This window comes from Aliiroseovarius sp. M344 (assembly GCF_025140835.1).
Lineage (GTDB): Bacteria > Pseudomonadota > Alphaproteobacteria > Rhodobacterales > Rhodobacteraceae > Aliiroseovarius.
Genome location: NZ_CP081153.1, coordinates 1,999,519 through 2,055,983 on the forward strand (window position 1 = coordinate 1,999,519; position 56,465 = coordinate 2,055,983).

The 56,465-nt window shown below is 58.1% G+C and carries 59 protein-coding genes, 1 tRNA gene and 1 other RNA gene (2 of these 61 only partly in view); 26 read left to right on the plus strand and 35 right to left on the minus strand.

Translation table 11 applies throughout. From position 1 onward, the window contains the following. Positions 1-442: the start of an aminotransferase class V-fold PLP-dependent enzyme gene (locus K3556_RS09705; RefSeq protein ID WP_260516594.1), read on the minus strand. The gene continues 785 nt to the left of window position 1, outside the view; 442 of the gene's 1,227 nt are visible here — the first part of the coding sequence; the start codon lies at positions 440-442; its stop codon lies beyond the left edge, outside the window. Positions 443-721: 279 nt separating this feature from the next. Between K3556_RS09705 and K3556_RS09710 the strand changes: the two genes are divergently transcribed. Continuing rightward, the gene (locus K3556_RS09710) at positions 722-1,204 is read left to right on the plus strand and encodes an Hsp20/alpha crystallin family protein (protein WP_260516595.1); all 483 of its coding nucleotides are present in this window, start codon (positions 722-724) and stop codon (positions 1,202-1,204) included. Positions 1,205-1,380: 176 nt separating this feature from the next. Here the strand turns inward: K3556_RS09710 and acuI are convergent, their stop codons facing one another. The 4 genes from acuI to K3556_RS09730 are packed head-to-tail and all read right to left on the minus strand — an operon-like array spanning position 1,381 to position 4,902. Beyond that, entirely contained in the window at positions 1,381-2,373 is a 993-nt protein-coding gene (gene acuI, locus K3556_RS09715; RefSeq protein ID WP_260516596.1) for an acryloyl-CoA reductase, read from the minus strand. 9 nt (positions 2,374-2,382) lie between these two features. After that, complete coding sequence (locus K3556_RS09720) at positions 2,383-3,483, minus strand: dimethylsulfoniopropionate demethylase (protein ID WP_260516597.1); 1,101 nt, start codon at positions 3,481-3,483, stop codon at positions 2,383-2,385. Between the two features lie 32 nt (positions 3,484-3,515). Next, complete coding sequence (locus K3556_RS09725; protein ID WP_260516598.1) at positions 3,516-4,148, minus strand: DUF1326 domain-containing protein; 633 nt, start codon at positions 4,146-4,148, stop codon at positions 3,516-3,518. A gap of 1 nt (position 4,149) precedes the next feature. Beyond that, positions 4,150-4,902 (minus strand): DUF2182 domain-containing protein, encoded by a 753-nt coding sequence (locus tag K3556_RS09730; RefSeq protein WP_260516599.1) that lies wholly within the window; start codon positions 4,900-4,902, stop codon positions 4,150-4,152. Positions 4,903-5,017: 115 nt separating this feature from the next. Here K3556_RS09730 and K3556_RS09735 point away from each other — a divergent pair, with 115 nt between their 5' ends. Next, complete coding sequence (locus tag K3556_RS09735) at positions 5,018-5,749, plus strand: FadR/GntR family transcriptional regulator (protein WP_260516600.1); 732 nt, start codon at positions 5,018-5,020, stop codon at positions 5,747-5,749. A 91-nt stretch (positions 5,750-5,840) separates the two neighbouring features. Here K3556_RS09735 and K3556_RS09740 read toward each other — a convergent pair whose 3' ends face one another. Continuing rightward, a complete protein-coding gene (locus tag K3556_RS09740) occupies positions 5,841-6,776 on the minus strand; it encodes a CAP domain-containing protein (protein ID WP_260516601.1) in 936 nt (311 codons plus the stop codon). 259 nt (positions 6,777-7,035) lie between these two features. Between K3556_RS09740 and K3556_RS09745 the strand changes: the two genes are divergently transcribed. The 10 genes from K3556_RS09745 to K3556_RS09790 all read left to right on the plus strand — a co-directional run bounded on the left by K3556_RS09745 (position 7,036) and on the right by K3556_RS09790 (position 13,583). Beyond that, a complete protein-coding gene (locus tag K3556_RS09745; protein WP_260516602.1) occupies positions 7,036-7,182 on the plus strand; it encodes a hypothetical protein in 147 nt (48 codons plus the stop codon). Positions 7,183-7,324: 142 nt separating this feature from the next. Then, on the plus strand, positions 7,325-7,888 hold the full coding sequence (locus tag K3556_RS09750) for a sulfotransferase family protein (RefSeq protein WP_260516603.1): 564 nt from the start codon (positions 7,325-7,327) through the stop codon (positions 7,886-7,888). A 38-nt stretch (positions 7,889-7,926) separates the two neighbouring features. Continuing rightward, positions 7,927-8,278, plus strand: a transfer-messenger RNA (tmRNA) gene (gene ssrA, locus K3556_RS09755). 118 nt (positions 8,279-8,396) lie between these two features. After that, positions 8,397-8,822, plus strand: coding sequence for an ester cyclase (locus tag K3556_RS09760; RefSeq protein ID WP_260516604.1), 426 nt, complete (start codon positions 8,397-8,399; stop codon positions 8,820-8,822). A gap of 143 nt (positions 8,823-8,965) precedes the next feature. Beyond that, entirely contained in the window at positions 8,966-9,781 is an 816-nt protein-coding gene (locus K3556_RS09765; RefSeq protein ID WP_260516605.1) for a sulfurtransferase/chromate resistance protein, read from the plus strand. Next, a complete protein-coding gene (gene chrA, locus K3556_RS09770) occupies positions 9,778-11,043 on the plus strand; it encodes a chromate efflux transporter (protein WP_260516606.1) in 1,266 nt (421 codons plus the stop codon). The genes K3556_RS09765 and chrA overlap by 4 nt, the downstream gene beginning before the upstream one ends. Before the next feature lie 69 nt (positions 11,044-11,112). Next, positions 11,113-11,640 carry an SspB family protein gene (locus K3556_RS09775; protein ID WP_260516607.1) on the plus strand — a complete coding sequence of 176 codons (528 nt, stop codon included), beginning with the start codon at positions 11,113-11,115 and terminating at the stop codon, positions 11,638-11,640. A gap of 127 nt (positions 11,641-11,767) precedes the next feature. Next, positions 11,768-13,162 carry a class II fumarate hydratase gene (gene fumC / locus K3556_RS09780; RefSeq protein ID WP_260516608.1) on the plus strand — a complete coding sequence of 465 codons (1,395 nt, stop codon included), beginning with the start codon at positions 11,768-11,770 and terminating at the stop codon, positions 13,160-13,162. After that, entirely contained in the window at positions 13,162-13,359 is a 198-nt protein-coding gene (locus K3556_RS09785) for a DUF4169 family protein (RefSeq protein ID WP_260516609.1), read from the plus strand. The genes fumC and K3556_RS09785 overlap by 1 nt, the downstream gene beginning before the upstream one ends. Further along, positions 13,356-13,583 (plus strand): ribbon-helix-helix domain-containing protein, encoded by a 228-nt coding sequence (locus K3556_RS09790; protein ID WP_260516610.1) that lies wholly within the window; start codon positions 13,356-13,358, stop codon positions 13,581-13,583. The genes K3556_RS09785 and K3556_RS09790 overlap by 4 nt, the downstream gene beginning before the upstream one ends. 9 nt (positions 13,584-13,592) lie before the next feature. On the opposite strand, the gene K3556_RS09795 is transcribed toward K3556_RS09790, so the two are convergent. The 3 genes from K3556_RS09795 to K3556_RS09805 form a co-directional block, all read right to left on the minus strand. Further along, positions 13,593-14,963 (minus strand): cytochrome P450, encoded by a 1,371-nt coding sequence (locus K3556_RS09795; RefSeq protein WP_260516611.1) that lies wholly within the window; start codon positions 14,961-14,963, stop codon positions 13,593-13,595. Then, positions 14,960-16,249 (minus strand): hypothetical protein, encoded by a 1,290-nt coding sequence (locus tag K3556_RS09800; protein WP_260516612.1) that lies wholly within the window; start codon positions 16,247-16,249, stop codon positions 14,960-14,962. Before K3556_RS09800 ends, K3556_RS09795 begins: the two co-directional genes overlap by 4 nt. A gap of 79 nt (positions 16,250-16,328) precedes the next feature. Beyond that, positions 16,329-17,081, minus strand: coding sequence for a cytochrome c biogenesis CcdA family protein (locus K3556_RS09805; protein WP_260516613.1), 753 nt, complete (start codon positions 17,079-17,081; stop codon positions 16,329-16,331). Between the two features lie 125 nt (positions 17,082-17,206). On the opposite strand from K3556_RS09805, the gene K3556_RS09810 reads away from it, so the two are divergent. Next, positions 17,207-17,434: a sulfurtransferase TusA family protein gene (locus tag K3556_RS09810; protein ID WP_260519221.1), complete on the plus strand. Its 228-nt coding sequence runs from the start codon at positions 17,207-17,209 to the stop codon at positions 17,432-17,434. A 46-nt stretch (positions 17,435-17,480) separates the two neighbouring features. On the opposite strand, the gene K3556_RS09815 is transcribed toward K3556_RS09810, so the two are convergent. Both K3556_RS09815 and K3556_RS09820 read right to left on the minus strand, forming a co-directional pair. Beyond that, complete coding sequence (locus K3556_RS09815; protein ID WP_260516614.1) at positions 17,481-20,249, minus strand: ribonuclease E/G; 2,769 nt, start codon at positions 20,247-20,249, stop codon at positions 17,481-17,483. Positions 20,250-20,957: 708 nt separating this feature from the next. Beyond that, entirely contained in the window at positions 20,958-23,498 is a 2,541-nt protein-coding gene (locus K3556_RS09820) for a penicillin-binding protein 1A (RefSeq protein WP_260516615.1), read from the minus strand. A gap of 185 nt (positions 23,499-23,683) precedes the next feature. On the opposite strand from K3556_RS09820, the gene K3556_RS09825 reads away from it, so the two are divergent. Next, the gene (locus tag K3556_RS09825) at positions 23,684-25,510 is read left to right on the plus strand and encodes a M3 family oligoendopeptidase (RefSeq protein ID WP_260516616.1); all 1,827 of its coding nucleotides are present in this window, start codon (positions 23,684-23,686) and stop codon (positions 25,508-25,510) included. Between the two features lie 93 nt (positions 25,511-25,603). Here the strand turns inward: K3556_RS09825 and K3556_RS09830 are convergent, their stop codons facing one another. From K3556_RS09830 to K3556_RS09860, 7 genes are all read right to left on the minus strand, one after another. Beyond that, positions 25,604-25,996, minus strand: coding sequence for a hypothetical protein (locus K3556_RS09830; protein ID WP_260516617.1), 393 nt, complete (start codon positions 25,994-25,996; stop codon positions 25,604-25,606). Further along, complete coding sequence (locus K3556_RS09835) at positions 25,989-26,111, minus strand: hypothetical protein (RefSeq protein ID WP_260516618.1); 123 nt, start codon at positions 26,109-26,111, stop codon at positions 25,989-25,991. Before K3556_RS09835 ends, K3556_RS09830 begins: the two co-directional genes overlap by 8 nt. Before the next feature lie 208 nt (positions 26,112-26,319). Next, a complete protein-coding gene (locus K3556_RS09840; protein WP_260516619.1) occupies positions 26,320-26,589 on the minus strand; it encodes a DksA/TraR family C4-type zinc finger protein in 270 nt (89 codons plus the stop codon). A gap of 11 nt (positions 26,590-26,600) precedes the next feature. Next, on the minus strand, positions 26,601-27,590 hold the full coding sequence (locus K3556_RS09845) for a Gfo/Idh/MocA family protein (RefSeq protein ID WP_260516620.1): 990 nt from the start codon (positions 27,588-27,590) through the stop codon (positions 26,601-26,603). Between the two features lie 76 nt (positions 27,591-27,666). After that, entirely contained in the window at positions 27,667-28,563 is an 897-nt protein-coding gene (rpoH, locus tag K3556_RS09850; RefSeq protein ID WP_260516621.1) for an RNA polymerase sigma factor RpoH, read from the minus strand. 184 nt (positions 28,564-28,747) lie between these two features. After that, positions 28,748-30,193: a cardiolipin synthase gene (gene cls / locus K3556_RS09855; RefSeq protein ID WP_260516622.1), complete on the minus strand. Its 1,446-nt coding sequence runs from the start codon at positions 30,191-30,193 to the stop codon at positions 28,748-28,750. A gap of 23 nt (positions 30,194-30,216) precedes the next feature. Beyond that, complete coding sequence (locus tag K3556_RS09860; RefSeq protein WP_260516623.1) at positions 30,217-31,263, minus strand: RluA family pseudouridine synthase; 1,047 nt, start codon at positions 31,261-31,263, stop codon at positions 30,217-30,219. On the opposite strand from K3556_RS09860, the gene K3556_RS09865 reads away from it, so the two are divergent. The 3 genes from K3556_RS09865 (at position 31,262) to K3556_RS09875 (ending at position 33,412) form a co-directional block, all read left to right on the plus strand. Further along, positions 31,262-31,606, plus strand: a complete 345-nt coding sequence (locus K3556_RS09865; protein ID WP_260516624.1) for a DUF6476 family protein — start codon at positions 31,262-31,264, stop codon at positions 31,604-31,606. The genes K3556_RS09860 and K3556_RS09865 overlap by 2 nt on opposite strands. 82 nt (positions 31,607-31,688) lie before the next feature. After that, positions 31,689-32,405 carry a pentapeptide repeat-containing protein gene (locus K3556_RS09870; protein ID WP_260516625.1) on the plus strand — a complete coding sequence of 239 codons (717 nt, stop codon included), beginning with the start codon at positions 31,689-31,691 and terminating at the stop codon, positions 32,403-32,405. 371 nt (positions 32,406-32,776) lie between these two features. Then, a complete protein-coding gene (locus K3556_RS09875; RefSeq protein ID WP_260516626.1) occupies positions 32,777-33,412 on the plus strand; it encodes a hypothetical protein in 636 nt (211 codons plus the stop codon). A 127-nt stretch (positions 33,413-33,539) separates the two neighbouring features. On the opposite strand, the gene K3556_RS09880 is transcribed toward K3556_RS09875, so the two are convergent. Beyond that, positions 33,540-33,616 (minus strand) — tRNA-His (locus K3556_RS09880). Positions 33,617-33,722: 106 nt separating this feature from the next. On the opposite strand from K3556_RS09880, the gene K3556_RS09885 reads away from it, so the two are divergent. Then, positions 33,723-33,929, plus strand: a complete 207-nt coding sequence (locus K3556_RS09885) for a DUF6324 family protein (RefSeq protein ID WP_260516627.1) — start codon at positions 33,723-33,725, stop codon at positions 33,927-33,929. Between the two features lie 54 nt (positions 33,930-33,983). On the opposite strand, the gene K3556_RS09890 is transcribed toward K3556_RS09885, so the two are convergent. Continuing rightward, the gene (locus tag K3556_RS09890) at positions 33,984-34,118 is read right to left on the minus strand and encodes a hypothetical protein (RefSeq protein ID WP_260516628.1); all 135 of its coding nucleotides are present in this window, start codon (positions 34,116-34,118) and stop codon (positions 33,984-33,986) included. 14 nt (positions 34,119-34,132) lie between these two features. Further along, positions 34,133-34,591 (minus strand): MmcB family DNA repair protein, encoded by a 459-nt coding sequence (locus tag K3556_RS09895; protein ID WP_260516629.1) that lies wholly within the window; start codon positions 34,589-34,591, stop codon positions 34,133-34,135. A gap of 417 nt (positions 34,592-35,008) precedes the next feature. On the opposite strand from K3556_RS09895, the gene K3556_RS09900 reads away from it, so the two are divergent. After that, a complete protein-coding gene (locus tag K3556_RS09900) occupies positions 35,009-36,148 on the plus strand; it encodes a PQQ-dependent sugar dehydrogenase (RefSeq protein WP_260516630.1) in 1,140 nt (379 codons plus the stop codon). A gap of 15 nt (positions 36,149-36,163) precedes the next feature. On the opposite strand, the gene K3556_RS09905 is transcribed toward K3556_RS09900, so the two are convergent. The 8 genes from K3556_RS09905 to K3556_RS09940 all read right to left on the minus strand — a co-directional run bounded on the left by K3556_RS09905 (position 36,164) and on the right by K3556_RS09940 (position 41,785). Continuing rightward, entirely contained in the window at positions 36,164-36,637 is a 474-nt protein-coding gene (locus K3556_RS09905; RefSeq protein WP_260516631.1) for a hypothetical protein, read from the minus strand. Between the two features lie 183 nt (positions 36,638-36,820). Continuing rightward, on the minus strand, positions 36,821-37,120 hold the full coding sequence (locus K3556_RS09910) for a hypothetical protein (protein WP_260516632.1): 300 nt from the start codon (positions 37,118-37,120) through the stop codon (positions 36,821-36,823). A 93-nt stretch (positions 37,121-37,213) separates the two neighbouring features. Beyond that, positions 37,214-37,681, minus strand: a complete 468-nt coding sequence (nusB, locus tag K3556_RS09915; RefSeq protein WP_260516633.1) for a transcription antitermination factor NusB — start codon at positions 37,679-37,681, stop codon at positions 37,214-37,216. Continuing rightward, complete coding sequence (locus K3556_RS09920; protein ID WP_260516634.1) at positions 37,678-38,229, minus strand: 6,7-dimethyl-8-ribityllumazine synthase; 552 nt, start codon at positions 38,227-38,229, stop codon at positions 37,678-37,680. Before K3556_RS09920 ends, nusB begins: the two co-directional genes overlap by 4 nt. Positions 38,230-38,232: 3 nt before the next feature. Then, the gene (gene ribB / locus K3556_RS09925) at positions 38,233-39,366 is read right to left on the minus strand and encodes a 3,4-dihydroxy-2-butanone-4-phosphate synthase (RefSeq protein WP_260516635.1); all 1,134 of its coding nucleotides are present in this window, start codon (positions 39,364-39,366) and stop codon (positions 38,233-38,235) included. Between the two features lie 78 nt (positions 39,367-39,444). Further along, positions 39,445-40,101: an NYN domain-containing protein gene (locus K3556_RS09930; RefSeq protein WP_260516636.1), complete on the minus strand. Its 657-nt coding sequence runs from the start codon at positions 40,099-40,101 to the stop codon at positions 39,445-39,447. Positions 40,102-40,147: 46 nt separating this feature from the next. Further along, a complete protein-coding gene (locus K3556_RS09935) occupies positions 40,148-41,113 on the minus strand; it encodes an MBL fold metallo-hydrolase (protein ID WP_260516637.1) in 966 nt (321 codons plus the stop codon). An 84-nt stretch (positions 41,114-41,197) separates the two neighbouring features. After that, entirely contained in the window at positions 41,198-41,785 is a 588-nt protein-coding gene (locus K3556_RS09940) for a riboflavin synthase (protein WP_260516638.1), read from the minus strand. A gap of 234 nt (positions 41,786-42,019) precedes the next feature. On the opposite strand from K3556_RS09940, the gene K3556_RS09945 reads away from it, so the two are divergent. From K3556_RS09945 to K3556_RS09955, 3 genes are all read left to right on the plus strand, one after another. After that, positions 42,020-43,312, plus strand: coding sequence for a capsule biosynthesis protein (locus K3556_RS09945; RefSeq protein WP_260516639.1), 1,293 nt, complete (start codon positions 42,020-42,022; stop codon positions 43,310-43,312). Between the two features lie 92 nt (positions 43,313-43,404). Next, positions 43,405-44,553: a polysaccharide biosynthesis/export family protein gene (locus K3556_RS09950; protein ID WP_260516640.1), complete on the plus strand. Its 1,149-nt coding sequence runs from the start codon at positions 43,405-43,407 to the stop codon at positions 44,551-44,553. Positions 44,554-44,566: 13 nt separating this feature from the next. Beyond that, positions 44,567-46,627 carry a capsular polysaccharide biosynthesis protein gene (locus K3556_RS09955; RefSeq protein ID WP_260516641.1) on the plus strand — a complete coding sequence of 687 codons (2,061 nt, stop codon included), beginning with the start codon at positions 44,567-44,569 and terminating at the stop codon, positions 46,625-46,627. Here K3556_RS09955 and ribD read toward each other — a convergent pair. Together ribD and nrdR are read right to left on the minus strand one after the other, a co-directional pair. Then, positions 46,612-47,688, minus strand: a complete 1,077-nt coding sequence (gene ribD / locus K3556_RS09960) for a bifunctional diaminohydroxyphosphoribosylaminopyrimidine deaminase/5-amino-6-(5-phosphoribosylamino)uracil reductase RibD (protein ID WP_409557776.1) — start codon at positions 47,686-47,688, stop codon at positions 46,612-46,614. The two genes, K3556_RS09955 and ribD, sit on opposite strands and share 16 nt — an antisense overlap. 20 nt (positions 47,689-47,708) lie before the next feature. Continuing rightward, a complete protein-coding gene (nrdR, locus tag K3556_RS09965) occupies positions 47,709-48,179 on the minus strand; it encodes a transcriptional regulator NrdR (protein ID WP_260516643.1) in 471 nt (156 codons plus the stop codon). A 218-nt stretch (positions 48,180-48,397) separates the two neighbouring features. Between nrdR and K3556_RS09970 the strand changes: the two genes are divergently transcribed. After that, positions 48,398-48,601 carry a dodecin family protein gene (locus K3556_RS09970; protein WP_260516644.1) on the plus strand — a complete coding sequence of 68 codons (204 nt, stop codon included), beginning with the start codon at positions 48,398-48,400 and terminating at the stop codon, positions 48,599-48,601. A gap of 32 nt (positions 48,602-48,633) precedes the next feature. Here K3556_RS09970 and K3556_RS09975 read toward each other — a convergent pair whose 3' ends face one another. Continuing rightward, positions 48,634-49,053 (minus strand): secondary thiamine-phosphate synthase enzyme YjbQ, encoded by a 420-nt coding sequence (locus K3556_RS09975; RefSeq protein WP_260516645.1) that lies wholly within the window; start codon positions 49,051-49,053, stop codon positions 48,634-48,636. Positions 49,054-49,969: 916 nt separating this feature from the next. On the opposite strand from K3556_RS09975, the gene K3556_RS09980 reads away from it, so the two are divergent. Further along, positions 49,970-50,422: a hypothetical protein gene (locus K3556_RS09980; RefSeq protein WP_260516646.1), complete on the plus strand. Its 453-nt coding sequence runs from the start codon at positions 49,970-49,972 to the stop codon at positions 50,420-50,422. A 35-nt stretch (positions 50,423-50,457) separates the two neighbouring features. Here the strand turns inward: K3556_RS09980 and rpoD are convergent, their stop codons facing one another. From rpoD to K3556_RS09995, 3 genes are all read right to left on the minus strand, one after another. After that, positions 50,458-52,452: an RNA polymerase sigma factor RpoD gene (gene rpoD, locus K3556_RS09985; protein WP_260516647.1), complete on the minus strand. Its 1,995-nt coding sequence runs from the start codon at positions 52,450-52,452 to the stop codon at positions 50,458-50,460. 181 nt (positions 52,453-52,633) lie between these two features. After that, positions 52,634-54,601, minus strand: a complete 1,968-nt coding sequence (dnaG, locus tag K3556_RS09990) for a DNA primase (protein ID WP_260516648.1) — start codon at positions 54,599-54,601, stop codon at positions 52,634-52,636. A gap of 52 nt (positions 54,602-54,653) precedes the next feature. Continuing rightward, positions 54,654-55,241 (minus strand): TetR/AcrR family transcriptional regulator, encoded by a 588-nt coding sequence (locus K3556_RS09995; protein ID WP_260516649.1) that lies wholly within the window; start codon positions 55,239-55,241, stop codon positions 54,654-54,656. 80 nt (positions 55,242-55,321) lie between these two features. Between K3556_RS09995 and K3556_RS10000 the strand changes: the two genes are divergently transcribed. Continuing rightward, positions 55,322-55,651: a hypothetical protein gene (locus tag K3556_RS10000; RefSeq protein ID WP_260516650.1), complete on the plus strand. Its 330-nt coding sequence runs from the start codon at positions 55,322-55,324 to the stop codon at positions 55,649-55,651. Between the two features lie 109 nt (positions 55,652-55,760). Continuing rightward, positions 55,761-56,465 carry the 5' portion of a homoserine dehydrogenase gene (locus tag K3556_RS10005; protein ID WP_260516651.1) on the plus strand. The gene runs 588 nt beyond the window's last position, so the window shows 705 of its 1,293 coding nt (coding positions 1-705); the start codon lies at positions 55,761-55,763; its stop codon lies off the right edge, out of view.

Consider the following 56,465-nt stretch of genomic DNA (forward strand, 5'->3'; position numbering starts at 1 on the left):
GCCCGGTTTGCGGGTCAATCTGCCATTCACGCAGCTCGAACCCTTCGTCTACCAGTCGACGCCACGGGCCGGTATTGGCCTCGTGATCCTGATTGGTCACAACAATCGCGTCGCCGGGCGAAAGGTGCTGACGGAAAGCCTGCGCCAGAACATAGGTGTTCTGCGTGGTTGATGGACCAAAGCTCAGCTCGTCGGTTTCCACACCCATCATGGCGGCCAACCGGCGCCGGGCCTCGTCCATTTCTTCGCCGGCCAAACGGGATGCATCATAAGGACCATAGGGCTGCACTTTGCGCTGGGTGTAGTAGCGTGTCAGCCGATCAAACACCGGCTTGCAGGTATACGACCCGCCCGCATTTTCAAAGAACGCCTGCCCTTGCAGGCTCGGTTCGGAAAACGCGGGGAACTGCGCCCGCACCCAATTGATATCCAATTCGGCCATTGTCAGCCTCCTATAACTTTACTTTTTGGGGATGCGCCCAACAGATCAGGTTCTCCCAAGATCTGGCAGGTCTTCCAGCCAGCCTTGCAAGACACCACGCCTGCAGGCAGTCCAGGGGTCTTCCGGGACCTGTTGGAGCTACCTGTCCCGGCCTCGGCAGTCAAGGCCGGCTTGCGGTCGATCGCCAAATCAGACGCGAAACTGACGCGCATCAATGCGTGTTTGCGACCCGTAGTTACCTTCCTTCTGTGAAGCCACTACTGAAAAGAGGAGAAGACAATGGCACAACGTGAATGGCTCCCCAAGATGTGGGGTGACTGGGGTGAAGACAAAGACAGCCCGTTTCACGCCCTTCGTAAGCAAGTGGATACGTTGTTTGACGATTTTGACAGCGGTTTTCCGATCCGCAGTGGTGATTTCACTGTGCGCACGAACGTCAGCGAAACTGACGGCGAAGTCTGTATCACCGCAGAGCTTCCCGGCATCGAGATGAGCGACGTCGACGTCGAGATAGCTGGTGACAAGATCACCATCAGAGGTGAAAAAAAATCCGAAAAGGACGACCAGAGCGAAAAGGATGGCCGGACGTTCCACCGTATCGAAAGAAGCGCCGGGTCGTTTATGCGTACGACACGGCTGCCGTTCGACATAGACCCCGACAAGGTAGCTGCCGGCGTAAAGAATGGCGTCCTGACGGTAACCATTCCCAAACCGGCTGAGGAACAAACGAAAACCCGGAAAATCGAGATTAATGAAGGCTGAAACATGCTGGAAAAAATGAGCTCGGGCCTTCAAAGGCCCGAGACGTATTTATCTCGGTCGACGCGTGGCCAACGTCTCGCCGCCCTCTGAGGGGCGTCCAGACCGTGGCCACGGCTTCATGCGACATGCGGCAAAGGGGCGCTCTCACGCCCCACTAATGTTCTGGATCGTTGGTCCTAGGCATTGACGTCCACGACAACCCGGCCCTTGACCTTTCCCTGCAGAATATTGGCCCCCAGGCCGGGAAGGTCCTCCAGTGTCGCAGGCGTGATCATCGCCTCGAGCTTGTCCATCGGCAGGTCTTTTGCAACGCGCTGCCAAGCTCGCACGCGGTTGTCATAAGGCTGCATGACGCTATCAATGCCCAAAAGGTTCACACCACGCAAAAGGAACGGGATGACGGTTGCAGGCAGACCAGCGCCACCGGCCAATCCGACCGCCGACACGGAAGCTCCGTATTTCATCTGGCCCAACACACGCGCCAGCATGTCACCGCCGACAGCATCCACACAACCGGCCCATGTTTCGGCTTCAAGCGGGCGTTTGGTGGTCTCGTTCAGCTCTTCACGCGGCACAATGGTGGTCGCGCCCAAAGATTTCAGGTAATCCACCTGATTGGGGCGGCCCGTGACAGCGGCGACTTCATAGCCAAGATTGGCCAGAATGGCAGTCGCAACGGACCCAACGCCCCCGGCAGCGCCAGTAACCAAAACAGGCCCCTGACCCGGCTTCAACCCGTGGTCTTCCAGCGCCATGACAGCCAGCATCGCCGTAAACCCTGCTGTGCCGACGGCCATAGCCTGACGTGTTGTCAAACCTTCTGGCAGCGGCACCAGCTTGTCTGCTGAAATACGCGCTTTCTGGGCATAGCCGCCCCAGGTCGCTTCACCCACACGCCAGCCGGTCAGAACGACTTTGTCACCGGGCTTGTAACGATCGTCATCCGACGCCTCGACCGTGCCCGCATAATCAATCCCCGGCACGTGGGGGTAATTGCGTACAAGCCCGCCACCCTTCGCCGACAAGCAGAGACCGTCTTTGTAGTTCACGGTGGAATATTCGACGGCAACGGTCACATTGCCCTCGGGCAGCGTGTCTTCCCCGATCTCTTTGATCTCGGCTGCGGCCAGCCCCTCGTCGTTTTGTTCCATCACCAATGCTTTGAACATCGTCGTCTCCTAAATCCAAAAAGTGTCATAGACGGTCGCGGCCCGCGGTCCGTCGGGTGTCACCACATCCAGCTCAGTGCCCGCAGCCCAATGGGTCATGCGCACCATGCCGATGGCGACACCGGTGTTGAAATCGGGCGAGTTGGCGGCCGAAGTCACCTGCCCCACTTGCCGGTCCCCATCCATCAATGGCCACGCGCGGTCGCAAGGCGGCACGCCGCCCAATATCTCGATGGCGCGCACCTGTTGCACCGGACCTTCCTTGGCCACCCGGAGCAACGCGTCGCGCCCCACACAGCCAATCGCGCTTTCGGTTGAACAGAAGCGCCCCAGTCCCGCCTCGTGTGGGGTGTTTTCGCGGGTCATGTCGTTGCCATAGCTTAGAAGCCCGCCTTCGACCCGCTCGATCCCATTGGGGCAGCCTGCATGTACATCCATGCTTTTGCCTGCCTCCATCAGTGCGTTCCACAGCGGCATGCCGATGTCACTGCCCTCGACATAAATCTCGAACCCGCCCTGCTTGGAATAGCCCGAGCGCGCCACAACCAGACTGCGCCCCTGGAACTCCAGCCGCTTATAGCGGAAGAACCGGATATCGCGCACCGCATCGCCAAAGACAGCGGCCGCCAGATCGTCCGATTTGGGACCCTGAATGGCCAAAGGGGACACGTCGGGCTCATCGACCAGCACATCCAGCCGGAACCCATAGGCCAGCCCTTTGACCCAGAACAGCAGATCACTGTCAGCGATCGAGATCCAGAACCGGTCCTCGGCCAGCTTCACCGCCACAGGGTCGTTCAGCATGCCCCCGGTCTCGTCGACCATGGGGACATAGAAACACTGCCCGTCCTGCATCTTGCTCAAATCCCGCGGGGTCAGCATCTGGATCAGGCGGGCGGCGTCGGGGCCACGCACCTCGACCTGTCGCTCGCAGGCCACGTCCCAGACCTGTACCGCGTCCTTCAGGTGGCGATAGTCTTCTTCCACCGACCGAAAGACGGTCGGCAGCAGCATATGGTTATAAACTGTGTAGCCCTTCACCCCTGCGGCTTCGACACCGGCAGAGAAAGGTGTGCGCCGCAAGCGGCGGGACGGAGAAATCTTGGCCATGGGTCGCGCTCCCGTAGGGTCCACCGGCCGCGTTAGCGACCGGGGCCTTTCCAATCGATTTGGCAGATTTCAGCGGATTTTCCGTCGAAGTCCCATACACGGCCAAAAGCACGCACCTTCGCCACATTGGCCTTGGCAACGGTGATGTCCGGACCCATCCAGTAATTGGTGTTGGTGATCACCTGATCGGCGCCGCCTTTACCGGGGACGGGTTCGATCTCGCCTTTGATCGCTTTGCCAACCATAAGACGACGCTTGTTGCCTTCAGTCTCGAAGGTCACAGGCGCACGTTCGGCACCAAGGAATTCGCTGACCAACATCTTAAACAATCCAGTGGTGCCTTTGGCAGCGCCTGTGAAGATGTGGCACAGCGCTTCAAACGCGGCATCATTAGCGCGCTCGTCGATGTAAGCGGCGGCTTTCCAGTTGCCGCGCCCCATCCGGCCGGGGATTTCCAACAGCAAACCGACATTCAGACCCGACAGGTCCTCGCCGCCATAGTTGCCTTCGTCAATGCGGATGCCCGCCCAGCCCATGCAATAGCCCTCGGTCGGGGGGTGGTCGCCAAGGCTGACTACGCAGGGACAAAAGACCGTGCAGTTACAGTTGAGGATCAATTCCCCTTTGATGGCCCATTCGACCTGACCAATTTCACTTCCGTCCATGTTATCCTCCCTGGACAAGTGCCACGACCCCGCCCGCAATCAGCGCCCAGCCCAGTGGGCGGGTCAGATAGCGGCCAAGCTCCGGCAGTTTTTCAAAAATCATGATGAGTGTGGCGAGCCCCATGAAGGCGAGGTTCATCACCCCACCGACAAAGCCCAAAAGCATCAGCGCCCAGCAACAGCCAAGGCAGATCGCGCCCAAGCGCAGACCAAGGGCTGCGTCGTTCCAACGGGTCTCGCGCCAGTATTGCATGAAGAACGCCATCGGCTGGCGGCACTGGCTCAGGCAGCTGTCTTTGAGGGACGAGAATTGATACGCCCCGGCCCCGATCAACAGCGCACCGGTCAGCCATGGCGAGATGCTTTGCCCCAAAGGCGACAGAAGCCCCGCGCGAAACAGAACCAGTTGCCCGGCGGCGGCGATGGCGGCAAAGCCCAGCCAGATGACCAGATAACCCGCGATCAGTTCCAGAAACCCGCGCCGGGACCCTGCGCCCGAGGCGATCAGATCGTCATAGGTGGCGAAGGTTGGCAGCGCGGTCGGGGCCATCATCGCGGCCGACATCACCGCCCACATGGCAAACAGCCCCAGAAACCCCGCCTTGTCTGGTTCAACCACACAAAGCGAGCGCCAGAAATCTGCCCCGTAGATGCGTGAGAGTTCCAGAGCATTGGGCGGCAGCGCCATCGCGTAAAGCAGAACCCAGCCCACAAGGATCAGGCCAAACAGCGCCAGCCAATGCGGCGCGCTCATGGTTCTTATCCTTGACGAAACGGACATGGTTCCCCCATCTTGCGAGTCGGAATGATAATGTCTGACAATTGACCGAGGGGCAAGTAATTGTCAGACAATTGAGGAGTGACGTAGCGTGAAAACCGATTTGGACGACAATCAGGACCTGTCAAAGCAGATCGCCGAAGCCATTCGCGACGCGATTATTGAGGGTGGCTTGATCGTCGACCAACGCCTGCCATCCGAGGCGGATCTATGCGAGAAATTCGACGTGGGCCGGTCAACCGTGCGCGAGGCGCTGAAGCGCTTGGCCGCCCAGAACCTGATCCGCACCCAACGGGGCGCGTCCGGCGGGGCCTTCGTGAACCGCATGTCCTTTGAAGAAGCCTATGATCAGCAGATTACCACCTCGACCCTGCTTTTGTCGATGAACCAGGTGGATTTTGAGACCGCATGCGAGGCGCGCTATGCGTTGGAACGTGCCTGCGCGCCACTTTCGGCAGAACGGCGGACGGCTGACCATCTGGCCACCATGCGCGCCGAGGTTCACAGACAAAGCCAGCCCGGCCTGACGGACGAAGCCTTTTGCGCCTCGGACGTGGCCTTTCACCGGGCACTGGTCGACGGGGCGGGCAATCCGGTGCTGTCCTACCAACTGGCAGGGGCTGTCGAGGCGATGCAGCCGCTGATGAACATGATCACCTACACGCAAAGGGATCGGGACCGGATCGTAGAGCTTCACACCCGGCTGGCGGATGCCATTGAGGGTCAGGATGGTCCGAAGGCCGAAGCCAGTCTGGGACAATTGGCAGAATATACGGTTGAACTTGGCCGCAGTCGGTTGACCCAATCCAAAACCCGCAGCTAGATTTTCGTCATCGACTGCCTTTTCTGACCGGAAGCGAGTGAACGGAAAGACCCGGCCTGCGCAAAGGCACGCCGGGTCATACAGATTAGTTTCAGGCCACGTCATACATCCAGCAAGCCGGGACCATATCCTGATCGTTGGCTTCATCGGCGTCTTGCGTCACATCCACGACATCAACCACGTCGACTTTTGGGGCATTAGCGTCGCCATCTGCGGTGTCAACGTCCTCATCTGCCTCGCCGTCAAAGTCCCAGTTGCCAAGCTGCTCAATCAACCACTCGATGCCATCCAGCAGATCCTGACTGTCCTCGACATTCTCGACAAAGACGAAAATGTCGCTGTCACCGTCGCCATCGCGATCCGCTTCAAAAAGCCATGAAACATCCCAAGGCTGTTCGGCGTCTTCTGGGCCGGGCGTTTCAGGCTCCGGCTGAGGATCGGGCACCGGTTGGGGATCAGGCTCCGGTTGCGGGTCCGGCTCAGGCTGAGGTTCGGGCTCTGGTTGCGGGTGCGGTTCCGGTTGCGGGTCCGGCTGAGGTTCGGGCTCCGGTTGCGGGACAGGTTCTGAGGTGTCCGCATCCGTAACGCCAAAGTTCTGGGTTACCATCACACCATCAAAGGTGAAGCCACCTTCGGTGAACACCCCTTCTTCGATGCCGATCCCGATATCAGTGAAGTCCGGGTTCAGGATATTCGCGCGATGCCCGGGGCTTTGCATCAGACCTTCGTGCAACTGCACAACGTCATCTGAAATCCCCTCTTCCCCGCGCTCGCTTTGCCAAGCGATATTCTCGGCTGATCCGTAATTGCCTTCGAACGGATAGCTGGCACTGGCCATCCGTTCATGTGGCGACGAACCATTCTGCCCGGTATGGGAAAACTGGTTGGAATCCAACATCCATTTGCTGTGATCCTCGCTGGAATCATTCAACAATCCGTTGAACGTCAGCGCGTTCAATCCGGCGCTGTCGCGTTCCTTGTTAATGAGGTCCAGCATCTGCTGTTCGAATTGATTTGGTAGAGACATGGGGTTCCTCCATTGGTTCCATGTGAGTGGTCCGTTACAAAGACCTCCTCTGTCCCACCGCCTCAACACGTGGCAAATCGCCGCCGAAAAATCGGCTTCCACTCGCCAGAACGCGCGGGTCAACACCGCGACAAATCGCTGAGAAAATTGTTGCTGAGCCTTGGCTGCAAACCGCCATTCAGGGGGTCTGGCCAACGGCGCCGACAATCCGGTGTAGCACAATCAATTGGCGTGGGCCGTGAAGGCATTGCAGCCGCTGATGAACATGACCACCTATACGCAAAGGGAACGGGAGCGGATCGTTGCTATTCATACCGACATCGCAAACGCGATCGAACGGCAAGATTCAGGTGCCGTCAGCACGCACCTGAGCAATTTGGAAGCCGAAACCCAGAAGCTTGCTTAAAACACTTTCGCGGCGCTCCGTTGAATTAGACAGACCGAACTCAGCCGAATGTGCTAAACTGCCACCAATCATTGAAATGGGGGGGAGCGCTATGGGCCTGAAAGTTGTTGGAACTGGTTTTGGGCGAACGGGCACGGATTCTATGCGAGAAGCTTTGAATATTCTGGGCTTTGGCCCAACCCACCACATGTTCGAAGTGATAGACAGTCAGACACAGACCGATTTGTGGCGCGAGGTTGTTAGCGGCGGCGCGCCGGACTGGGACAAGCTGTTTGCTGGATTTTTCGCCTGCGTGGACTGGCCATCGGCTCATTACTGGCGTGAACTTGTTCAACGTTACCCCGACGCCAAAGTGATCCTGACCACGCGCCCCGCTGACGCTTGGTGGCGCAGTATTGATAAGACCATTCTGCAATACACCAACGCCCCAGACAGCCCCGACAACGTCTTTTCGCAAAAACTTGTCGGTGACCAGGTGTTCGGCGGGCGCCCCGTGACACGCGACCGCGCAATCTCGGTTTATGAGGCGCACCAGAAATCCGTGATCCGCGAAGTCGCGAGTGACCGCCTTCTGGTCTATAAAGTCGGCGATGGTTGGAAGCCGTTGTGCCGACATCTGGGTGTTGATGTCCCGGACCAGCCCTTTCCGAACAGGAATGCAAAAGAGGGGTTTCACGACCGCGCAAATGCGCCTCCAACATCCTGACTATTTTTGTGATCTCGCAGAAAAATTACTCTCACGATCAGTTTGCAACTGCGCGTCCGTCACCTTATATATGTAATGTTCCTTCGGGGACTATGGACATAAACGCGCTCGTAATAAGCGGATCGGACCCGGGGGCGGTACCCGGCGTCTCCACCAAACATCCTTCATTTGGGGATCATGGGGACGAAATAGGATCGACGGACGTCTAAAGGGGTTTGCTTTGTTTCGGTGAGTTACCACCGTTATCGGTACATTCAAGCTAGTTGCAAATGACAACAAAGCTCCGGCTATGGCTCTGGCTGCGTAAGCAGTTCGAGTTGCCGATTTAAGTCCTTGCGCTTAGCAGCGTAAGGCGGGGTTCGCAGGCACCTGGCAACAGAAGCCTGCACTTCCATTTCCTTGTCGGCCCTCTTCCCGCTTTTTGAGGCGTTGGTTACGCATCCTTAAGGGTTCACCCCTAAGTTTTGACGAGAGAACCCGCAAACAACGTAATAGGAAGGAACGCCGCGTGTCCCCTTTGGAACTTCTGAAAGAATGGTATGACAGCGTCTGGGTCAAACAGGACCTTGACGCTATTGACCGCTTGTTCACCCCTGACATCGAAGCGCAGGGCATGATTGATTTTGGCGTCGGCCCGGAGGACTTCCGGGTGTTGGCCGAAGCGATGTTGGCACAGGTAGAGGTCAACGAGATCCGGTTCGACCGCGAAGTCGAGTTGGGCGACTGGGTCTGGGTGACGTTCACCGCCCACGCGGTCACGCTGGCAAACCGCGCCCCGGTTCAGGCCACGGGGCAAATCATGGCCCGTATCAATGGCGGCAAGATCGTCGAAGCTTATAATCAAGTCGATTTCCTGACTTTCCTTGAACAACTGGGCTATCTGCCCCCAGACAGTCTTGCCTTGTGTCTGTCCGGCGAAGGGATTGCTGCGTGATCGGCTGCATCGCTTTCACGCGCGCTCTTGACCGCGGCCCCCAGGCTCTGGCACTTATTATGCATGGGGTCAGCGACACCACCCCGTGAGGCTAAGGCTTGAGGTTCGCATCCATCGCCACGCTGATTGAAGGATGCCAAGCCATGCCTGCTTTTTCCGAAATTTTGCCCGCTCAACTGATGCGTCTTATCGGCACGCCTGACGCGCCGATCTTGATCGATGTCTCAATCGACGCAGACTTTGACGCGGACCCGTACCTTATTCCCGGTGCCTGTCGCCAACCTCACACAGATATTCGGGCACTCTTGCCTGACGTGTCTGGCCGATCGGTTGTCACTGTTTGCCAAAAAGGCGGCAAACTCAGCCACGGTGCCGCAGCGCTGCTGCGCAACGAGGGTGTCCATGCCGAGGCGCTGGCCGGCGGCAATTTCGCCTGGCGAGACGCCAAATTTCCTCGTATCCCTGCGGCTTCTCTGCCGGAGCCCGTCGATGGCGCGACGCTTTGGGTGACCCGCCACCGTCCCAAGATTGACCGCATCGCTTGTCCTTGGCTCATTCGCCGATTTGTTGATCCCGCCGCGCGTTTCCTTTTTGTGCCGCCTGCGCAGGTTCTCGATGTGGCAAACCGCTACGGCGCGACGCCATTTGACGTAGAAAAAGCTTTCTGGTCGCATCGCGGCGCGCGCTGCAGTTTTGATACGATGGTCGAGGAATTCGCGCTGACAACCCCGGCACTTACGCGGCTTGCTAAGGTCGTACGGGCCGCCGACACCAATACGCTTGGCGATATCCCCGAAGCCGCGGGGCTTCTGGCCATTTCCGTCGGTCTGTCACGCCAATACAAGGACGACACTGCGCAGCTTGAGGCGGCGCTTCCCTTATATGACGCGTTTTATCGTTGGGCCCGCGACGGTGCGGATGAAACCCATGACTGGCCCGACAATCGAGGCGTTAAATGACCGCGCCCAGTCTTGGCGAATTGACCCGTGTCTTCACCCGCATCGGGCTTTTTTCATTCGGCGGACCAGCCGCCCAAATCGCTGTCATGCACAAGGAATTGGTTGAGGACCGACCGTGGCTGGATGAAAGCCAGTTTCTAAGCGCGCTGTCGTTTTGCATGCTTTTGCCCGGCCCCGAGGCGATGCAACTGTGCACCTATGCTGGATGGCGTCTGCGCGGCGTTCATGGCGGGCTTATCGCCGGGCTTTTGTTCGTTCTGCCGGGGGCTGCGGTTATGCTGGCCTTGGCCTTCGCCTATGCCCTTTGGGGACAGCTTCCGGTGGTCGAGGCGTTGTTTCTGGGGGTGCAAGCCACGGTGGTGATCGTGGTGGCGCAGGCGGTTTTGCGTTTGGCACGGAAGACATTGAATCGCACGGATCATTGGCTGATCGCGCTCGCCTCTTTCATGGCGCTTTATGCTTTTGACGCCCCTTTCCCCTTGGTGATCCTGATCGCCGCTGCCTATGGATTGTTGTTCCATGCTTCTAGAGGCGTTGAAGCACCGCCAGTTTCCGACCACCGAACCAGCCTGCGGCAAACCATTTCACGCGCCGCCGTCTGGCTGGCACTGTGGTTCACACCTATCTTGGTGGCCTATGCTTCCGGCGCTGCGATCCTCACAAAGATCGGCCTGTTTTTCTCAAAACTCGCTGTCGTCAGTTTTGGCGGCGCCTATGCGGTGCTGGCCTATATGGCGCAAGAAGCCGTCACCAACCATGGTTGGCTGACGCCTGAACAGATGCTGGACGGGTTGGGGTTGGCAGAAACCACACCCGGCCCACTGATCCTTGTGACGGAATTCGTCGGCTTTATGGCTGGTTATACGCTGTCCGGCCCGGGTTTGGCGCTGGCGGCCGCTGCGATGACCCTTTGGGCCACGTTCATCCCTTGCTTTCTGTGGATCTTTGTAGCGGCCCCCCATGTCGAATGGCTGACCACCCGCCCGCGCCTGACCTCGGCCCTTGCGGCCATCACGGCAGCCGTGGTGGGGGTCATCGCCAATCTGTCATTGTGGTTCGCGTTGCACGTTTTCTTCGACAAAGTGGCGCGCGCCGACGGCGCCTTCACACCAAGCCTGCCGGTCCTGTCCAGCGTGAATATTGTCGCCGTCGTGCTGGCTGGCGTGGCTGGGTTTTTGCTGTTGCGTCTGCGCGTGTCACTGCCGCTGACCCTGGCTGCTATGGCAACGGTCGGCGCCTGCCTTCCGATGCTCAGCCCTTAACGATCTTGCGCCTTTTTCTTCACCACCGAATCCCCTATTCTGGACCCGACCCCACGAGAAAGTTTGCTCATGTCCGACACCATCGACTATGGAAACCTGATGCACGACGCCATGCGCGACCTGATCCGCAAGGTTCTGATCGACGTCTCGACAGCCGGTTTACCGGGCGAACACCATTTCTTCATCAATTTCGACACACACCACGATGGGGTTGAACTGGCCGACTGGATGCGGGATCGCTTTCCCGAGGATATGACCATCGTGTTGCAGCACTGGTTCGAAAACCTGTCTGTTGATGCAGATGGCTTTGGTGTGACGCTGAACTTCGGTGATTCACCCGAAACGCTTTATGTTCCGTTTGACGCCATAAACACGTTCGTTGACCCCTCAGTCGAGTTTGGACTGAGGTTTGAGGTCGAGGCACCACATCATCCAGACCTTCACTTGGCCAGTGAAAAGGACGCGAAACTCCCTGAAGAGGCCGCACCCGTCGAAGACCCCGAACACAAGGCGACCAAATCAGACCCTGAACCTGAAAAGGTCAGCAAAGCGCATCAGGACGCCGAGGTTGTCAGCCTCGACAGTTTCCGAAAATAATCACGCAAACCGGCCCGGATTTTCGGGTTGTTAGCGTTGCGGCGCGTGGTTGCGGCGCTACCAGCATTGATCTTGGTGTGCAATCGGGTACAACGACCTCGGTTTTTGAAAACAAAGGCGCCAAGATATGACCCAGACCCGCACAGAATCCGACAGCTTTGGCCCACTTGAGGTTCCCACAGACAAATACTGGGGTGCACAAACCCAGCGTTCGCTGATGAACTTCCCGATCGGGTGGGAAAAACAGCCCGTCGCCATCGTGCGCGCCTTGGGCGTTATCAAACAAGCCTGCGCAGAAGCGAACAAGAATTCCGGCGCGATGGACGGTGCCATTGCGGATGCTGTCATCCAAGCGGCCTCGGAAGTGGTCGCCGGCAAATTCGACGATAACTTCCCGCTGGTCGTCTGGCAGACCGGGTCCGGCACCCAGTCAAACATGAACGCCAACGAAGTGATCGCCAACCGCGCGATCGAGATCATGGGCGGCGTGATCGGGTCAAAAGACCCCGTTCACCCCAATGATCACTGCAATATGGGCCAGTCTTCGAACGACACTTTCCCCACCGCAATGCACATCGCCACCGCGATGAGCGTGCGTGACGTTTTGCTGCCCGGCCTTGAAAAGCTTCTGGCTGGTCTTGAAGCCAAGGAAGCAGAATTCAAAGACATCATCAAAATCGGCCGCACCCATACGCAGGATGCGACGCCTCTGACCTTGGGTCAGGAGTTTTCGGGTTACGCCCATATGATCCGTCAGGGCATCGAACGCGTGAAGCTCGCCCTGCCCGGTATTTACGAACTTGCCCAAGGCGGCACGGCTGTCGGCACCGGTCTGAACACCAAGGTCGGTTGGGGTGAAGAAGTTGCCGCCAATATGGCGCGGATCACCGATCTGCCCTTCGTCACCGCCCCCAACAAATTCGAGGCCCTGGCCGCCCATGACGCCATGGTCTTCATGTCCGGCGCTTTGGCCACTGTAGCTGGCAGCTGTTACAAGATCGCCAACGACATTCGCTTCCTCGGCTCCGGCCCGCGTTCGGGTCTGGGCGAGCTGATCTTGCCGGAAAACGAACCGGGATCGTCGATCATGCCGGGCAAAGTGAACCCCACACAGGCCGAAGCACTGACCCAAGTCGCCGCCCACGTCATGGGCAACAATGCGGCGATGACATTTGCTGGCTCGCAAGGTCACTTTGAACTGAACGTCTTTAACCCGATGATGAGCTACAACCTGCTCCAGTCGATCCAGCTTCTGGGCGATGCGACCGACAGCTTCACCGAACGGATGCTGAACGGCATTCAGGCCAATGAACCGCGGATCGATAAGCTGATGAAAGAAAGCCTGATGCTGGTCACCGCTCTGGCCCCAACCATCGGTTACGATAACGCAACCAAGGTGGCCAAGACGGCGCATAAAAATGGCACCACGCTGAAAGAAGAAGCCATCGCATTGGGCTTCGTGGACGCGGAAACGTTCGATAAAGTCGTCCGCCCCGAGCAGATGATCGGTCCCAAGACCTGATGGGCAAACCGGTCAGCCTGTCCAAACACCGCAAGGCGAAAGCGCGCTTGAAGAAACGCGCCCAAGCCGATGAAAATGCTGTGAAGTTTGGACGGACGCTAGCCGAAAAAAAGCACGATACAATGCGGGCCGAGAAATCGGCCCGTGACCTCGACGGCCACAGGCGCGACGGTGATACACCGTCAAATACGCCATGAGCACCCGGCCGGAAAAACACTCCCTGACCTTGCATGGGCACCGCACATCAGTGTCGTTGGAACCTGAGTTCTGGCAAGCTTTTCGCGCCATCGCCAAGGCACGCGGCTTGCCCCTGAATGCGCTGGCCGCTGAGGTCGATGAGGCACGCGGCGTGGACCGGGGATTGGCCTCAGCGATCCGAGTCTTTGTGCTGAACCATTTCAAACAGTCCCCGACTGACTGAACGCACGAACTATCGAGGCATCAGAGACAACCAGATCCCGTCTTTACCACGAACTGTCAGATGCGCGACGGGGTTTGCAGCGCGATCCGCCACCAGTTCAAAGCGGTAACTGCGCACCAGCATCGACAAGATCAATGGCCCCTCGATCATCGCAAAGCCAGCGCCGGGGCAAACCCGCTGCCCGCTGGAAAAGGGGATGTAAGCGTTGCGCAGGCAGGTTTTGCCATTGTCGGACTGGAATCGGGCCGGATCGAAATCATCGGGCTGGTCCCACAGGCGCTCGTGACGATGAAGGTGCCACGGACTTAACACGATCTGGCTGCCTTTGGGCACGTCACGGTCGCGGAAGTGCTCCGGGCACCGCGCCTCGCGAACCATCATCGGCACGGGGGGATACAGACGTAGCGTCTCGCGAAACACATCGCGCGACAGGCGCAGCTTGGACAGGACGGAGAATTCGATTTTCTTTGGGTCGATCTGCGTCTGCGCCTCTTCGGCGACACGGGTCTGCCACTCGGGGTACAGCGCCAGCAGATACAGCGCCCATGCAAGGGCCGATGCGCTGGTTTCATGGCCCGCCAGAAAGAAGATCGCCACCTGATCGACCATCTCATCCGTATCAAACCGGTCACCCGTGTCCGGGTCGGTGGTGGTCATGATCTTGGTGGCAAGGTCATCCGGCGCAACGCCCTGATCAATTTCAGCCATACGCGTGGCTGTCAGATCACGGATCAGCGCCCTTATCTGGCGCGCAGTCTGCTTGGTCTTGCGACCATGAAATCGCGGCATCCAGCGCGGGAGAGGCACCAGCGCGCCAAGGTTCAGCACGGGTTGGGCACGTTGATGTTCGCGAAATTTATCAAAGACTTGCCCAGCAATCTTGTTCTCAATGGGGATTGAGAACAGGGTGCGAAAAATCACATCCGCCGCCGCGTGGCTGGTATGGCTTTCCACTTCGGTCGGGCGACCGTCCGCCAGCGGGCGCAGGCGATCCACGGCCGCCATGGCGGCCTCGCACATGGCTGGGAACACCTCTTTCAATCGTCCCCCTTCGAAAGCGGGGTCAATGATACGTCGCTGACGTTTCCAGACGTCGCCATTGGTGACGAAGACCGAGTTGCCAAGCAGCGGCGCCAATCCCTCGCGGATACGGTCGGATTTTGGGAAATCATCAGGGCGCTGTTTCAGAACCAAATCGACCAAAGAGGGGTCATTGCACATGTAGCTGCGGAAAAACGGGGTGCGAAACTCGGCCATCCAGGCGCGATAAAGCCGCGCGGGTTGGGCCGAAAGGATATCGCGCCGAAAAAGCTTGGCATAGCGCCAAAGCGACACCCGCCCGTCACGCGACGGCGGCTTGGGGGGCATGCGATCTGTCATGGTGCCATATGCGTGTATTTGGACACCGGCGTTTCGATCCGGCTGGCCGACGCGCGGCGGCCTTGATACCTGTCCCGCAGCCTCAGCGGCCCCGCTGTTATTCGGAAATAGTCGTAGTCACCGGGTTGGTCGAAGGCGCAAAGATATTGGAAATGCAGACGGAAAAACCGCCACCGAAGCTCTTTCCAGCGCGCGGGACTAAGGGTTTTGGTGAAAGCTGCTGACAGGATCAGCGGCCAGCGCTGACCAGTTTCGGGGGCCACACCTGTCACCGCCACCGGATCGCACAGCGCAAAGGCGCAGCCATCGCCCGGGGCGGTGACATCGACCCAAGCGATACGTGTCTGGACGCTCAGTTCATGCAGATCGCGGCGCAAGCGGTGCGCGTCAGGCAGGAAACTGACCATTGGGATCACCTGACCAAGGCTTAAGAACGAAAGCGCGGGACCGTCATCAGGCAAGCGCCCGTCGCGCAGAAGATCGGCCAGGATGGAGACCCCCAGATGGGCCCCGGAACTGTGACCCACCACCAAAACCTCGTCCACATCAGACCGCAGAGCCTCGGCGATCAGGTCGGCAAACAGTGCCAGGCGGGCTTCCAGCTCGGGCGCATTGGCCCCCTTTGAGCGCGCGGAATAGGCATAATCGTGCATCAGGTAATAGACGTAGAGTTTGTTGTCGATCTTGCGAAACCACTGCAAAAGCACCGCCACGGTCAAACACAGAACGGCCCAATAGGTGACACTGGTCAACATCTGGCACGCGGCGAACCCTGTCCCCTCGCCGGTCAATGGAACCCGCGACGCAAAGACCGACGCGACATAGCCAAGGATATGACCAAGCAAAAGCGCCAGCACCAGTTGTAAGATCAGCATGCCAACCGGGTAAAGTGCTGCGATCACCGGGCCTTTGCGCAGCCGCATCAACCGCCCGAGCGTCCCGGATGCGATATAGGTCCACGCCGTGCGCGCCATCAGCAGATAGGTTTGCACGATGTTCAGGTTCATGCTGTCGCGCACGATGTCTGACCAGAACAGCACATCAAACTCGGCTTCTGTTTCCGACCCATCCATGCGTCCTGTAACCTGCCAGCCATAGGTGCCGGGGCTTTGCCGACCTATCAGCTTGATCTGGTAACCCGAGATGTCAGCCTGCGCCACACCCTCTTTGCGATAAAGCTCGCGGTATCTGCGCGGGTGAATCGGATCGTAACCGGGAATATAAAACACCCGCCGCCGGCGCACGGTTGAACTCGGTTCTGATGGGGGGGCGGTGCGGTTTTTCATTGGCCCGGTCTGACTGCTACGCTGCGAACTCTAGCCTTATCGCTTGGCAAAATTAAGCCCCAATCTGGGCGCGACAGGGTCAGCCAAGCACGGCCAAAGCCGGGAACGTCTCGAGCAACCAGTATGAGAACCGCGAGAACCCGCCGGTCAGCATCATCAAACCGATGGTCCAGAGAAGTAGCCCCATGATCCGCTCGATCCGCTCCATGTGACGCTTCATGAAGTTCATCATGCCAGTCATTCGGGGGAAGAACGCAGCGACCAGCAGGAAGGGGATGCCAAGTCCCGCCGCATAGATTGCCAAAAGCGTGGTGCCGCGCACAACCGAGCCTTCTGAAGCTGCAAGCGACAAGATCGCGCCCAGTTGCGGGCCAATGCAGGGCGTCCAGCCAAAGGCAAAGGCAAGACCCAGCACATAGGCCCCAAAGGCACTGCCGCCCTGATCGCCCGCATCCAGTCGCGCCTCGCGGTTCAAAAACGGGATCGAGATGACACCCAGAAAATGCGCCCCGAACACCATCACGACGATGCCAGCGAACGTCGCGAAGATCGTCTGGTTTTGCAGGAAAAACGCCCCAAAGGCCGAGGCTGCGAAACCAAGGAACAAAAAGACCGTGGACAGCCCCATGACAAAGAAGAGCGCGGCAAGCGTGGCTTTGCGTGAGGCACTTTTCCCTTCGCTCATTTCGCCCATAGTGACGCCCGACATATATGCCAGATAGGGCGGCACAATCGGCAGCACGCAGGGGCTGAGAAAACTCAGAATTCCCGCGACAAAGGCGATGACCAAAGCCGGAAGAAGGCTCGCGTCGATGAGTTCAAATCCAAACATATCCCCACATAGCGTGGGAAAAGCGCGACGTCACCTGCCGCTTTGTCACAACTGCGCGACAAATTGGTGCAGCTTGGCGCGTGGCGGCAGATAGACAGTCCGGCACCGAAGGCTTATGTGAGGATATGGAATTTGACGACGATCTTGATGCAATCGGACTTTTGTGTCCGTTGCCAGTTCTGAAAGCCCGCAAGCGCTTGAAATCGCTTAAAAGCGGGCAGATCTTACGCTTACAGGCCACCGACCCCGCGGCAGTGATCGACGTGCCGCATTTCTGTGCGGAACAAGGGCACGAGCTTGTGAGCCAGACCGAGAACGGCGCCACGACATATTACTTCATCCGCAAAGGGTGAGACGTAAAAAAGGCCGGGCATGACCCGGCCTTTATCTATTTAACCGTTAGCCGCCAAGCGACCACCAGCCTTTGCGTTTCGGCTTGGGTGGTTCATCCGGCTTAACCTCTGCCGCCGGTGGTGCAGCGGGTTCGGCAGCCGCCATGGCCGGCTTCGGCGTTGGCTCGGCCGCTGGCGCTGCATCAGGCGCAGCGTCCTCGGTCTTTTTCTTCCGAACCGCAGGTGCTCTTTTACGCGGGGCCTTTTTGGGCTTTGCGTCGTCTTCCTTCACCGGCTCGACCGACGCCTCCGCCTCGGCAGCCGCTGCCTTGGGTTTTCTGGCGCGCGGTTTGCGCGCGGGCTTCTCTGCCGGCGTCTCGTCCCCGTCGACCGGTGCCGTCGCGGGGGCTTCGGCCTCCTCTGCCTTTGGCTTGGCCGCGCGTTTGCGCGGCGCACGCTTGGGTTTGGTTTCGGCCTTGGTCTCTTCTGCGGGAGCGTCAGCTTCAACCTCGGGCTCGGCGCCTGTCGCCTCTGCTGACACCTCGTCAGTCTTTTTGGCCCGACGACGTGGCGCGCGTTTGCGCTTTGGTTTCTCTTCGGCATCCTCAGCAGGTTTCTCTGCATCGGTGTCTACTTCTGGTGCACCCTTAGCCTCGACGTTGTCGCCGCCGGTTTCAGCGTCGCCACCGCCATTCTGGTTGTCCTGACGATTGTCATCGCCGTTGGACGGCTTGCGACGCCGCCGCCGACGACGGCGTTTCTTCGGCTTGGTCTCGTCCTCGCCCGAAGCTTCCGAATTGACTTCGGCCTCTTCAACCACCTCGGCGTCGTCGATGTCATCCATCAAAGACGCATCAACCGAAACGACCGGTGCTGTGGCCTCGGGCACAGTACGGGTGGCGGTTTTAAACTTCTCTATCGAGTAATCGGGCGAGATCAGGAACGGATCGGCTTCGATCCGAACGGCCATACCATAGCGCGCTTCGATCTGTGCGATGTGCTCGCGCTTGTTGTTCATCAGGAAGTTCACGATGCCCACAGGGGCTTTGACCAAAACTTCACGCGACCGGCGACGCACGCCTTCTTCTTCCAGCTGACGCAAGATCGACAAAGCAAGGTTGTCGTCCGAGCGGATCAGACCCGTGCCGTGGCAATGGTTACAAGGCTGCGTTGTCGCCTCGATCATGCCGGGGCGCAGACGTTGGCGGGACATTTCCGCCAAACCAAAGCCCGAAATACGGCCCACCTGAATGCGCGCGCGGTCAGTTTTCAGCTTGTCTTTCAGACGCTTCTCAACCGCGTTGTTGTTGCGGCGCTCTTCCATATCGATGAAGTCGATCACGATCAGACCCGCAAGGTCACGCAGGCGCAACTGGCGCGCCACCTCTTCGGCAGCCTCAAGGTTGGTCTTCAGCGCTGTTTCCTCGATCGAACCCTCTTTGGTGGCCCGGCCAGAGTTCACGTCAATCGCGACCAGCGCTTCCGTTACACCGATGACAATGTAACCACCCGACCGCAGTTGCACGGTGGGGCTGAACATACCCGACAGATAGCTTTCCACCTGATAACGGGCGAACAAGGGCATCTGGTCGTGATACAGTTTCACGTTCTTGGCATGGGACGGCATGATCATTTTCATGAAGTCCTTGGCGGTGCGATAACCGGCCTCGCCCTCAACAAACACTTCGTCAATCTCGCGCGAATACAAGTCACGGATCGAACGTTTGATCAAGTTGCCTTCTTCATAGATTTTCGCGGGGGCTGACGAATTCAGCGTCAGCTCGCGGATCTGTTCCCACAGCCGTTGTAGATACTCATAATCGCGCTTGATTTCTGATTTGGTGCGCTTGGCCCCTGCCGTGCGCACGATCAGGCCTGCGCCCTTCGGTACGTCAATTTCGGCGGCAATTTCCTTCAGCTTCTTACGGTCAGGCGCGTTGGTGATTTTACGGCTGATCCCACCGCCACGCGCGGTGTTTGGCATCAAGACGCAATACCGACCTGCCAAAGACAGATAGGTGGTCAGCGCGGCCCCCTTGTTGCCACGTTCTTCTTTCACGACCTGCACCAGAAGGATCTGGCGCACTTTGACCACTTCTTGGATCTTATAGCGTTTGGGGCGCGGCTTGCGGCGCGGGCGAATATCTTCGACCACGTCGTCATCTGCGACGCTTTCGATCTGGTCGTCCTTCTCAGAGGCGTCCAGCGGCGCGTCATCATCGTCTTCATCGTCGCCAGCATCAGCTGCCTGACCGTTGTCAGGTGCATCCGTATCGGCTGCAACCTCCTTGGGTGTGTCTTCTTCGGTGGTATCATCCACGGGTTCTTCAACCGGGGTTTCATCCACCAATTCCATCGGCGACTGACCCTCTAGCGGATCGTGATCACCGTTTTCCAGGTCAATCACATCCATACCCGATGCAGCGTCGACCTCTTTGGTCGCCACTGCGTCATCAGACTTGGTATCTTCTGCCCTAGGGCGAGCACGGGGCCGCGACCGGCGCCGGCGAGTGCGTGGTTTTTCTTCTTCGGCCGCCATGGCTTCGGCATAAGCGCGTTCTTCTTCCAACAGCGCTTCGCGATCCGCAACAGGTATCTGATAATAATCAGGATGGATTTCCGAGAAGGCCAAAAAGCCGTGGCGGTTGCCGCCATAGTCAACAAATGCGGCTTGCAGCGAGGGTTCGACCCGCGTCACTTTTGCCAGATATATATTGCCTGCTAGTTGGCGTTTGTTTTCTGATTCAAAGTCAAATTCCTCGACCTTGTTTCCGTCGACCACAACAACGCGTGTCTCCTCCGCGTGTGTGGCGTCGATAAGCATCTTCTTTGGCATATTTTCTTTCTGCACCCCAATCGGCGCGCCCTTCCAGGCGGAAGCGTGCGGTAATCGGGGTGACTTGTCAGGGCGAAGCGATACGTGGGATGCGGCAACGCGGCAAAGGGCTTGCGCCCTACCGACTGTGCTTGCTCGATCCTCTGACGCATCATCGCGTTTCTTCTCCGGACGCACGCATGGCATCTGACGTCGCCAGAAAGCCCATGAGCGGCCCATTCAGGAGCCCGGCCTGTTGTCAGGCATCGGGCGGATTTTCAGATCAAAGACGAAGCCCTTTTGGGTGCGCCGACCTTCGATCGTCAATTTCGCGCTCCGGCGGCCAACCCTTATCGGGTGCGTTCCGAAGCATTCTCGGTCTGTTCTGTCCCGGTCTGCGGCACTGGCCTGCATTCGGTCGACAAAACAGCGAAACTCTTGTCGGTGGTCAGGCGCCATCGCGCGATCCACCTTGAGATGACCATACGGGGTCCCGGCCCGAAATGACAATGGGCAAAATGCGTCTCAGGGCATATCAATGGTTAACGATCCCCGCAAAAGGTGCCGCAGCCGCAACGCGCGCAGCCCTTGGGCCCTGATCCATCAAAATGTCAAAGCTATAGCGTTTCGAGAAAAACCTGCGACAAAGGTTTTGGCGAAACGCGCGAAACGCTGAAATTTTGAGCGGCGCTTCGAATGATCGCTGTCTCAGGAATAATTCGAAACGCTTTAGTAAAGACCGCCCGATGACAGCGATCCGAAATCCGCTTTTCCGGGCACCACAACCGTTTTACCGGTCGAAGTCTTGACCTTCGCCGTGCCGTCATCGGATTCGCCGCGATCAAACATGGGCAGATTGGCCCCCATCGCAAAACCACCATCAAACATCACGCCAAACAGAGGCTCTTCCCCGTCGCGGAAATATTCGGCCACAACGTGGTCGCCAGACGCATCCGGCGGCAAGCGTGCGCCGGTGAAGCGGTCGATCTTGATGAAATGGCCGCCCGGCGGCACTTTGAATTCACCGCCACCATATTCCTTGATTGCTTCCAGCATGAAGCGTTGGAACACAGGGCCACACATGCCACCACCAGACGTGCCGGGCATGGTGCGCGGGCGGTCATACCCAACATAACAGCCCGCCACGATGTTCGAGGTGAAGCCGACAAACCAGGCGTCGTGTTCATCATTGGTGGTGCCGGTCTTACCCGCGGTGGGCACCGGCAGGTTGACCACGCCACGCGCGGTGCCGCGTTCGACCACGCCGCGCATCATCGACGTCAGCTGGTAGGCAGTGATCGCATTCATGACCCGTTCGCGGTCCGAAACAATCTGGGGCGCCTGCCCGTTGGCAAGCGTCGGGTCGTTACAATCCGCGCATTGGCGGGTGTCATGGCGATAGATGGTCTTGCCCCAGCGGTCCTGGACCCGGTCAACCAACGTCGGCTCAACCCGCTCGCCGCCATTGGCGAACATCGCATAGGCCGCCACCATGCGGAACAGCGTCGTTTCCTCGGCACCCAGCGCGTTGGCGAGAAACTGGTTCATCCGGTCATAGACCCCAAAGCGTTCGGCATAGCCCGCAACCGTGTCCATGCCGATTTCCTGCGCCAGACGCACCGTCATCAGGTTTCGAGATTGCTCGATCCCGGTGCGCAGAGGTGTTGGCCCGTAGAACCGGTTGGAATAGTTCTTAGGTCGCCAGATCTTGCCCCCTGCAACAACCTCGATCGGCGCGTCAATCACAATGGTCGCCGGAGAAAACCCGCTGTCCAGCGCGGCGGCATAGACGAATGGTTTGAAACTTGACCCCGGCTGGCGGGTGGCCTGCGTTGCCCGGTTGAACACCGAGTGTTGATAGCTAAAGCCGCCCTGCATCGCCAGAACACGGCCGGTGTTCACGTCCATCGCCATGAAACCGCCCTGCACTTCCGGCACCTGCCGCAAGGTCCAGCGAATGAAGCTGCCGTCATCATCGCTGGTCATCTGCCGCACGTGGACAACCTCGCCGACTTTCAGCAGATCGCCGGCGACCTGGGCCTTGCGCCCAAGGCTGCCATCTTCCTGAAGACGCCGCGCCCAAGTCACGTCCTTGGCGGGAATCCAGTGGCCATCTTCGTCCTCGTCAACGCCTTCAATGCCGATGCGGGCATCATTGCCGCCAACCTCCAGCACCACGGCGGGCGACCAACCTTCGATGTCACGCGGGAACCGCGCTGCGGCAAGGGCGGCGCGCCATGCACCTTCAGACCCAAGAGCGTCTTGTGGCAGCGTCACACCTGATGGACGCCATACGCCTCGGCTGCGGTCATAGCCTTCAAGTCCGATGCGCAGGCTTTTGGCCGCCACATCCTGCAAGTCAGGATCAACGGTCGCACGCACGGTCATACCGCCGGTAAAGAATTCCTCTTCCCCGAAATCGCGGCTCAGTTGGCGACGAATTTCATCCGAAAAGTAATCGCGCGGCGGCAACGCCTGCCGGAAGGCCGGGAAGTCGCCGTTTTGCACAGACCGCAGCGGTTTGGCCAACTCGGAGTCATAGACCGCCTTGTCCAGATAGCCGTTCTGAAACATTTCGCGCAACACATAGTCGCGTCGCTTCAAAAGCCGCTCTTTGGCGCGCACAGGGTGATAATTACTGGGCGCTTGCGGCATCGAGGCCAGGGTGGCCGCCTCGTGCGGCTCCAACTCGTCCAGCGTTTTGTTGAAATAGGTCTGCGCCGCCGCCGTAACCCCGTAGGAGTTTTGACCCAAGAAAATCTCGTTCAGATACAGGGCCAGAATGTCGTCCTTGGACAGCGAGCTTTCCAACCGCACAGACAAGATCAGTTCCTTGATCTTGCGTTCGGCAGACCGTTCCGAGCTGAGCAAGAAGTTTTTCACCACCTGCTGCGGAATGGTCGACGCCCCACGCAACTTGCCACCGCGCGCCGCTTCGACGGCGGCTGCCGCAATGCCGCGGGGGTCAAATCCGGCATGGGTATAGAAGTTTTTATCCTCGGCCGAGATAAAGGCGTGCTTCACAAGCGCGGGAATCTCATCGGATGGGGCGAACAACCGGCGTTCGCGCGCGAACTCGTCCATCAGCTGCCCCTCGCCGGAATAGACCCGGCTGATGGTCGCGGGCGTATAGTTGGCAAGCTGCTCGTGGCTTGGCAAGTCTCTGGAATACATCCAGAAAATGCCGCCGATCGCCAACGCGGCCATGAAGATGGCCAGCGTAATGCCGGTAAACACGGCACCAAATATGCCTAGAATGAATCTGATCACGCGTGCGCCCTCAAAAAACTGCTTCCTTCCTATAAAGGGCGCGCGGGGCCGGGTCAAAACCCCCAAGCGGGGAAAATCGCGCAAATCGCGCCCATTGCCGCGACGTCCCTGCGCCCCGACCGGGGCGGATTGCAACTGCCCAGCCCCCGTCCTATGTCTTGACCCAGACAACAACCGGAGGTCCGATGCTTACCACCCTTCCCTTCCCCGTCCGTGATGCCAATGCACAAACCGGTGATATCCCGCTTGAAGGGTTGCCCGAATGGGATCTGAGCGACCTTTACACAGCCGAGGACGCGCCTGAACTGACGCGCGATCTTAAGTGGCTTGAGAAAGCCTGCGCCGACTTCGCCGCCACCTATCGGGGCAAGCTTGCAGGTCTGGACGCTGCCGGAATGCTGGGCTGCATTGACGCCTATGAAAAGATTGACCTGATCGGTGGGCGCATCATGTCGTTTGCCGGGCTGCGCTACTATCAAAAGACCACCGATGCAGGTCGTGCGCAGTTTTTCCAGAATTGTCAGGAAAAGATCACCGTATTCACCGCACCGCTGGTGTTCTTCTCGTTGGAAGTGAACCGGATCGACGATGCGGTTCTGGACGGATGGTTTGACGCCAACGACGCGCTGGCCCGCTACAAACCCATCTTCGACCGCCTGCGCGCCATGCGCCCCTATCAATTGTCCGACGAGTTAGAGCAGTTTTTGCACGACAAGTCGTCGGTCGGGGCGTCGGCCTGGAACACCTTGTTTGACGAAACCGTGGCCGGGCTTCTGTTTACCGTAAACGGTGAAGAGCACGGGCTGGAGGCCACCGCAAACCTGCTGACGGACAAGGACCGTGAAACCCGCGAAGCCGCCAGCCACGAGATCGCGCGCGTCTTGGGCGAAAACATCAAGATTTTCTCGCGCGTTCACAACACCTTGGCCAAGGAAAAGGATATCGAGGACACATGGCGCAAGATGCCCACCCCGCAAACCGGGCGGCATTTGTCGAACCATGTGGAACCCGAAGTGGTCGAGGCGTTGCGCAACGCCGTGGTCGCCGCCTATCCGCGCTTGAGTCACCGCTATTACGAGTTGAAACGCAAATGGCTGGGGCTTGACGTGATGCAGGTCTGGGACCGCAACGCGCCGCTACCGATGGAAGATGACAAGCTGGTAGACTGGCCTGCGGCTGAAAAGATTGTCATGGACGCCTATGCGGACTTTGACCCGCGCATGGCCGAGATCGCCGCGCCCTTCTTTTCAAAGGGCTGGATTGATGCGGGCGTCAAACCGGGCAAGGCACCGGGCGCCTTTGCGCACCCCACCGTCACCAACGTGCACCCCTACGTGATGTTGAACTATTTGGGCAAACCGCGTGACGTCATGACACTGGCGCATGAGCTGGGCCACGGTGTGCATCAGGTGCTGGCCGCAGATCAGGGCGAGATGTTGTCGTCCACCCCCCTGACCCTTGCCGAAACCGCCAGCGTGTTTGGTGAAATGCTGACCTTCCGCAAACTTCTGAGCGAGGCCAAAACCACCGCCGAGAAGAAGGTCATGCTGGCCGGTAAGGTCGAAGATATGATCAACACGGTCGTCCGCCAGATCGCGTTTTATGACTTCGAATGCAAACTCCATGATGCACGCGCGGACGGCGAATTGACACCCGACCAGATCAACGACATCTGGATGAGTGTGCAGGGCGAAAGCCTTGGCCCGGCGTTTGAATTTATGGATGGGTATGAAACCTTCTGGTCCTATATCCCGCATTTCGTCCACTCACCCTTTTACGTCTACGCCTATGCGTTTGGAGATGGCCTCGTGAACGCACTTTACGCGGTCTATGAAGAAGGCGATGCAGACTTCCAGGACAAGTATTTCGAGATGCTGAAAGCCGGCGGATCGAAACACCACAAAGAGCTTCTGGCCCCATTTGGCCTTGATGCTTCGGACCCGAAATTCTGGGACAAGGGGCTGGCGATGATTGAAGGCTTCATTGATGAGTTGGAAGCGATGGAAGACTGATTGTCACCCGCATAAGCAGATCAAAACAAGGCGCTGAAGTGACGGCGCCTTGTTGTTTTTTCAGACATGTCTGTCGAACCGATTCACGAACGGCTAGGCCAACGCGGGGCAATCAGCCCACCATCGAAGGCCGCCAAACTTGCGCAGCCCGATCACTGCAAACAACGCAGTCAAAAGAAACACAATGCCAGCGGGCACAGGCACCGGTGCCACCGTGATGATATATGCTCCACTGGCAATTATGCCATCGAAGGCGACTGAATTGAATGCGGCGAAAACGGGTGGCGTGACGTTGTCGATCGCGGTCTCAAACTCCAGCACACAATTGCCGACCGGACATCCCGGTCCAGCGACAGAGTTAGAAAAATAGCCAAACAGGATTCCCGCAGCCGCAATATCATTGTCGATGGGATCATAAAGCGGTGGCATCGCGGCATCGGGCGTATCAAACGTGACACCCCCCAAGATGATTGAGAAGTCAGCCACAGCCCCCCATCGGGGCTGTAAACGTTGCGGTCTGGCCGCCCATAGCGACGTCATAGATAACCGAGGCTGCGTGAGTTGGAGTGGTCAACAGCGACACGGCAAGAATTGCAAACAATTAAACTGGTCGGAAAACAGAAAAAGTTTTTGAGAAAAGGTGTTTCATCGAAGTATCTCCATCTGAAAATACACCTAATGTTAGCATTTTTCTGCAAGTTCCGACAAATCTCGCCGGTGGCTTTGGGGCACGCGCGCCCTTTCTAGTCTGATCTCTGTGGCTTAGGTGATGCGGCCGCGCCGATTGTTTGGCGTGCACCCACAAGTACTCACTTCAACTGGCTATCCTTTGACCCACGCCTGTTGAACCCTTGACGCGACTTGAAGGCCGTATCCCGGTCCTGCATGCAATCGATGCACAATTTGACACCGGGGATCGCCTTGCGTCGGGCTTCGGGGATTTCTTCTTCACATTCGGCACAATGGGTGCGGCTTTCGCCCACGGGCGCTTTGTTGGCCTGCATCCGCTTCAGTTCATCCTGAATCGACGCATCAATTTGTTCCTGAACCGCGCCGTCACGCGCCCATCCTCCTGCCATCGCGACCTCCGTCAACTGATATTCACGGCCACTTCAAAGATGCGGTCGATCATGGCTTGTGTGCCGCGCGAAAATTCCAGCGGGCATGGATAACCTGCGCCCTCTCGTACCGTGCGGCCAAAATTTTCGACCTGCAATATATATTGGTTCTCGCTGGGCCAGGTTTCAACGGTTCGGGTGTTGTTGGGGCGACGCAGCTCAAGTTCGGCCTGACCAAACCGGCCGGGATTGAACGGGGCGGACAGACGGATCTGGCCGGTTTCGCCCTGCAAGATCACCTCTTGCCGCGGCGGCAGACGCATCGACGTCATGGCCGAGAAGGTAAATCGCCCCAGCGACCCCTCCATCTCGCCCACCACCTGCGCCCATGTATCCACACCGTTTTCCGTCTTAATGCGTGCTGCAATATCCGTGGGCTCCGCCCCCGTCGCAAAACGAAGCGAGGAATAGGTATAGACGCCAATATCACGAATGCCGCCGCCACCCATATGAGGCTTGTTGCGTACATTGTTCACGTCAGCCCGGTTGTCATAGGTGAACACAGCTTCGGCATGGTCAACCTTGCCAATAGCCCCGGACTGTATCAACTCGCGCGCGCGCACCCATTGGGGGTGATGGACAATCATATAGGCTTCTGCGATCAGCAGCCCAGTTTGATCACGCAGGGCAATCAGATCGTCAATCTGATCAGCCTTCAGCGCAACCGGCTTTTCCACCAGCACATGCTTGCCGGCTTGGGCGGCTTTGACGGCCCATTCGACATGCAGATGGTTGGGCAATGGAATATAGACTGCATCCACAGTCGGGTCAGACAGCAGGGCATCATAGCTGTCATGAACTTTCAGGTCGGGGCAGAAGCGTTTGAACTCTATTCCCTTTTGCGCCTTCGACGTCGCAAGGGACACAAGCCGGGCATTGCCTGCGGCATGGATGGCCGGGCCCATCATCTTACGCGCAAAGCTCGCGGCCCCCAAGATGCCCCAATTCAACACGTTGCCCATATCCTGCCCCTAGAAATGAAATGACCGACCCAGCGTAGCGCGGGTCGGTCAGGTCGTAAACAACAGCTGCAAAAGTTCAGGCGTCTTCGAGCAGTCCTTTTTCCGAGGCAAGCTCCTGCATGCGTTTTTGCAGCTTCTCAAACGCCCGCACTTCGATCTGGCGAATACGCTCGCGGCTGACATCATAGACACCAGACAGGTCTTCCAGAGTGACCGCCTTATCCTGCAACCGTCGCTGGGTCAGGATGTCCTTTTCACGATCATTCAGCACATCCATCGCTTTTGCCAGAAGCTCGCGGCGCACTTGAAGCTCGTCCTGCTCGGCATAGTCGCCTGCCTGGTCCGCGCTTTCATCCTCAAGCCAATCCTGCCATTGCATCGTGCCTTCGCCATCCGCCGACACGGTCGCATTTAGCGACGCATCCCCGCCCGACAACCGCCGGTTCATCGAGATGACCTCGTCCTCTGTGACATTCAGGTCATTGGCGATGCGGGCCACGTTTTCAGGGCGCAAGTCCCCTTCTTCCAACGCGCCGATACGGGCCTTGGCCTTGCGCAGGTTGAAGAACAGCTTCTTCTGCGCCGAGGTCGTGCCCAGTTTCACCAGCGACCATGACCGCAGGATATATTCCTGGATTGAGGCGCGGATCCACCACATGGCATACGTGGCCAGACGGAAGCCCTTTTCAGGGTCAAACCGTTTCACAGCCTGCATCAAGCCCACATTGGCTTCTGAAATCACTTCAGCCTGCGGCAAACCATAGCCGCGATAGCCCATGGCGATCTTGGCGGCCAGTCGCAGATGCGAGTTTACCATCTGATGGGCCGCATCACGGTCCTGATGGTCCACCCAGCGTTTGGCCAGCATATATTCCTGTTCCGGCTCAAGCATCGGAAACTTACGGATTTCCTGCATATATCGGTTCAAACCGCCTTCTGGCGTCGGGGCCGGTAAGTTTTTATAATTGCTCATCTTGGCAGCCTCTCTCCCACTTGTCCCGTCAATGTTGCGGGGCTTAACATTGAGATAATCCCCCGCCCGACAAATTCAAGTGATCTGTGGTCGAATTTTCTTAAGAAGATATGAACCCACGACCCCGGAATGTGAAGGGGATGTCATGAAACCTCACAGCCTCGTGCAGTAAGTTGCAGGCCGATTACAGAAGTGGCGCCAACATACCGATGCTGTTGATCAAAATGCGGCGCGGCACAGACCAACCCGCCACGGTGTCGCGCTGAACCGGAACGGACATGGATATGAACGCCTCCTGCTTGCCGCGCAAGTCCCCGACCACATTCGCATCCACCAGCATCATACTGTTTTCATAGTTTAAATCGAAACTGCGCTGATCCATGTTGGGCGAACCGACAAGCGCAGCTGAGCCATCAATGCTCAGTATCTTCGCATGCAGCAGCCCCGGCTGAAATTCAAAGATTTCGACGCCGGCATTCAACATGGATCGGTAGAAGCTGCGCGACGCGAACGCGACAATCAGGCTGTCATTGGTGGCAGGCACATTCAGGCGCACATTAACTCCCCGCAAAGCGGCCGCGCAAATCTGCTGGTGCAGCGCTTCAGAGGGCACATAATAGGGGGTCGTAATGATCACCTTGTCCTGCGCCGAAGCCAACAGCATCTGCATCATGTCCGGCACCGCCTGAATGCTCTCGGTTGGCCCGGTTCCCGCCATGACCGCGGGAAACCCGCCATCCTCCATTGCAGGCGTGTGATCTAGGCATTCGGCGATATCGTCACCGCCATGCACCATCCAGTCTGACACGAAAAGACGCTGTGCCTGCCACGCCACCGGCCCCGTCACGCGCAGCATGATATCGACCCAAGGCGCAAACTTCCGCTTCACCAGAAACGCGGCATCCGCGCAGTTTTGGCTGCCCACATAGGTGATAGCGTCGTCGATCACTACGATTTTGCGGTGATTGCGAATATCGAGCCTGCGAAAAAAAGCCGAGATCAGCGGGAAGCGAAAGGCAAAGGCGACGACCGTCTGCACGCCGCCCTTCTTCATTTCCGCCCAAAGCGGATCATAAAGCAGCCTGCGCGATCCCAGACCGTCCACGATCACCCGCGCTTTCACGCCGCGCCCCGCCGCGCGGATCAGCGCTTCGGCCACCTTTGTTCCATTGTTGTCGGCAAGCCAGATATAGAACAGGATATGCACATGCTCGGTCGCGGCATCGATATCGGCGACCAACCAGTCGATACTTTCATTGCTGTCAATGGTGGCGGTCGCATGATTGCCCGACACCGGTTGAAACCCGTTCACCGACCCTGCCCGTGCAAATGCTTGGCGATAGAGCAACGGCAGGTCTGCGCTTGGCAGGCTGCCCCTCGGCAGCTTGGGCAATTCGCGCCGCAAATCTTTGAGTTTCTTATCAGATTTTCGATCCGCGCTGGTGTCTCCGAGGAAGAAATAGGCGATCACGCCCACCAAAGGCAGGGTCATGATCACCACGCTCCACGCCAACCGGGACGCTGGTGAGCGGTGTTCCCGTGTCACCGCGCGGGCAATGGTTGCCAAGTCCACCAAAAACAGCAGGACGGCCCAGATCGCACCCCAGGAGCCCCAGGAAAGATTTGTCATATGCTACATATGCCTCGCTGCGGTCAGGCCGAGGCGCTGCCCGCTCGCAATGTTTCGATCAAGGCCACCATATCTGCGGGCAACGGGGCTTCAAAGCTCAAGTTTTCGCCAGTGACAGGATGTTCAAAGCCCAGCGTTGCGGCGTGCAGGGCTTGACGGGGGAAGGTGCGCGCCGCCTCGACCGCTGCGTCCCCAATAACTTTCGTGTTCAGCTTCCGGCGCCCGCCATAGGTCGGGTCGCCGATCAGACCATGACCTGCATGCGCCATGTGGACGCGAATTTGGTGGGTGCGCCCCGTTTCCAGCCAGCATTCAATCACCGCCGCCTGCGCGGGCGCGCCAAACACCTCGACGGTCCGCGCACGGGTCACGGCGTGGCGTCCCCCCGAAAACAGCACCGCCTGCTTTTGCCGGTCTGTCTTGTGTCGCGCCAACTGCGTGGTGATTTTCAGAATGTTGCCTTTCTCAAAGCTCGTCCCTTTGATGCCACCCAAGCGCGGATCGGCCATGTCGGGCGCTCCATGGGTGACTGCGCAATAATGACGCTGGGCGGTGTGTGACTCAAACTGTTTGGCCAACCCGTGATGGGCCGCATCCGACTTGGCCACCACCAACAGACCCGATGTATCCTTGTCGATCCGATGCACAATACCGGGGCGTTTTTCACCACCCACGCCAGACAACTCGCCGCCAAAATGGTGCAAAAGCGCGTTGACCAGCGTGCCTGTGGGCGTGCCCGGCGCGGGATGAACCACCATGCCCGCAGGTTTGTTCACCACGATCAGATCGGCATCCTCATAAACGATGTCCAACGGGATATTTTCGGGGCCAATATGGCTTTCCTCGGCCTCGGGCACATGGATTTCGAACACATCACCTTCGGTCACTTTGGCCCGTGGATCATCCATGACCTCTCCGCCCCGGGTCACTGCCCCGTCCGCGATCAACCGCGCCAGTCGTGACCGTGACAGGCTTGCTGCCTCTGGCACATCGCGCGCAATCGCCTTATCAAGACGCTTGGGCGGGTTCTCCGCGATGATAACCTCAACGAGGCGGTGCGAGGCTGACATGAACGACACTCCTGAACAGGATCTGGACGCGGCGCTAGAGGCATCTGTGGGCCACGGCACCGTGCGCTATCTGAAAACACTGGTGACGGCCCTCACCCTCACCACGATTGTGGGCCTTGTAGTGCTGGTCGGCGTCGTTGTCATGCGTTTCTCGCAATCCACACCCGATCCGGTGACCGCACCCGCCCTGCCCGACCAGATTACCTTACCGGATGGTCACAAAGCGCTGGCCGTCACTATTGGCCCGGACTGGTATCTTGTCGTCACGGACAAAGAAAGGGTTTTGGTTTTCGACACCGCCAGCGGCGACCTGCTGAACTCCATAGACCTCCTTTCAAGATAAACAGCTGTGCTGCAGCGCGCTGGTGACAGCCAAAGGGATATATGCTTCTTAGTTGGGTACACCCCATCTGAACGGATAGCCGATGATTATTGCGCTTTGGGTTATGGCCGTATGCTCGCTCATTTTTCTGGTCTGGAAGTTTATCAGACCGGGCTGGATGGGGTTTGAGGGCAAAACACTTTGGGATTGGATCAACGTGATCTCTGTTCCGATGATTGTGGGTTTGGCAACTCTGGTGATCAACAACGCACAGAAGGAGCTCGAACAGCGGAGCATGATTGAAACCGCTGTGCAGAACTACATTGACCGCGTTAGCACGCTGGTATTGAGCAGCGAACAAAAACCAGACCTTACCAAAGCCGTCATCAACGCCCAAACGCAAGCTATCCTGAACCTTGTAGAAGGCGAACGTGCGGGCCGGGTTTTGGCATTCCTCAGCGAAATGGACCTGCTAAAGGGCACCGTATCAGAATACGAGGGGATGAACCTCGCGGGCAGCAATCTGAAACGGCTAGACCTGTCGGACATGGATTTTGAGGACAGCGACCTGAGCCATGCCGAACTGGAGGGCACGGATTTTTCAAGAACCGATTTTGAGGGCGTGGCTTTTAACGGCGCCGACATTGATGGCGCTATCTTAATCGGCGCCGACCTGCGTGGTGCGACCGGGCTGACAAAAGGTCAGTTGGAAGGCGCCTGCTATGACGAAACAACACTTCTGCCAGCCAACATTGCCCCGGTGACCGGCATCAGCCGCGGCTGTCGAGAGGACGCCGACCACGATGAGGACGCTGAATAGGACTGATCCACGCTCAGCTAACGCCCGTTAGACCCAAAGCGACTGCAGCGTCTAATCAACTGGATCCAATCCCAAAAGGTGCCGTCTATTCCAAGCAGAGTTTCGCATTGTCAGCCTGCTCGCCTGACAGATATAAGATCGCATAGTTTTCGAGAAATATTTGGGTGAAGGCGCTGTAAGTGACACAAACACCAATGAGTACACCCACCCGAACTTGGCGATTTTTTGGCATTCCACGGTCGGGAAACCACGCGATCATTGAGTGGTTCTTACGAAACCTCGATCCAGACACCACGATTTTTTTGAACAATTGCGACGCGGGCGATCCATTCACGGGGTTTTCATACTGCAATTTTGTTCACGCCGGTTACATGCGCAAACACCGGGCAAACATTCATCGTGACAAGAACCATCACTTCGACCGTTTGCTTGAGAAAAAGCTTACAGCTACTGATCTCGTAATCTCCTATGAAATCATGTCTCCGCAACCCGACGCCAGACAGCTGCTTTGGACATCAAGCGGCATCGAAACCAAACTGGCGGGTGATCTGCTTGTGATAAGAAGCCCGTTGAATCTGGTCGCGTCTTATCTGGCCCGAATTCGGAACGAGATCACTCAAGCCGGGCGGGTTCGCCAATCGATAGACCACTTGCAAGGCTGGCTGCCTGCGACCTACGCGGAATATCTTTCAGCAGCGTCAGACAGCGATACAACCGCGATTTTTTACGACCAGTGGGGCGCGGATCGGGCATACCGAAAAAAAATCTTGGACGCGGTCGGACTGGAGGCCAAGCACTTGGAGCTTGGTGATATGACCTCTGCGGGCGGTGGAAGTTCTTTTGATCGGGACCAGCAAGTCGAAACGATATCGACAGCAAAACGTTGGACCCGCTATGTCGACGATCCAGATTTCTTGCGGTTGGCCAAATCCTTTCTGGAGAGCGACGCGGCGCACCCAATCAAAGAGCGGTTTCCCGACGACTTAGCGGACCTCAAAAATCTTTGAACTGCCCAGTAGTCGCATAAAGGCGATTTAGAACAGTCTCGTACAATGATAGGTTCGGTCGCTTTTACATCCAAAGCGACACAGACAAATGTCAGTTTGGTGCAAGAAAATGATGGGAAAGTTTGGGTGGTACCAGCACCCCGGTTCGAACGGGGGACCTCTTGATCCACAATCAAGCGCTCTAACCAACTGAGCTATGCCGGCACACGAGAAGCATTTACCTTCCACACGCAGTCATTGCAAGAGGTCGCCGCTTGAAAAATTCATGAAAGGCCTCTAACCCCAAGGGGATAGTTTCAGGAGGCCAGATATGGGCATCAACGACGAAAGCGACATCGACGCGAACCTTCAGATCGGACCAACTTCGCTTGGGATGGTGCGGCTTTACGTCGAAGGTGGCGGCGTTGAACTGCCGATGGATTTTGAGCCGGAAGAGGCCGAAGAAATCGCAGAAGAGCTGAGGGCTGCCGCCGCGCAAGCACGTGCCATGACCGATGGGTCCGGCAAGAAACGCTGACGGTCAGCGCTAGATTTCGCTCGGCCCCACCAGTTCGAAACCGGTGATCTCAAATTAATATAACCCTGTGCCGTCGGGCTTTTGGGCGCGGGCAATCAGTTTGCCATCCGCGTTGTGAAACACCGCATGCGCCGTATGCAACGCCCGATAGCACCTATCCCCGTCGGGATAGTAATATTTGATCATCATCGGTCTGCCCCTGACTATCCTTGTCCATCCGTGAAGGCCACAACGCCCGGATCGCGAAACCCCTGCAACCGTCGCGCTGCATGGGTGGCAAATTTTTGCACCATCACCTTGCGGCGCGCCGGTGCCAGCTTGTCTTCCGGCCCCATGCGAATGATCTCAGCGTCATAGCTGTCGGCAATGATCAACCCGGTCTCATCGGGCAAAAGGTCTGTGGGAAAGTCCGCGTCAACGGCCCAGAAATACCGGTCGCACCATTCCAGATAACCTTGCCATTTCTGATCCGAGGTGAAATCGACACGCGACGATTTGCATTCGATCACCCAAACCTCACCTTTGGGGCCAAGAGCCATCACATCGACACGCAATCCACGTGCTGGCACCAGCTCTTCGACGGTGACAAAACCGTGGCTTAACATGTGTCGACACACGCCGCGCGCCAGCAACTGGCCGGGCATCAGGGTTTGGTTTGGCATCTCCATGCGCTCAACATGAACAATTCGTGAACAAAAAGTCAATGGGCGCGCTTTTCGGGGGCCGAGCCACGCCCATCTCTGCTCTTGTAACGCGGTGCGGCACCGCTTATCTGTTCCTTTGGCGGCTTCTGCCCTTCTCGTCCCACGTGGGTACAATTCCAGTGGCCTTAAGCAATTCCGAGGGAGCTGGCTCTGTCCGGACCCTGGTTCGGTTACCCGGCGCCCACCTGTATATACAGGTCCTCGGGAATTCAGACCCCGACGGATGCGTGCGGTTCCGCCACCTTTTCCCTTTTTCTGCGAAAATTGCGCCAAGGCGCGCAAAGACGCCCCGCCTCACGCCCTTTTGTTCGCCGCGCGCGGTCAAATTGGCATAGGCTGAATGGGAAACCGGATTGCGACCTGTCGGAGGATACCATGAGAAAGCTGGCCTTAATTCTGCTTTTCAGTCTGTCGGCCTTTTGGGGCCCTGCCCATGCAGCTGACCCGTTCGATCTTGAGGGATCAGCCGGCGGCATGTTGAGGGCCACCCCCATTGCCAGTTTCAACAGCCCGTGGTCGATGAGCTTTATCAGCGACACGCAGATGTTGGTTGCAACCAAACCGGGTGAATTGTGGCTTGTGACCACCGATGGGGCGACGCGCGCGGTGCTGGGCGTTCCAGCCCCGGTGGTGGGCGGTCAAGGTGGGCTGGGCGACGTGGTGCCGCACCCGGATTTTGCTACAAATGGAATGATTTACCTGTCCTATATTGAAAGCCATGATGGCGCGGACACGCGGGGGGCAGTCGTTGTGCGCGGCACGCTGTCTTTGGGTGATCAACCCGCGCTGTCGAATATCGAACGGGTGTGGAGCCAGTACCCACATCGCAACGGTGCTGGCCATTTCTCGCACCGGATCGCTTTTGGTCCGGAGGGGTCCGCCCAAGCAGGCAAGCTGTTCATCACGTCGGGCGACCGGCAAGAACAAACTCCGGCGCAGCGCTGGGACATGGCGCTTGGCAAGATCATTCGCCTGAATGATGACGGAACGATCCCAGCCGACAACCCGTTTCAGGATCAGGGCGAGCTTGCGAAAAGCTTTTGGACGCTCGGCCATCGCAATTTGCTGGGCATCGCCTTTGATGCTGGCGGGCAGCTCTGGGCCCACGAAATGGGTCCGCGCCACGGGGACGAGCTGAACCTGATCGAGCCCGGCCTGAACTATGGTTGGCCGGTGGTGTCGATGGGCGACAACTACAGCGGCAAAGCCATTCCCGACCACGACACGCGCCCCGAATTTGCGGCCCCTAAAGCGTTCTGGGTGCCCAGCATCGCGCCGTCCGGTCTGGTGATTTATTCTGGCGAAATGTTCCCCGAATGGACGGGCAATGCCTTGATCGGTGGGCTCGTCAGCAAAGCCCTGATCCGGGTGCAGATTGACGGCACAACAGCGCGCGAGGTTGAACGGTTCAGCTGGAACGCCCGCGTGCGCGAAGTGGAACAAGGCCCGGACGGTGCGCTTTGGGTGTTGGAAGACAGGGCGGGAGGTCGATTGTTGCGACTGTCAAAACCCTGACAAACGGCACTTGTCTCAGCTTTGACCTAAGCAATCATAGGTAAACTTTTCACCGTCTTTGGTGAACCACGTGGCGCTTCCGGTGCGCCGATCCAGCGTGAATTTCCATTCATAGCTCAGGTTGCTGCCAATACCCACGCCATATTGCGCGTTGAAGCGAACAGCTTTCGCGCCCTCAATGGCCGTGACTTTGCCAGCTTGGTGCGTGTGCGCCGTTTTCCAATCGTTTGTGACTTCGACAAGTTCGGGGACCGCCGCATCACTGGATAACCCCCAGCCACCATGCGGCGCGCATACTGCAGCCTCAGCGATAAAGTCGGCGCGGATACAATGCAGCGGTTGGTCAAACTGTGACGGGGTCCAAAGCTCTACCGTCACCGTGTCGCCAGCTTCTCCGCGACACAGGATAACCTCTGCAGGCTTCTCTGCTTGCGCCAAGATAGACAATGGCACAGCGGCCATCACGCCAGCCAAGATCATCTGTTTCATCCGCTGATCCTCCGAAGATCGTTAATGCTCCGGCTGCGAGGATAGGCCCGAACGACGCAGTGTGCCATGAGCCAGATCATCTGCACGTTTGGGTGACGCCCTCACATTCAGGTCCTGACTTGGAGTCGGAAAACTTTCGAGAATACAGCAGCAAATCCAAGGATCTCTTAGAAAAATCTGGGATCAGCGCGGCGATGTGGCTTCCACGCGCACAGGGATATCCGTGGCCACCGGCTGGCGTTTGCCGCCTTTTGGCGTGTCGTCATGTTCCATCCGCATGATCACAATCGCGAACTGGACGCCCGCGAAAACAATGCCGTTGAACATGAACAGCATAACAACAGCGACCCATCCGATGTCAGACGTGGAAACGAGGTGCCAAAGGTTGCCAACATTTGTGTAAAGCAGCAGGCCAACGAAGGTTGCGGACAAGCCGAATCCGACGAGCACTTGCTTGATATAGAGGCTGACAAGTTTTGGCATGACGATCCCTTTCCTGCTTCCCTTCAATCTAGCGCAGTTGGACAAGACTTAAAGAGGCATGGGGTCGCAGGGGGCCAGTTGGCGGGCGCGTGCTCAGAACGCTTCGGGCTTTGCCTCACGCGCCATGTGATCCAGCACGGCATTGGCAAATTTGCCTTCGTCACTTTCCGGGAAAAACGCTTTGGCGATATCCACGAATTCGGTGATGACAACTTTGGGCGGCGCGTCACCTTTGATCAGCTCGGCCCCGGCGGCCCGGAACAAGGCGCGCAAGGTCGGGTCAATGCGGGCAATGGGCCATTTGGCGACCAGCGCCCGGTCGGTCATCTGGTCGATCTTGGCCTGATGGTTCACCGCATCTTCGACCAGCCTGCGAAACAACTGGCTGTCAGCTTCGGCCATCGCATAGTCGTCGAACTCTTCGCCAAAGCGATGGTTTTCAAACTCGACCATCACCCGGTCGGCGGTCAGGCCCGAGGCTTCCATCTGAAACAATGCCTGCACCGCGAAGAAGCGGGCGGCAGATTTCATCTGGCGTTTCTGGTTGCCGGAAAGCGTCATGCGGTTGGGGTATCCTTCGTCTCACCTGCAAGCCTGATAGAATCCGAGATCGACTTGAACCCGACACCTTTGCTTGCGCCGGCCCATTTGCGCGAAAGCGCGACCAGATGCAAGGCCGCAGCCGCCGCCCCGCCGCCTTTATTTTGATCCTTGGTGTCAGCCCGCACTTCGGCCTGCTTGCGGTTCTCGACGGTCAGGATGCCGTTGCCGATGCACAGCCCGTTCAACCCCATCATCTGGATCGCCCGCGAGCTGTCGTTGCAGACCGTATCGTAATGGGTGGTTTCCCCCCGGATCACACAGCCCAACGCCACGTAGCCGTCGAAATTGGACAGCCGATCTGCCATCGCAATGGCCGTCGGAACTTCCAATGCACCGGGCACTTCGACAATGTCCCACGTGCCGCCAGCCGCTTCGATTTCCGCCTTGGCGCCTGCGACCAGATTGTCGGCAATGTCCTTGTAATACGGGGCGACGACAATCAGCAGCTTCACCGGCTTGTCAAATGCCGGACGGTCCAGAACGTAATGCTGTTCAGCTTTGGCCATAGGTCAATCCTTCTGAATGGGGCGGGTGCCGGTGATGGTCAGCCCATAGGCGTCCAGCCCGACATAGCGGGTTTCGGGACTGTCGGTCAAAAGGACCATATCGTGAAGCCCCAACGTGGACAGGATCTGCGAGCCAAGCCCGATCTGGCGTACCGTGCGCGGGCCGTCATCATCGTCGTTGGCATGCAGCGTCTTGCGCGGTTCACGGAACAGGCAGACAACGCCCCTGCCCTCATCCGCGATGATCTGCATCGCGCGCGGCAATTCATCAGCGGGGCGCGGGCCAAGACCCAAAACATCCTGCGCCTCTTGCAGGGCATGGGTGCGCACCAGAACCGGCTCGGGGGTCGAGATGTCGCCCTTGATCAGCACCACATGCTCGATTTCGTGGGTCAGGTCGGTGAAGATCCGCATCTCCCATTCGCCACCATATTGCGAGGTGATCACCTCACGCGAGGTTTCGCGCACAAGGTTGTCGTTTCGGCGGCGATAGGTGATCAGGTCCGAAATCGTGCCAATCTTCAGGCCGTGTTTCTGGGCAATCTCGACCAGTTCCGGCAACCGCGCCATGGTGCCATCTTCGTTCATGATCTCGCAGATTACACCTGCGGGTGCGCGTCCGGCCAGACGTGAAATATCAACGGCAGCTTCCGTATGCCCTGCCCGCACAAGCACGCCACCATTGCGCGCGCGCAAAGGGAAGACGTGGCCGGGCGTCGCGATCTGGGCCGGGCCGTTGTCTGGATTGATCGCAGTCGCAACGGTCAGCGCACGGTCAGCGGCGGAAATACCCGTGCTGACGCCTTCGCGCGCCTCAATCGACGTGGTGAACGCGGTTTCGTGCCGCGAGGAGTTGTGCATCGACATCATCGGCAAGCCCAGCGCCTCGATCCGCGCGGCTTCCATCGGCAGACAAATCAGGCCGCGACCATAGGTGGCCATGAAATTCACCGCCGCCGCGTCGCAGGCATCGGCGGGAATGACAAAATCACCCTCGTTTTCGCGATCCTCATGGTCAACGAGGATATACATCCGCCCCGCCCGAGCCTCTTCAATGATCTCTTCGGCTGTCGCGATCGCGTCGGACAAGCTGGCCTCGACCGGGCCCGGCGTTTCATATGTGCTGCGTTCGCTCATGGCGCGTTCCCTTCAAACTGGCAGGTGACTAACGCAGCGGGGCGGATATTGCCAGAGCAAAGGCGACAGCCGACAATGCTAACGCGCTGTAATTCGGGTCTGTTGCGCCTCGCCTGTGATCTCGTACCTATCCAAACGGGCTTCGAAATACTTGCGCCAGTTTTTTTCGTCCAGATCGGTAAGCGTGATACTCAGAGCCGTGCGGATCGTTGGACTAACGCGATTTATTAACAACCCGTCTTCCTGCTTTTGCATCTCCGCAAGAATGCGGGCATCCAAATCATCAGGGTTGGTGTTTAACAATGTCCAAACTGAACAGGACTTGCGGTAGTTCGCCGGTGATTTTGCTTCACCTATCCCCGACACAATGTGCCCACGCTCTCTTAGAAAGGTTGCAAGGTGGGAAAAATCTCCGTCTGAACTTACCAACGCAAATTTCTCAATACGGCCCGAAAAGCTCAACTCTGCTGCATCGAGCGCAAGCGCGATGTCTGCAGCATTCTTACCAGAACCCGTGTGAATCAGTTTGATACCAGGGGCCTCATCCCAGCCTTTGATACGTGATGCACTTCCATAAACACGCTTGACTATCAGGTCGCCAAATTTGCCCGCTTCCACGATAATCTTACCCGCCAAGGCACTTGATATATTTTCACCATCAATCAGCAACGCAACAACTGCGTTATCGGCATGCGCTGCTAAACCATTCTCAACCATTAACAACTCTCCACTCAATCACAGAGAGAGTTATGCAGTGATTGCAAGAAATCAACCGCTTTCGTCAGAACTGCCACAACGCCGGCACAAACTGGAAGGCGTCGCCGACGCGGCGCACGTGGCCCACGCCGGGGAATGGGAAGTGATAGCCCAGAACCGCGATCCGGTCTGACGCCGCCATGTCGAGGATCTTGCGACGGCTGGTGACGGTCAGGTCGCCGTCGTCATCCGTCTCGTTATACCACTCGGGATGGGCGAAATTGGTATAGGCATGGGTCAACGCGTCGCCGGTGGCGATCAGTTGTTGTCCGCCGCTGTCGATCATCACCGACATATGGCCAGGTGTATGGCCGGGGCTGTCGAGCAGGCGCACACCGGGCACGACCTCGGTTTCGCCCCCCGCGAGCGTCCATTCCACCCCATCGGCGTTGATTGCATTGACCGCGCCGACAACAAATTGCTGGCGTTCGGGGGTCACCTGATCGACCAGCCCGTCCTGCAGCCAATAGGCACGCTCGGCCTCGCCTATGATGTATTCGGCGTCCGGGAAGATCGGCTCGTCGAAATCATCGCGGATGCCCCAGATGTGATCCGGGTGGGCATGGGTGATCACCACATGGGTGATGCCCATCGGGTCAATGCCCGCGGCCTCTAGGTTGCCTATCAACCGCCCTGTCGTATCGAACCACCGCGTGCCAGAGCCGACATCGACCAACACCCGCGCCTCGCCGATTTCGATATAAAGGTGGTTGGTGTGGGAATAACCGCGCTCTGGATCAAGATAATGATCTTTGAGGAACGCGAGCCGCTCGTCCTCGGGCGCATTCACTGCCAGCCCGCTTCCGGGCAGCGAAAAATAGCCGTCCGATACAACAGTCAGCCTCGCCTCGCCCAGTGTGAAGCTGAAATGCGCCGGGTTGCCAGACGTCGGTGCGCCCAGCATGGCACGCGCCGTGGCGGGCATGGCGAAAGCAGGGGCAACGGCGGCAAGGCGCAGAAGGTCACGGCGGGTTGGGCGGATCAGGGTCATGAGTGGCTCCGTTTGAGGGTCCGCAGTTGCGGCGTCACTCGGATCATATGCCCATATCCGAATATTTCAAACAGAGATCGTGGTTTAGCCGTATTCAGCCAACCGCGCCACGTAACGGGCCAGTGTGTCAATCTCAAGGTTGACCCGGTCGCCAACCTTGGCCTGCCCCCAGTTGGTCACCTCTTTGGTATGCGAAATCAGGTTCACCCCGAACTCATCACCCTCAACCTCATTCACCGTCAGGGATGTGCCATTCAACGCCACCGACCCTTTGGGCGCAATGAATCGCGCCAGATCCGTAGGCGCGCGAAATCGCACACGGGTGCTGTCGCCTTCGACCTTCATCGACACAATCTGGGCCACGCCGTCCACATGACCCGATACGATATGTCCGCCCAACTCGTCCCCGACCTTCAAAGCACGTTCAAGATTGACCTTGTGGCCGACGTCCCAAGCGCCAAGGTTGGTTTTCGACACGGTTTCCGACGATATTTCAACGTCATACCAAGTATCGCCCAGCGCGACGACCGTCAGGCACACCCCATCCGAGGCGATCGACGCGCCGATATCGATGCCGCCGGTGTCATAGGCGGTTTCGATCCGCGCCCGCATATCACCCGCTTGCTCCAGCGCGGCGACGCGCCCTATATCGGTGATGATCCCTGTGAACATGACCTCTCCTTGCCGTCGGCATGTGTTGTCTTTGACCTACCGCGACCCGGCGGGCTTGCCAAGCGCCACGAACCTCGCTGGCGTGTTTGGATGGGGTCCGAGGTCATAATTTTGCCCAAAGGTAGGGTTAACAGAACCGAAAGGTTCCCCTTCCAAAATAGGGTGAGGCAAGCCAAAAGGGGCTGTCCTGGGGCGACTGAGGCAGCTAAAGCGCGCAAAACGCATGGAAACACGATGAGCACAATCACCGGCCAAGAACGACGGTTCCTGCTTCTGCAAGGCCCACACGGGCCTTTCTTTTGGCAGTTGGGTCGCATGCTTCGTGCCGCTGGTGCCAAAGTGTGGCGCGTAGGTTTCAACAAAGGGGACGAAGTTTTCTGGCGTGATCGCGAGAGTTTCCTGCCCTTTACCGAGCCACACACAGCATGGCCCGACCACTTTTCCGACCTTCTGGATCAACACACTATCACCGATATCGTCCTATACGGTGACACGCGCCCAATCCACGCTCAGGCGGTCGAGATCGCGAAGGCGCGCGGGCTGGGCATCCACGTGTTCGAAGAAGGTTACTTACGCCCCTATTGGGTCACGTATGAGCGTGAGGGGTCGAACGGCAATTCCCACCTGATGCAGATGGGCGTAAGCCAGATGCAGGATATCCTGGCCAATGCCGAACTTGATATCCCGGAAGCGCCAGCCCACTGGGGCGACATGCGCCATCACGTGTTCTATGGCGCGTTGTATCATTGGTTCGTGATGTTCGCGAACCGTCGCTATCGCAACTTCCAACCACACCGGGCATTAAGCGTCGGGCATGAGTTGAACCTTTATCTGATGCGGTTGTTGCTGATGCCCTTTATCGCCGCCGACCGGATCGCCGCCACATTGCGTATCAAGTATGGGGGCTTTCCCTATCATCTTGTTCCGTTACAGCTGGAGCACGACTCGAGCTTCCAAAATCACAGCCCGTTCAATACGATGACAGAGTTTCTTGAAGTTGTGATTGAAGGATTTTCCAGAGGCGCACCGACCCATCATCACCTTGTCTTCAAGGCGCACCCGCTGGAAGACGGGCGTGTGCCCCAGCGCAAAGAAATTCGTCGCATTGCACAGAAATACGGCGTCCTTGATCGGGTTCATTATGTGCGCGGTGGCAAATTGGCAAAGCTCTTGGACCACGCACGATCGGCTGTGACCGTCAATTCGACAGCGGCGCAACAGGTGTTGTGGCGGGGTTTGCCTCTGAAGGTCTTCGGCGACGCAGTCTTTGACAAACCCGAGTTTGTTTCGTCGCAACCGATCGAAGAGTTTTTCGATCTGCCGTCCCGCCCCGACAGCCGCGCCTATCGCGACTATCGTCACTTTCTGCTGGAAACCAGCCAAGTGACGGGTGGCTTTTACGCGTCTCGCGGACGGCGCCAATTGCTGCGCCAAGTGGTTGATATGATGCTGGCAGCCGACGATCCCTACCAAGCGCTTAAGCGTGGAACAGCGGCACCTCGGCAACAGTTGCGCGTCGTAAATTAAGCTCTCAACAAGGAAATACTGGATTTGCCGTACGCTGGCCCGTAGGTTCGCAGGATAATAATCGAGGCAAAATGCCCAGAAGGAGCCGAGCAGTGAACATCGTAGGCAAGACGTCGGTCCGTACAGCGGCCCTTTGTGCGTTGGTCGTATCGCTTAGTGCTTGCGGCCTTCCCCGGACAGGGCCAAACAAAAGCGAATTGATCGCGCAGACGGGCGTTCAATCAAAAGATGCTATCACGGTTCTAGTTGACGATCATGTCACGCGGGCAACAGCAGTCGTCCCGCCGCTGGGCTTCAGCAGTAATTTTGCCAATGCGCCGTTGGTTGGGTCAGATACTGTTCAGCCGGGCGACACGCTGGGTATTTCGATCTGGGAAAATGTTGACAATGGCATTCTGACCACGGCTGGTGCGCCAGCGTCGCTTGAAGAGATGCAGGTCGACGGCTCAGGTTTCATTTTCATTCCTTATGCAGGCCGGATTAAAGCTTCGGGCAACTCGCCCGAGACGATCCGCCGCGTGATCACCCGCAAACTGGCGGAACAAACGCCCGATCCGCAGGTCGTGGTGCGCCGCCTTGCCGGCGACGGATCCACCGTGACCATCACGGGCGCAGTTGGCGGTCAGGGTGTGTATCCGATTGAACGCCCCACCCGCACTCTAAATGCAATGCTCGCCAAGGCTGGCGGCGTTGCCATTTCACCCGAAATTGCAAAGATCAAAGTGAACCGGGGATCTGAAACCGGCGAAGTTTGGTTCGAAGACCTTTTCGATCACCCGGAAACCGATATCGCCCTGCGCGGCGGTGACCGCATTCTGGTCGAAGAAGACACGCGCTCGTTTACAGCACTTGGTGCGACCGGCGGCCAAAGCCGTGTCCGATTTGAAACCCAAACCTTGTCTGCGATGGAAGCCATTGCACAGGTGGGCGGTTTGTCATCTTCCTCTGCTGATCCCAAAGGCGTGTTCATCTTGCGCGATGAGGACGCAGACGTTGCCAATAATGTATTGGGCCGCCGCGACATTAGGGGAACGCAGCGCATGATCTATGTGCTGAACCTGACAGAACCCAACGGCATGTTCATGGCGCGTGATTTCATCATCCGTGACGGGGATACTGTATACGTGACCGAAGCGCCTTATACGCAATGGACCAAAGCTCTGTCCGCGCTGACCGGGTCACTGGCCACGGCAGGCTCGATCGCGTCGCTGAACCAGTCTTTGGCCGGGTCGTCCGATTAATCCCGAGGGCAAAATGGCCCAACCACCTGATATCGAGAAAGCCGCTGAAGGGTCGCCCCTTCGGCGGCTTTATGTTTACAACGGCGGCTTTCTGACCCAATCGCGCATCCGGCGCATCCTGACGCTGTCGGGTTGGGACGTGCGGGTGGGCCTTCCGAAAGACGGCGATCATGTCGGCACATGGGGCAAAAGCCCGACATCGGGTCGGGGCGAGGCCGTCGCCAACCGCCGCGACGCCCCTGTGATCCGGGTCGAAGACGCGTTTCTGCGATCCGTCCTGCCGGGCCGTTCCGGCGAGGCCCCTCTGGGTCTTTTGATCGACGATATGGGTGTTCATTTTGACAGTTCGCAACCCTCGCGGCTGGAACATATCCTTGCGACTGACCCATTGGACAACAGCGACACATTGCGGCGGGCGCGCGAAGCGATGGACCGAATGCGCCACACGCATCTGTCAAAATACAACGCCTTTGACCCGGCCCTACCCGTCCCCGACGCGCCTTATGTGCTGGTGATTGACCAGACCCGCAATGATGCCTCGATCACTCATGCAGGCGCATCCGAAAACACATTTCGCGAGATGCTGGTTGCCGCGCGCCTCAACCACCCGGACGCACGCATCCTTATCAAGACCCATCCGGAAACCACACTGGGTCACCGTGATGGCCATTTCGGAACAGAAGATGAGAACGATCAGGTGCGTCTGATCTCCGATCCCGTCAGCCCGTGGGCGCTGCTGGACGGCGCGCAGGCGGTCTATACCGTCAGCTCCGGGTTGGGGTTCGAGGCGATCTTGGCGGGGCACAAACCCAATGTCTTCGGGCAGCCTTTCTACGCCGGCTGGGGCCTGACGGTAGACGAGCGGCCAGTTGATCGACGCCAGCGAAAGTTGACCCGCGCGCAATTGTTTGCGGGGGCGATGATCCTGTACCCGACATGGTATGATCCCTATCGTGACGCGTTATGCGAGATCGAACAGGTGCTCGACACGCTGGACGCCCGCGCCCGCGCGTGGCGAGAAGACTACCGCGGTTATGTGGCCAGCGGCATGCGCCTGTGGAAACGTCGCCCATTGGCGCAGTTTTTCGCGGATGGTCCGGCGATGATCTTCGATGACAAGGCGGACCGTGCTGCCAAAGGGGCCAGCGATGTTCAGCGACCGCTGATGGTCTGGGCCGGGAAAGAGCAGCCTGCCCACCAAGCCCACACCCCCCTTTTGCGGATCGAAGACGGGGTTCTGCGATCCCGTGGGCTGGGGGCCGAATTGGTTCCGCCCCTGTCGCTGGTCCGCGATGATCTTGGTATTTACTATGATCCAACCCGTGAAAGCCGTTTAGAGCGTTGGATCGCCGCCTCGACCACCCTGCCCGATCACGCCCGCGCGCGCGCCGAACGGCTGATCGGGTCAATCACATCGTCAGGCTTGGGCAAATACAATCTGGATCGTCCGCTGCCCGCCGACCTTGCCGACCTGCCGGTCGGTCGCAGAATATTGGTGCCGGGTCAGGTCGAAGATGATGCCTCGATCCGGTTGGGGACCGATATCGTCACCACAAACCTTGACCTGCTCCGCCGCACCCGGGCCGATAACCCGGACGCGACCCTCATCTACAAACCTCATCCGGATGTCGAAGCCGGGCTGCGCGCGGGCGCAATCCCGACCGACCAACTGCGCGATCTTGTGGATCTGGTGGCAGAAAACGCAGACCCGATCGGTCTGATCGATGCGGTCGACGAGGTTTGGACCATGACCTCCACCCTTGGCTTTGAAGCCTTGTTGCGGGGGTGCAAAGTCACCTGCCTTGGCGCGCCGTTCTACGCTGGCTGGGGGTTAACCACAGATTTGGGCGCGGTCCCCGACCGTCGCACCGCCCGCCCGGACCTGACCGCTTTGGCTCATGCCGTGTTGATAGATTATCCGCGATATCACGACCCGGTGACCGGCACCGCCTGCCCGGTCGAGGTTGTGGTCGAGCGGCTGGCAACCGGAACGCCAACACGCGCCTCGCGGGGCACACGCATCTTGTCGAAATTGCAGGGACTTTTCGCCAGCTACGCCTATCTGTGGCGCTGACGCCAACGGTGCAGAATGTCGCCGCCGATGGCGCGTGTCTCGACCAGATCAAAGCGCGGGGCTTCGGCCAGCCGACCAATCCCCATCGCAGCAAGCGACGGCCGCCCTTCGGCCCCAAGCGCAACCCCAGCTGTGTAGCCCACAAGCTCGTCCACCACCCCAGCGGACAAAAGCGACTCCGCAAGGCTGCCGCCGCCTTCGCAATAGAGGCGGGTCAAACCGCGATCGCCGAGCGCCTGCAAGACCGAAACCGGATCCAGCGCGCCTTGGGTTTCGCCCGCTTCAATCATCTCTGCGCCGATCCCTGCCCAGGCTGACACCAGCTCTGGTGCCGCGCGGCGTCCATGGCAAATCCAGACCGGAATATCGCGGGCGGTCCGCGCCAGTTGACTGTCCAGCGGCAGATCCAGATGACGCGATAACACCACCCGGACCGGCTGATGTTCAACACCAAGCCCACGCACGGTCAGCGACGGATCATCCGCCCGCACGGTGCCCGCCCCAACCATCACAGCATCATGACTGGCGCGCATTGCATGGACATGGCGGCGTGCCTCATCCCCGGTGATCCACTGGCTGTCCCCCGACGCCGTTGCGATACGTCCGTCAAACGAACTGGCCAACTTCAGCGTGACCATCGGGCGTCCTCGCGTCACGCGGGTCAGAAAACCAGCCAGATCGGCGCGGGCTTCGTCTGCGCACAGACCGACTTCGACCATGAGCCCGGCCTCGCGCAAAGCAGCGATACCACCGCCATCCACGCGCGGGTCAGGGTCGCCAAGGGCCACAACCACCCGCGAAACCCCCGCCGCAATCAGAGCCGAAGCGCAAGGCGGCGTTTGTCCGTGATGGGCACAAGGTTCCAATGTGACATAGGCGGTCGCACCGCGCGCCTGATCCCCGGCTTGCGCCAACGCCACCGTTTCCGCATGGGGCCGCCCGCCGGGTTGGGTCCACCCTCGCCCGACAATCCGTCCGTCCCTGACGATCACACACCCCACAGCCGGGTTGGGCGCACAGCGGCCAAGACCCCGTCGCCCAAGCGACAGGGCCAGACGCATATAGCGCGTGTCAGATTGGGTCACTCGTCTTCTGGCGCGACGCCTGGACGAAGCTCGCTTACGAACTTGTCGAAGTCGTCTGCTGCCTGGAAGTTCTTGTAAACGCTCGCAAAACGCACGTAAGCGACGGTGTCGATCCGGGCCAGGCTTTCCATCACAATTTCACCAATGGTTTTTGATGGAATGTCGGTTTCACCCATGCTTTCCAAGCGCCGCACAATGCCCGAAATCATCTGGTCAATGCGCTCCGGCTCAACCGGGCGTTTCTGCATCGAAATGCGGATCGAGCGTTCCAGCTTCTCGCGGTCGAAATCTTCGCGGCGACCGTTTGATTTCACCACCACGAGGTCGCGCAGTTGCACACGTTCATAGGTTGTAAACCGCCCCCCACACGCCGGACAAAATCTGCGCCTGCGTATGGCAACGTGATCTTCGGCCGGACGGCTGTCTTTCACCTGAGTATCAATATTTCCGCAAAACGGGCAGCGCATCGGCCTTCCTCTTCTCTGTTCGGACCTCGGTTTTTGGGTCTTTCGCCCAGTTATCCACAGGTACTATAGGCCAGCCTCTAGGTCTTGTGTAGTAGGAAATATGCGGCCCAACATGCGCCATAAGTTGGGGCAAGGGGGAAAGTTTGATTTCCCTTCCCCTGAAACCCATGCGCAGACTGAAGCACTGTGCCGCAAATTCAACAAAAAGGAGACTGAACATGTCAGTTGCACGCGTAACCGAGATTTCTGCCACTTCATCGAAAAGCTTTGACGATGCCGTCGCAAAAGGCGTCGAGCGCGCTTCGGACACCCTGCGCAACGTCGTCAGCGCCTGGGTCAAAGAGCAATCCGTGAAAGTCGAAAACGGCAAGGTTGCCCATTATCAGGTGAACCTGATGGTGACCTTCGTTCTGGAGGACTAAGCGACAACGCTTACCGCTCTGGGCCATGCGCCTTAAGGGCCTAGATGCGCCGCCACCTGCCGGGTGTGCGGCGCATTTCTATGTTCAAACAGATAAATCCCCTGCCATGTTCCCAAAGCCAATCGCCCCGACTGTATCGGGATCGACAGGCTTGCGGGCATCATCGCCGCCTTAATATGGGCGGGCATATCATCGGGTCCTTCATAAGTGTGTGTAAGATATGACATCGACGGATCCGAGGTCGGCGGCACCAGACGGTGAAAGAAATTTTGAAGGTCGGTCTGCACCTCAGGGTCAGCATTTTCCTGAATAAGAAGCGAACAGGACGTGTGTCGGACAAACAGCGTCAACAGACCAACCTCAATCGGCTGGTCCCTGACCCAATTGGTCACATCTGTGGTGAATTCGTAAAGGCCGGGGCCTTGCGTCTTGATCAAAAAACCATGTCCCATGGCACTGATATGACGTCACCTGCGCAACACACGCAAGGCCCCCATCCTTGGCTTTCCGGCACCTGAGGCGATCAAAGTCAGGTCGGCAGGGCCGGCACCCTATCCGCCTTTGTTCGCGTGAGTGGTCTGCCCTAAAGCACCGGAAACCGCGGTCCCCTATAGCGGAAGTAAAGCGGGACGCCGTGCGACGTGCCCATCCTTCCGCCGCGTTTCCAGCTTTAAAAGCGCGACCAGCCGCCCGGACCGAACGTCCGGCCGGCCATTACGCTGCGCCAGCTGAATTTGCTTGGGAATATTCATTGTTGGCCTCTCAAGGCCCATCTCATATGCGTGTGCGCCCACCAAATTACGCATCATAGCCCCCCAGTTAGAAAAGTATTTTTGGTCAAACATAGCGACCAGTTAATATGTTCATATTATCGCCACATTTCCGCCCCAATTCAAAGGAAACCGAGTCACCTCACGCGCAAATCGACAAAAACAGATTGTTTCCGCGGTGCGTTTCATTTCATTGGGGAATGGAGGGCGCGCATTTCTCCATTAGATGGGTGCGAGAACCCCTGCACGCTCAGAACCGGCATAATTGACCGAGATTCGTTTCCGCTTCTGAACAGCAAACTTCACGGTCAAATAAAGGCAAAAATGTGGCGATAGGCTGAACCACCGCCCTGCCGACATCGTCATTCGACCTTCGAACTCGAACATCGCCGTCGCTGATGCGCGTGCGAAAAATTTTATTACTCGCACAGATATGCTAAACTATCGCTGATCGACGGCTGTTAAATTTTAACATGTTCGACCAAGGTTTGGGTCATCGCCAGCATCAATAACGCGTAACTGCCGGGTTGCCGGCAGACCATATTGCAACCTCTGGACTTGGAAAAAATTCCGCAACCAACACTAGGAGGACCTTTCTATGCCATTCGATATTCATACCGCACCAGACAGCAATCCATATGAAACGATTAGTAATTTCCTATCTCAGCTAAAAAGCTTCCTCAGCGATCTTTTTCGAGCACCGGAAAATTTCGGCCTTACATACAGTTACGACATACAGATGACTATTTTGTCCGCCTTTGACAAAGAAACGAAGTCATCTTTTAAAATCCTACCCGGTCAAATTCGCGACGCTCAACCAGAACAACTCCACGAGCATGGGCTGACCGGCCATTCATTGCATGCAAAGATGACCGGCATAAACTTCATCGCGAAGGAAGTCAGGAAGCAAGCTGTGAAAGCCATTAAGTATTTGCTATCGCTTGTTAATTCGGTCCTTGGGTCGATTGCAGCGATAGCGGGGGCTGCCGGTGCGATCAAAGAAATCAAAGACCTTTTTGAGAACACTACCGAATTCGTAGCCGCTGAATAAGAAGGCGCTAAAAAGCGCCTTCCTAAGCGTCTATCTTACTGATCCAGGAAGGACCGCAATTTCCGCGACCGGCTGGGGTGCTTCAGCTTGCGCAGCGCCTTCGCCTCGATCTGGCGGATCCGTTCGCGGGTCACGCTGAACTGCTGCCCCACCTCTTCCAACGTATGGTCGGTGTTCATGCCGATACCGAAACGCATCCTGAGCACGCGTTCTTCGCGCGGAGTCAGCGACGCCAGCACGCGGGTCGTGGTTTCCTTGAGGTTTTCCTGTATGGCGCTGTCCAAGGGCAGCACGGCATTCTTATCCTCGATGAAGTCACCCAGCTGGCTGTCTTCTTCGTCCCCAATCGGGGTTTCAAGGCTGATTGGTTCTTTGGCGATCTTCATCACCTTGCGAACCTTCTCAAGCGGCATCTGCAGCTTTTCGGCCAACTCTTCTGGCGTCGGCTCGCGACCGATTTCGTGCAACATCTGGCGACCAGTGCGCACCAGCTTGTTGATCGTCTCGATCATATGCACCGGGATACGGATCGTGCGGGCCTGATCCGCGATCGAACGGGTAATGGCCTGACGGATCCACCACGTCGCATAGGTCGAGAATTTATACCCACGGCGGTATTCAAACTTGTCGACCGCCTTCATCAGGCCAATGTTGCCTTCCTGAATAAGGTCGAGGAATTGCAGGCCGCGGTTAGTATACTTTTTGGCGATTGAAATCACGAGGCGAAGGTTGGCTTCGACCATTTCCTTCTTGGCCTGACGCGCCTCTTTTTCGCCCTTCTGAACCTGCTGTACAATGCGGCGGAATTCCGGGATGTCGACGCCGACATACTGACCCACTTGCGCCATGTCGCTGCGCAACTGTTCGACCTTGTCAGTCGAACGTTCAATAAAGCCCTGCCACGCACGGCCCGATTGGCTGGCCATGTCTTCAAGCCATGTGGGGTCCAATTCGCGACCACGATAAGCATCGACAAATTCGCGACGGTTGATCCGTGCCTGATCGGCCAGTTTCACCATCGCCGAGTCAATCGACATGATCCGTCGGTTGATACCGTACAACTGGTCCACCAACGCTTCGATCCGGTTGTTGTGCAGGTGCAATTCGTTCACCAGCTCAACAATTTCAGAGCGCAGCTTTTGATACGCCCCTTCTGCTTTTTTCGAGAAGCTGTCATCTTCGTTCAGGGTCGCGGACATCCGCAGGTCCTGCATTTCAGACAGCTTGTTGTAATCGCGCGCAATCAGTTCCAGCGTTTCAAGGACACGCGGTTTCAGCGCAGCTTCCATCGCAGCCAACGACATGTTGGCGGCTTCATCCTCGTCATCGTTATCATCGTCGTCGGTGGCAATCGGATTACCATCCGCGTCCAGTTCCGGTTCGCTCTTTTTCTTGCCGTCAGAAGATGCAGCACCGTCAGAGCCAGATGCACCCGCAACGCTTTCCGTGCCTTCTTCTTCCTCCATCGCGTTACCAAACGTGGCATCAAGATCAATGACATCACGCAGAAGAATGTCTTCGCTCAGAAGTTCGTCACGCCAGATCGTGATGGCCTGGAAGGTCAGAGGGCTTTCGCACAGCCCGGCAATCATTGTATTGCGACCAGCTTCGATCCGCTTGGCGATCGCAATCTCGCCCTCACGGCTCAGCAATTCGACCGACCCCATTTCGCGCAGATACATGCGGACGGGGTCGTCGGTGCGGTCCAGTTTTTCGGTTTCAGCGGTGGCAACGGTGACTTCGCGCGCACCTGATTGGGTCACCAGATCGGTCGAGCCCTTCTCTTCCTCTTCCGCCTCTTCATCCTCGATGATGTTGATGCCCATCTCGGACAGCATCGACATCACATCTTCGATTTGCTCGGAACTGACCTGATCGGGCGGCAGCACCTGGTTCAGCTGATCGTAAGTGATGTAGCCCTTTTCGCGCGCCTCAGCGATCATCTTCTTGACCGCTGTCTGGCTTACGTCGCCCATCGCGTCGTCGTCTTGATCGTCTTTGCGGTCGTTGGCGGTGTCCTTGGCGGCCATGGGCCCTCCTTGCACTTTGCTTGGCGGTTATGAGGCTTCCGACTTCGGCCGAAAAGATGCCCCACCTCGTCGGTGATTCGGATTGGCCGAATCATCACCCCGAATCAGTGATTCGCCAACCCATTTAACCTGTATTCTTTGCCGGGTCTTTACCAAAAGACCAGACCCTCTGGCGGTGTTGTTATTTCCTTTTCCCCTTTGAGGGGTCGATTTGCGCCAACAGCTTGTTCAACGCATCGCGTTCATCGCGGTTCAAGAGCGTCCCGTTATCAGCAACCTCATAGGTGGCTTTGTCCTCGGTCTGGCTGCGTTGCGCTTTCTGCTGCGCTTCGGCCGCCTGCCCCAACCGCCATGTCATGCCCTCATCCGGCAGCGTGTCCATGTCGTGGGCCGCATCCGCCACTTCGCGCTTAAGCCCGCGCAGCGCTTCCAACTTCATCAGTTCCTGATTCAGGCAGGCCTCGACAGTTTCATCATCGTCCGGGTGTCGCATTGCGGGTGTGATCCGCACATGGTTGAGCGCATAGAGTTTTTCAAGGGCGGCGACCCCCAATCGTTCGGTGATGATGCGTTCCAGCACTTCGGCCCCTTCATGGGCATGGCGCAACAGCACCCGCTGCAATGCGCCATGATCCGGGCCGATCATTTCCAGCCGTTCCATCCGGCTTTCCACCAGTTCCAGCTTGTCCGGGCGTCGGATCAGCACCGCAAGGATCACCGCCTCACGCAGCACCTCTTGCCCCTGTTCATCTGCCGTCGCCAGAAGCGAACTTTTGGTCGATGGCTGCACCGGAGGCGTCTGTGTCCACCCTTTGCCTTTGCCGGGTTTCCACGGAGCGCGTGCTGCACCCTGCCCTTTGGGTCGCGCACGGAACAGGTCCCACCGTTTGTCTTTGATGGCCTGCCCATAATGCGACCGGATCGAGGGATCCTTGATGCGCGCGATCGCGATACGCAGATCTTTGTCCAGCGCGGCCTTGCGCTCGGGGCTGTCGAAAACCTTGCCTTCCGTCTCGCGCCGCCACAGCAGATCAACCATCGGAATGGCCGCGTCGATCAACGTCTGCATGGCTTTAGGGCCACTTTCCTTCAACAGGTCGTCCGGGTCTTTGCCTTCTGGCATGATCGAAAACCGCAGGCTTTGCCCGGCTTCCAACATTGGCAACGCATTGTCGATCACCCGCATGGCCGCCGCCAGCCCGGCCTTGTCGCCGTCCAGCGCGATAATGGGCTCGGGGGCGATGCGCCACAGCAGGCGCAATTGGTCTTCGGTAATGGCCGTGCCAAGCGGGGCGACCGTTGCGCCAAACCCGGCCTCGGACAGGGCGATCACATCCATATAACCTTCGGCAACGATCAACGGCTGGCCTTTGCCTGCCGCCTCGCGCGCCGGGCCCTGATTGTAAAGGCTGCGCCCTTTGTCAAACAACTCAGTTTCAGGCGAGTTCAGGTATTTCGCGCTTTCTTCAGGGTCCATTGCACGGCCACCGAAGGCAATCGCACGCCCACGGGCATCGCGGATCGGGAACAGGATGCGATTTCGGAACGTATCGTAGGGTTTGCCACCCTTGGTGCTGGGTTTGGCCAGACCTGCGCCAAGGATCAGATCATCGGCGACCCCCTTGCCCTTCAGGTGATCCCACAGCCCTTGCCACGCGTCGGGCGCAAAGCCGATTTCCCATCGCTCCAGCGCAGCATCACTCAGCCCCCTGCGCGTCAGATATTCACGGGCCGCAGTGCCTGCGCCGGTTTTCAGCATCAGCCGGAAATGGTTGACGGCCATCTCCATAACCTCGGCCAGCAGCGTGCGGTGATCTGCTTTTTCCTGCGCTTTGGGGTCGCGGGCGGGCATTTGCATCCCGGCTTCACCTGCCAGTATCTCGACCGCTTCCATGAACCCGACATTCTCGGTCTCGCGCACAAATGAAATGGCATCACCCTTCTGGTGACACCCAAAGCAATAGTAATACCCCTTGCGGTCATCGACGTGAAACGAAGGTGTGGCTTCCTGATGGAACGGGCACGGCGCCCACATATCACCCTTGGCCTGATTGGATTTTCGCTGGTCCCATATCACCTTGCGCCCGACAACCTGTGACAGGCTCAGACGATTGCGCAATTCATCTAGGAAACCGGGTGGCAGTGACATGATCTATATATCGGCGTGAAGGCTGCCAGAGTCCAGTGGCCGCCGCACAGGATCAGGCCCTGACAGCACCGCGCACCATGTCCCAATAGATATCGGCCACCGCGTCGCGCGACAGTCGCCCGCCCTCGCGATACCAAGTGTTCACCCCGGTCAGCATGGCAATCAAGGCCATCGTGGTCAGGCGCACATCGGGGGCGGTGATCACCCCTTCGGCGTGGCCTGCCCGCAAGATCGCCTCCAACTTACCTTCATAGGTGCGGCGCAACGCCTCGATCGCCGCGAAATTCTCATCCGAGAGGTTGCGCAGTTCCATATAGGCGATGAATACCGCATCGGGGCGTTCAAGGTGAAAGCGGATGTGAAAACGGGCAAAGGCTTCCAACTGGGACAACGCGCCATCGCCTTTGGGTTCGACCTGCCACGCGCCCAGCAGTTCATCCATATGAGCCTGCATCAGATCATACAGCAGGCTTTGCTTGTCTTTGGTGTAAAGATAAAGCGCGCCCGCCTGCACGCCGACCTCTGCCGCGATCTGGCGCATCGAAACGGCTGCGAACCCGTGCCGTGCAAAAAGCGCAAGGGCGGCCTCGCGCACCTTTGGGCCTGTGATTTCGCTATGTGATCCGGTTTTCCGCGCCATAGTGCAGTGATAACTGAACGATTGTTCAAATCCAACCCAAAGTGTCACGCGCCGCCTTGCAGCCCTACAGGCGGAAAGCTATGATCGCCCAGTCCGCTTGGCCCGAACAGGAGACCGCCCCGATGCCACTGCGCGCTTTGTCCTTTATCGCGATCTTCCCCAGCCTGCTGGTGGCCTGCGCCCCTGCGCCCGATTTCCCAACTGGTGCTGCCGCAAATGCGCCGTTTCCAAAAATCGTGCCAATCAGCGAAATACAGGCCAACGTTGAGACCCAGCAAACCGATGACGGCGTTGACGCATTGGCTGCACGGGCCGCCGACCTGCGCGCGCGCGCCGAAGCCCTGCGCGGCGCAACGGTGGTCGACCCGATGACCGAGGATAAGATGAAGGACGCACTGGACGCGTCCTGAACCGCTTAAACCCCTCAGAAATTTGTCCGAACCTTGCCCCTGTGGATTGCACCGCACGCAGCCATTGGCTACACGTCGCCAAATGACATTACAGCCGACGGAGAGCGACATGAGTGACAACAGCCCCCTGCGCCTTGGGATTGCAGGTCTTGGCACCGTCGGCATCGGCGTGATCAAGATCATCCGTCGTCAGGCAGCCTTGCTGGAAGATCGTGCGGGTCGCCCCGTGGTAATCACCGCTGTTTCGGCCCGGTCACGTGACAAAGATCGAGGTGTCGATCTGTCAGGCTATGCGTGGGAAGACGATCCCGTCGCGCTGGCACAACGCGATGACATCGACGTGTTTGTCGAGCTGATGGGCGGCCATGAAGGCCCCGCCAAGGACGCCTGTGACGCTGCGATTGTGGCTGGTAAAGACATCGTGACGGCCAACAAGGCACTGTTGGCGCATCACGGGCAGGAAATGGCGCTGGCCGCCGAAGCGGCTGGCATTCGCCTGCGCTTTGAAGCGGCAGTTGCAGGTGGCATTCCGATCATCAAAGCCCTGACCGAAGGGCTGGCGGGCAACGAGATCACCCGCATCATGGGTGTCATGAACGGCACCTGCAATTACATCCTGACGCAAATGCAGGCCACCGGACGCGGCTATAACGCCCTGTTCGAGGAATGCGCCGAACTTGGTTATCTGGAAGCCGATCCGAACCTTGACGTGGGTGGGATTGACGCGGGCCACAAGCTGGCGATCTTGTCCAGCATCGCCTTCGGCACACAGGTGAATTTCGACGCGGTTGAGCTGGAAGGCATCCAGCGTATC

Coding starts and splice junctions, on each gene's coding strand:
- K3556_RS09710 (WP_260516595.1), top strand. CDS start 722: ATGGCACAACGTGAATGGCTCCCCAAGATGTGGGGTGACTGGGGTGAA.
- acuI (WP_260516596.1), bottom strand. CDS start 2,373: ATGTTCAAAGCATTGGTGATGGAACAAAACGACGAGGGGCTGGCCGCA.
- K3556_RS09720 (WP_260516597.1), bottom strand. CDS start 3,483: ATGGCCAAGATTTCTCCGTCCCGCCGCTTGCGGCGCACACCTTTCTCT.
- K3556_RS09725 (WP_260516598.1), bottom strand. CDS start 4,148: ATGGACGGAAGTGAAATTGGTCAGGTCGAATGGGCCATCAAAGGGGAA.
- K3556_RS09730 (WP_260516599.1), bottom strand. CDS start 4,902: ATGAGCGCGCCGCATTGGCTGGCGCTGTTTGGCCTGATCCTTGTGGGC.
- K3556_RS09740 (WP_260516601.1), bottom strand. CDS start 6,776: ATGTCTCTACCAAATCAATTCGAACAGCAGATGCTGGACCTCATTAAC.
- K3556_RS09745 (WP_260516602.1), top strand. CDS start 7,036: ATGAACATGACCACCTATACGCAAAGGGAACGGGAGCGGATCGTTGCT.
- K3556_RS09750 (WP_260516603.1), top strand. CDS start 7,325: ATGCGAGAAGCTTTGAATATTCTGGGCTTTGGCCCAACCCACCACATG.
- K3556_RS09765 (WP_260516605.1), top strand. CDS start 8,966: ATGCCTGCTTTTTCCGAAATTTTGCCCGCTCAACTGATGCGTCTTATC.
- chrA (WP_260516606.1), top strand. CDS start 9,778: ATGACCGCGCCCAGTCTTGGCGAATTGACCCGTGTCTTCACCCGCATC.
- K3556_RS09775 (WP_260516607.1), top strand. CDS start 11,113: ATGTCCGACACCATCGACTATGGAAACCTGATGCACGACGCCATGCGC.
- fumC (WP_260516608.1), top strand. CDS start 11,768: ATGACCCAGACCCGCACAGAATCCGACAGCTTTGGCCCACTTGAGGTT.
- K3556_RS09785 (WP_260516609.1), top strand. CDS start 13,162: ATGGGCAAACCGGTCAGCCTGTCCAAACACCGCAAGGCGAAAGCGCGC.
- K3556_RS09790 (WP_260516610.1), top strand. CDS start 13,356: ATGAGCACCCGGCCGGAAAAACACTCCCTGACCTTGCATGGGCACCGC.
- K3556_RS09795 (WP_260516611.1), bottom strand. CDS start 14,963: ATGACAGATCGCATGCCCCCCAAGCCGCCGTCGCGTGACGGGCGGGTG.
- K3556_RS09800 (WP_260516612.1), bottom strand. CDS start 16,249: ATGAAAAACCGCACCGCCCCCCCATCAGAACCGAGTTCAACCGTGCGC.
- K3556_RS09805 (WP_260516613.1), bottom strand. CDS start 17,081: ATGTTTGGATTTGAACTCATCGACGCGAGCCTTCTTCCGGCTTTGGTC.
- K3556_RS09810 (WP_260519221.1), top strand. CDS start 17,207: ATGGAATTTGACGACGATCTTGATGCAATCGGACTTTTGTGTCCGTTG.
- K3556_RS09815 (WP_260516614.1), bottom strand. CDS start 20,249: ATGCCAAAGAAGATGCTTATCGACGCCACACACGCGGAGGAGACACGC.
- K3556_RS09825 (WP_260516616.1), top strand. CDS start 23,684: ATGCTTACCACCCTTCCCTTCCCCGTCCGTGATGCCAATGCACAAACC.
- K3556_RS09840 (WP_260516619.1), bottom strand. CDS start 26,589: ATGGCAGGAGGATGGGCGCGTGACGGCGCGGTTCAGGAACAAATTGAT.
- K3556_RS09845 (WP_260516620.1), bottom strand. CDS start 27,590: ATGGGCAACGTGTTGAATTGGGGCATCTTGGGGGCCGCGAGCTTTGCG.
- rpoH (WP_260516621.1), bottom strand. CDS start 28,563: ATGAGCAATTATAAAAACTTACCGGCCCCGACGCCAGAAGGCGGTTTG.
- cls (WP_260516622.1), bottom strand. CDS start 30,193: ATGACAAATCTTTCCTGGGGCTCCTGGGGTGCGATCTGGGCCGTCCTG.
- K3556_RS09865 (WP_260516624.1), top strand. CDS start 31,262: ATGAACGACACTCCTGAACAGGATCTGGACGCGGCGCTAGAGGCATCT.
- K3556_RS09860 (WP_260516623.1), bottom strand. CDS start 31,263: ATGTCAGCCTCGCACCGCCTCGTTGAGGTTATCATCGCGGAGAACCCG.
- K3556_RS09870 (WP_260516625.1), top strand. CDS start 31,689: ATGATTATTGCGCTTTGGGTTATGGCCGTATGCTCGCTCATTTTTCTG.
- K3556_RS09875 (WP_260516626.1), top strand. CDS start 32,777: ATGCGCAAACACCGGGCAAACATTCATCGTGACAAGAACCATCACTTC.
- K3556_RS09885 (WP_260516627.1), top strand. CDS start 33,723: ATGGGCATCAACGACGAAAGCGACATCGACGCGAACCTTCAGATCGGA.
- K3556_RS09890 (WP_260516628.1), bottom strand. CDS start 34,118: ATGATGATCAAATATTACTATCCCGACGGGGATAGGTGCTATCGGGCG.
- K3556_RS09895 (WP_260516629.1), bottom strand. CDS start 34,591: ATGCCAAACCAAACCCTGATGCCCGGCCAGTTGCTGGCGCGCGGCGTG.
- K3556_RS09900 (WP_260516630.1), top strand. CDS start 35,009: ATGAGAAAGCTGGCCTTAATTCTGCTTTTCAGTCTGTCGGCCTTTTGG.
- K3556_RS09905 (WP_260516631.1), bottom strand. CDS start 36,637: ATGAAACAGATGATCTTGGCTGGCGTGATGGCCGCTGTGCCATTGTCT.
- K3556_RS09910 (WP_260516632.1), bottom strand. CDS start 37,120: ATGCCAAAACTTGTCAGCCTCTATATCAAGCAAGTGCTCGTCGGATTC.
- nusB (WP_260516633.1), bottom strand. CDS start 37,681: ATGACGCTTTCCGGCAACCAGAAACGCCAGATGAAATCTGCCGCCCGC.
- K3556_RS09920 (WP_260516634.1), bottom strand. CDS start 38,229: ATGGCCAAAGCTGAACAGCATTACGTTCTGGACCGTCCGGCATTTGAC.
- ribB (WP_260516635.1), bottom strand. CDS start 39,366: ATGAGCGAACGCAGCACATATGAAACGCCGGGCCCGGTCGAGGCCAGC.
- K3556_RS09935 (WP_260516637.1), bottom strand. CDS start 41,113: ATGACCCTGATCCGCCCAACCCGCCGTGACCTTCTGCGCCTTGCCGCC.
- K3556_RS09940 (WP_260516638.1), bottom strand. CDS start 41,785: ATGTTCACAGGGATCATCACCGATATAGGGCGCGTCGCCGCGCTGGAG.
- K3556_RS09945 (WP_260516639.1), top strand. CDS start 42,020: ATGAGCACAATCACCGGCCAAGAACGACGGTTCCTGCTTCTGCAAGGC.
- K3556_RS09955 (WP_260516641.1), top strand. CDS start 44,567: ATGGCCCAACCACCTGATATCGAGAAAGCCGCTGAAGGGTCGCCCCTT.
- ribD (WP_409557776.1), bottom strand. CDS start 47,688: ATGCGTCTGGCCCTGTCGCTTGGGCGACGGGGTCTTGGCCGCTGTGCG.
- nrdR (WP_260516643.1), bottom strand. CDS start 48,179: ATGCGCTGCCCGTTTTGCGGAAATATTGATACTCAGGTGAAAGACAGC.
- K3556_RS09970 (WP_260516644.1), top strand. CDS start 48,398: ATGTCAGTTGCACGCGTAACCGAGATTTCTGCCACTTCATCGAAAAGC.
- K3556_RS09975 (WP_260516645.1), bottom strand. CDS start 49,053: ATGGGACATGGTTTTTTGATCAAGACGCAAGGCCCCGGCCTTTACGAA.
- K3556_RS09980 (WP_260516646.1), top strand. CDS start 49,970: ATGCCATTCGATATTCATACCGCACCAGACAGCAATCCATATGAAACG.
- rpoD (WP_260516647.1), bottom strand. CDS start 52,452: ATGGCCGCCAAGGACACCGCCAACGACCGCAAAGACGATCAAGACGAC.
- dnaG (WP_260516648.1), bottom strand. CDS start 54,601: ATGTCACTGCCACCCGGTTTCCTAGATGAATTGCGCAATCGTCTGAGC.
- K3556_RS09995 (WP_260516649.1), bottom strand. CDS start 55,241: ATGGCGCGGAAAACCGGATCACATAGCGAAATCACAGGCCCAAAGGTG.
- K3556_RS10000 (WP_260516650.1), top strand. CDS start 55,322: ATGATCGCCCAGTCCGCTTGGCCCGAACAGGAGACCGCCCCGATGCCA.